General features: G+C 43.4%; 54 protein-coding genes (2 of these 54 only partly in view). 29 read left to right on the top strand and 25 right to left on the bottom strand.

Translation table 11 applies throughout. The annotated features are described in order from the left end of the window. Window positions 1-1,206, top strand: partial view of a dehydrogenase E1 component subunit alpha/beta gene (locus tag DXX92_RS02965; protein ID WP_115999072.1) — the 3' portion only. Its footprint begins 1,107 nt before the window's first position; only the last 1,206 of its 2,313 coding nucleotides appear in the window; its start codon lies beyond the left edge, outside the window; its stop codon occupies window positions 1,204-1,206. 134 nt (window positions 1,207-1,340) lie between these two features. On the opposite strand, the gene galK is transcribed toward DXX92_RS02965, so the two are convergent. The 4 genes from galK to glpK all read right to left on the bottom strand — a co-directional run bounded on the left by galK (window position 1,341) and on the right by glpK (window position 6,554). Further along, on the bottom strand, window positions 1,341-2,492 hold the full coding sequence (gene galK, locus DXX92_RS02970; protein WP_115999073.1) for a galactokinase: 1,152 nt from the start codon (window positions 2,490-2,492) through the stop codon (window positions 1,341-1,343). 97 nt (window positions 2,493-2,589) lie between these two features. Further along, window positions 2,590-3,645, bottom strand: coding sequence for a UDP-glucose--hexose-1-phosphate uridylyltransferase (locus DXX92_RS02975; RefSeq protein WP_115999074.1), 1,056 nt, complete (start codon window positions 3,643-3,645; stop codon window positions 2,590-2,592). Window positions 3,646-3,733: 88 nt separating this feature from the next. Beyond that, window positions 3,734-4,759, bottom strand: coding sequence for a UDP-glucose 4-epimerase GalE (galE, locus tag DXX92_RS02980; protein ID WP_115999075.1), 1,026 nt, complete (start codon window positions 4,757-4,759; stop codon window positions 3,734-3,736). A 319-nt stretch (window positions 4,760-5,078) separates the two neighbouring features. Beyond that, window positions 5,079-6,554, bottom strand: a complete 1,476-nt coding sequence (glpK, locus tag DXX92_RS02985) for a glycerol kinase GlpK (RefSeq protein ID WP_115999076.1) — start codon at window positions 6,552-6,554, stop codon at window positions 5,079-5,081. 271 nt (window positions 6,555-6,825) lie between these two features. Between glpK and DXX92_RS02990 the strand changes: the two genes are divergently transcribed. The 7 genes from DXX92_RS02990 to DXX92_RS03020 all read left to right on the top strand — a co-directional run bounded on the left by DXX92_RS02990 (window position 6,826) and on the right by DXX92_RS03020 (window position 19,091). Continuing rightward, window positions 6,826-8,244 carry an ABC transporter substrate-binding protein gene (locus DXX92_RS02990; protein ID WP_115999077.1) on the top strand — a complete coding sequence of 473 codons (1,419 nt, stop codon included), beginning with the start codon at window positions 6,826-6,828 and terminating at the stop codon, window positions 8,242-8,244. A gap of 235 nt (window positions 8,245-8,479) precedes the next feature. Further along, window positions 8,480-9,964, top strand: a complete 1,485-nt coding sequence (glpD, locus tag DXX92_RS02995; protein ID WP_115999078.1) for a glycerol-3-phosphate dehydrogenase — start codon at window positions 8,480-8,482, stop codon at window positions 9,962-9,964. A 235-nt stretch (window positions 9,965-10,199) separates the two neighbouring features. Beyond that, window positions 10,200-12,917, top strand: coding sequence for a TonB-dependent receptor (locus tag DXX92_RS03000; protein WP_115999079.1), 2,718 nt, complete (start codon window positions 10,200-10,202; stop codon window positions 12,915-12,917). A 287-nt stretch (window positions 12,918-13,204) separates the two neighbouring features. Then, window positions 13,205-14,722, top strand: coding sequence for a tryptophan halogenase family protein (locus tag DXX92_RS03005; RefSeq protein ID WP_115999080.1), 1,518 nt, complete (start codon window positions 13,205-13,207; stop codon window positions 14,720-14,722). Between the two features lie 116 nt (window positions 14,723-14,838). After that, window positions 14,839-15,603 (top strand): SapC family protein, encoded by a 765-nt coding sequence (locus DXX92_RS03010; RefSeq protein ID WP_115999081.1) that lies wholly within the window; start codon window positions 14,839-14,841, stop codon window positions 15,601-15,603. A gap of 398 nt (window positions 15,604-16,001) precedes the next feature. Continuing rightward, window positions 16,002-18,143: an alpha-galactosidase gene (locus DXX92_RS03015; protein ID WP_115999082.1), complete on the top strand. Its 2,142-nt coding sequence runs from the start codon at window positions 16,002-16,004 to the stop codon at window positions 18,141-18,143. 201 nt (window positions 18,144-18,344) lie between these two features. Further along, window positions 18,345-19,091: a SapC family protein gene (locus DXX92_RS03020; protein ID WP_115999083.1), complete on the top strand. Its 747-nt coding sequence runs from the start codon at window positions 18,345-18,347 to the stop codon at window positions 19,089-19,091. 136 nt (window positions 19,092-19,227) lie between these two features. On the opposite strand, the gene DXX92_RS03025 is transcribed toward DXX92_RS03020, so the two are convergent. From DXX92_RS03025 to DXX92_RS03050, 6 genes are all read right to left on the bottom strand, one after another. Then, the gene (locus DXX92_RS03025) at window positions 19,228-19,623 is read right to left on the bottom strand and encodes a VOC family protein (protein ID WP_115999084.1); all 396 of its coding nucleotides are present in this window, start codon (window positions 19,621-19,623) and stop codon (window positions 19,228-19,230) included. Window positions 19,624-19,654: 31 nt separating this feature from the next. After that, a complete protein-coding gene (locus DXX92_RS03030; protein ID WP_115999085.1) occupies window positions 19,655-21,082 on the bottom strand; it encodes an SLC5 family protein in 1,428 nt (475 codons plus the stop codon). A 444-nt stretch (window positions 21,083-21,526) separates the two neighbouring features. Next, window positions 21,527-22,459: an SMP-30/gluconolactonase/LRE family protein gene (locus DXX92_RS03035; protein ID WP_115999086.1), complete on the bottom strand. Its 933-nt coding sequence runs from the start codon at window positions 22,457-22,459 to the stop codon at window positions 21,527-21,529. Continuing rightward, window positions 22,459-23,061, bottom strand: a complete 603-nt coding sequence (locus DXX92_RS03040) for a 2-dehydro-3-deoxy-6-phosphogalactonate aldolase (protein WP_220347620.1) — start codon at window positions 23,059-23,061, stop codon at window positions 22,459-22,461. Before DXX92_RS03040 ends, DXX92_RS03035 begins: the two co-directional genes overlap by 1 nt. A 115-nt stretch (window positions 23,062-23,176) precedes the next feature. Further along, window positions 23,177-24,142 carry a 2-dehydro-3-deoxygalactonokinase gene (locus DXX92_RS03045; protein WP_115999087.1) on the bottom strand — a complete coding sequence of 322 codons (966 nt, stop codon included), beginning with the start codon at window positions 24,140-24,142 and terminating at the stop codon, window positions 23,177-23,179. Window positions 24,143-24,158: 16 nt separating this feature from the next. Continuing rightward, window positions 24,159-24,923, bottom strand: coding sequence for an SDR family NAD(P)-dependent oxidoreductase (locus tag DXX92_RS03050; RefSeq protein ID WP_115999088.1), 765 nt, complete (start codon window positions 24,921-24,923; stop codon window positions 24,159-24,161). Window positions 24,924-25,286: 363 nt separating this feature from the next. Here DXX92_RS03050 and DXX92_RS03055 point away from each other — a divergent pair, with 363 nt between their 5' ends. Both DXX92_RS03055 and DXX92_RS03060 read left to right on the top strand, forming a co-directional pair. Beyond that, window positions 25,287-25,997, top strand: a complete 711-nt coding sequence (locus tag DXX92_RS03055) for a FadR/GntR family transcriptional regulator (RefSeq protein WP_115999089.1) — start codon at window positions 25,287-25,289, stop codon at window positions 25,995-25,997. 217 nt (window positions 25,998-26,214) lie between these two features. Further along, window positions 26,215-26,772 (top strand): NAD/FAD-utilizing enzyme, encoded by a 558-nt coding sequence (locus DXX92_RS03060; protein WP_115999090.1) that lies wholly within the window; start codon window positions 26,215-26,217, stop codon window positions 26,770-26,772. A gap of 189 nt (window positions 26,773-26,961) precedes the next feature. Here DXX92_RS03060 and murA read toward each other — a convergent pair whose 3' ends face one another. The 7 genes from murA to mlaF all read right to left on the bottom strand — a co-directional run bounded on the left by murA (window position 26,962) and on the right by mlaF (window position 31,685). Beyond that, window positions 26,962-28,224 carry a UDP-N-acetylglucosamine 1-carboxyvinyltransferase gene (gene murA, locus DXX92_RS03065; protein ID WP_115999091.1) on the bottom strand — a complete coding sequence of 421 codons (1,263 nt, stop codon included), beginning with the start codon at window positions 28,222-28,224 and terminating at the stop codon, window positions 26,962-26,964. Window positions 28,225-28,292: 68 nt separating this feature from the next. Then, window positions 28,293-28,550 (bottom strand): BolA family protein, encoded by a 258-nt coding sequence (locus tag DXX92_RS03070; protein WP_115999092.1) that lies wholly within the window; start codon window positions 28,548-28,550, stop codon window positions 28,293-28,295. Window positions 28,551-28,567: 17 nt separating this feature from the next. Beyond that, window positions 28,568-28,864, bottom strand: a complete 297-nt coding sequence (locus DXX92_RS03075; RefSeq protein WP_115999093.1) for an STAS domain-containing protein — start codon at window positions 28,862-28,864, stop codon at window positions 28,568-28,570. Between the two features lie 5 nt (window positions 28,865-28,869). Continuing rightward, on the bottom strand, window positions 28,870-29,520 hold the full coding sequence (locus DXX92_RS03080; RefSeq protein ID WP_115999094.1) for an MlaC/ttg2D family ABC transporter substrate-binding protein: 651 nt from the start codon (window positions 29,518-29,520) through the stop codon (window positions 28,870-28,872). After that, window positions 29,521-29,991 (bottom strand): outer membrane lipid asymmetry maintenance protein MlaD, encoded by a 471-nt coding sequence (gene mlaD / locus DXX92_RS03085; protein ID WP_115999095.1) that lies wholly within the window; start codon window positions 29,989-29,991, stop codon window positions 29,521-29,523. A gap of 110 nt (window positions 29,992-30,101) precedes the next feature. Then, window positions 30,102-30,878 (bottom strand): lipid asymmetry maintenance ABC transporter permease subunit MlaE, encoded by a 777-nt coding sequence (gene mlaE, locus DXX92_RS03090; RefSeq protein WP_115999096.1) that lies wholly within the window; start codon window positions 30,876-30,878, stop codon window positions 30,102-30,104. A gap of 3 nt (window positions 30,879-30,881) precedes the next feature. Then, window positions 30,882-31,685 carry a phospholipid ABC transporter ATP-binding protein MlaF gene (gene mlaF, locus DXX92_RS03095; protein WP_115999097.1) on the bottom strand — a complete coding sequence of 268 codons (804 nt, stop codon included), beginning with the start codon at window positions 31,683-31,685 and terminating at the stop codon, window positions 30,882-30,884. A gap of 570 nt (window positions 31,686-32,255) precedes the next feature. On the opposite strand from mlaF, the gene DXX92_RS03100 reads away from it, so the two are divergent. The 12 genes from DXX92_RS03100 (at window position 32,256) to mgtE (ending at window position 41,732) form a co-directional block, all read left to right on the top strand. Next, entirely contained in the window at window positions 32,256-33,236 is a 981-nt protein-coding gene (locus tag DXX92_RS03100; protein ID WP_115999098.1) for a calcium/sodium antiporter, read from the top strand. A gap of 68 nt (window positions 33,237-33,304) precedes the next feature. Then, a complete protein-coding gene (locus DXX92_RS03105) occupies window positions 33,305-34,276 on the top strand; it encodes a KpsF/GutQ family sugar-phosphate isomerase (RefSeq protein ID WP_115999099.1) in 972 nt (323 codons plus the stop codon). Continuing rightward, entirely contained in the window at window positions 34,276-34,860 is a 585-nt protein-coding gene (gene kdsC / locus DXX92_RS03110; protein ID WP_245961387.1) for a 3-deoxy-manno-octulosonate-8-phosphatase KdsC, read from the top strand. The genes DXX92_RS03105 and kdsC overlap by 1 nt, the downstream gene beginning before the upstream one ends. After that, entirely contained in the window at window positions 34,857-35,423 is a 567-nt protein-coding gene (gene lptC / locus DXX92_RS03115; protein ID WP_115999100.1) for an LPS export ABC transporter periplasmic protein LptC, read from the top strand. The genes kdsC and lptC overlap by 4 nt, the downstream gene beginning before the upstream one ends. Further along, window positions 35,389-35,898 (top strand): lipopolysaccharide transport periplasmic protein LptA, encoded by a 510-nt coding sequence (gene lptA / locus DXX92_RS03120; protein ID WP_115999101.1) that lies wholly within the window; start codon window positions 35,389-35,391, stop codon window positions 35,896-35,898. The genes lptC and lptA overlap by 35 nt, the downstream gene beginning before the upstream one ends. Window positions 35,899-35,901: 3 nt before the next feature. Next, entirely contained in the window at window positions 35,902-36,636 is a 735-nt protein-coding gene (lptB, locus tag DXX92_RS03125; RefSeq protein WP_115999102.1) for an LPS export ABC transporter ATP-binding protein, read from the top strand. Between the two features lie 61 nt (window positions 36,637-36,697). Then, a complete protein-coding gene (locus DXX92_RS03130; RefSeq protein ID WP_115999103.1) occupies window positions 36,698-38,206 on the top strand; it encodes an RNA polymerase factor sigma-54 in 1,509 nt (502 codons plus the stop codon). Between the two features lie 27 nt (window positions 38,207-38,233). After that, entirely contained in the window at window positions 38,234-38,521 is a 288-nt protein-coding gene (hpf, locus tag DXX92_RS03135; protein ID WP_115999104.1) for a ribosome hibernation promoting factor, read from the top strand. A gap of 3 nt (window positions 38,522-38,524) precedes the next feature. Next, window positions 38,525-38,977: a PTS IIA-like nitrogen regulatory protein PtsN gene (gene ptsN, locus DXX92_RS03140; protein ID WP_115999105.1), complete on the top strand. Its 453-nt coding sequence runs from the start codon at window positions 38,525-38,527 to the stop codon at window positions 38,975-38,977. A 13-nt stretch (window positions 38,978-38,990) separates the two neighbouring features. Next, entirely contained in the window at window positions 38,991-39,845 is an 855-nt protein-coding gene (gene rapZ, locus DXX92_RS03145) for an RNase adapter RapZ (RefSeq protein ID WP_115999106.1), read from the top strand. Window positions 39,846-39,875: 30 nt separating this feature from the next. Beyond that, a complete protein-coding gene (locus DXX92_RS03150) occupies window positions 39,876-40,151 on the top strand; it encodes an HPr family phosphocarrier protein (protein WP_115999107.1) in 276 nt (91 codons plus the stop codon). Between the two features lie 222 nt (window positions 40,152-40,373). Beyond that, window positions 40,374-41,732, top strand: a complete 1,359-nt coding sequence (mgtE, locus tag DXX92_RS03155; RefSeq protein ID WP_115999108.1) for a magnesium transporter — start codon at window positions 40,374-40,376, stop codon at window positions 41,730-41,732. Window positions 41,733-41,895: 163 nt separating this feature from the next. Here mgtE and pmbA read toward each other — a convergent pair whose 3' ends face one another. Further along, window positions 41,896-43,239, bottom strand: coding sequence for a metalloprotease PmbA (pmbA, locus tag DXX92_RS03160; protein ID WP_115999109.1), 1,344 nt, complete (start codon window positions 43,237-43,239; stop codon window positions 41,896-41,898). A 118-nt stretch (window positions 43,240-43,357) separates the two neighbouring features. Here pmbA and yjgA point away from each other — a divergent pair, with 118 nt between their 5' ends. Beyond that, window positions 43,358-43,879 (top strand): ribosome biogenesis factor YjgA, encoded by a 522-nt coding sequence (gene yjgA / locus DXX92_RS03165; protein ID WP_115999110.1) that lies wholly within the window; start codon window positions 43,358-43,360, stop codon window positions 43,877-43,879. A 101-nt stretch (window positions 43,880-43,980) separates the two neighbouring features. Here the strand turns inward: yjgA and DXX92_RS03170 are convergent, their stop codons facing one another. Beyond that, window positions 43,981-45,336 (bottom strand): Do family serine endopeptidase, encoded by a 1,356-nt coding sequence (locus DXX92_RS03170; RefSeq protein WP_115999111.1) that lies wholly within the window; start codon window positions 45,334-45,336, stop codon window positions 43,981-43,983. Window positions 45,337-45,413: 77 nt separating this feature from the next. Continuing rightward, window positions 45,414-45,869, bottom strand: coding sequence for a YhcB family protein (locus DXX92_RS03175; protein ID WP_115999112.1), 456 nt, complete (start codon window positions 45,867-45,869; stop codon window positions 45,414-45,416). Window positions 45,870-46,343: 474 nt separating this feature from the next. Between DXX92_RS03175 and zapE the strand changes: the two genes are divergently transcribed. Then, window positions 46,344-47,459, top strand: a complete 1,116-nt coding sequence (gene zapE / locus DXX92_RS03180; RefSeq protein ID WP_115999113.1) for a cell division protein ZapE — start codon at window positions 46,344-46,346, stop codon at window positions 47,457-47,459. A 59-nt stretch (window positions 47,460-47,518) separates the two neighbouring features. Here zapE and DXX92_RS03185 read toward each other — a convergent pair whose 3' ends face one another. Further along, on the bottom strand, window positions 47,519-49,945 hold the full coding sequence (locus DXX92_RS03185; protein WP_115999114.1) for a bifunctional diguanylate cyclase/phosphodiesterase: 2,427 nt from the start codon (window positions 49,943-49,945) through the stop codon (window positions 47,519-47,521). A gap of 196 nt (window positions 49,946-50,141) precedes the next feature. On the opposite strand from DXX92_RS03185, the gene DXX92_RS03190 reads away from it, so the two are divergent. Further along, window positions 50,142-51,158 (top strand): extracellular solute-binding protein, encoded by a 1,017-nt coding sequence (locus DXX92_RS03190; RefSeq protein WP_115999115.1) that lies wholly within the window; start codon window positions 50,142-50,144, stop codon window positions 51,156-51,158. 227 nt (window positions 51,159-51,385) lie between these two features. Here the strand turns inward: DXX92_RS03190 and DXX92_RS19080 are convergent, their stop codons facing one another. Further along, window positions 51,386-51,535 (bottom strand): hypothetical protein, encoded by a 150-nt coding sequence (locus DXX92_RS19080; RefSeq protein ID WP_181901680.1) that lies wholly within the window; start codon window positions 51,533-51,535, stop codon window positions 51,386-51,388. Window positions 51,536-51,811: 276 nt separating this feature from the next. Further along, window positions 51,812-52,765: a hypothetical protein gene (locus DXX92_RS03195; RefSeq protein WP_115999116.1), complete on the bottom strand. Its 954-nt coding sequence runs from the start codon at window positions 52,763-52,765 to the stop codon at window positions 51,812-51,814. A 173-nt stretch (window positions 52,766-52,938) separates the two neighbouring features. On the opposite strand from DXX92_RS03195, the gene DXX92_RS03200 reads away from it, so the two are divergent. The 4 genes from DXX92_RS03200 to DXX92_RS03220 all read left to right on the top strand — a co-directional run bounded on the left by DXX92_RS03200 (window position 52,939) and on the right by DXX92_RS03220 (window position 55,925). Then, on the top strand, window positions 52,939-53,454 hold the full coding sequence (locus DXX92_RS03200; protein WP_115999117.1) for a GNAT family N-acetyltransferase: 516 nt from the start codon (window positions 52,939-52,941) through the stop codon (window positions 53,452-53,454). A 285-nt stretch (window positions 53,455-53,739) separates the two neighbouring features. Continuing rightward, a complete protein-coding gene (chrA, locus tag DXX92_RS03210; protein WP_115999119.1) occupies window positions 53,740-54,918 on the top strand; it encodes a chromate efflux transporter in 1,179 nt (392 codons plus the stop codon). A 50-nt stretch (window positions 54,919-54,968) separates the two neighbouring features. Next, window positions 54,969-55,391: a hypothetical protein gene (locus tag DXX92_RS03215; protein WP_147301924.1), complete on the top strand. Its 423-nt coding sequence runs from the start codon at window positions 54,969-54,971 to the stop codon at window positions 55,389-55,391. Between the two features lie 48 nt (window positions 55,392-55,439). Further along, window positions 55,440-55,925 (top strand): LURP-one-related/scramblase family protein, encoded by a 486-nt coding sequence (locus tag DXX92_RS03220; RefSeq protein WP_115999121.1) that lies wholly within the window; start codon window positions 55,440-55,442, stop codon window positions 55,923-55,925. Window positions 55,926-56,039: 114 nt separating this feature from the next. On the opposite strand, the gene DXX92_RS19085 is transcribed toward DXX92_RS03220, so the two are convergent. Further along, window positions 56,040-56,210, bottom strand: coding sequence for a hypothetical protein (locus tag DXX92_RS19085; RefSeq protein ID WP_181901508.1), 171 nt, complete (start codon window positions 56,208-56,210; stop codon window positions 56,040-56,042). A gap of 52 nt (window positions 56,211-56,262) precedes the next feature. Continuing rightward, window positions 56,263-57,671, bottom strand: the 3' portion of a protein-coding gene (locus tag DXX92_RS03225) for an AmpG family muropeptide MFS transporter (RefSeq protein ID WP_115999122.1). The gene runs 223 nt beyond the window's last position; 1,409 of the gene's 1,632 nt are visible here — the last part of the coding sequence; the start codon falls outside the window, past its right edge — the gene reads right to left on this strand; it ends in the stop codon at window positions 56,263-56,265.

A 57,671-nucleotide genomic window follows, 5' to 3' on the forward strand; every position in this document is an offset into this window, starting at 1 on the left:
ATACTTGGGAATGCTGAGGGCTATCAAGCTATTGGTCAGGGACAGCGGAAAGCCTTGTTTGCCCATGAGCAACATAATTTAGATAAACCACAACACTTAGCTAAATTGCTGAATTGGACGCTAATGGACGCACTGGCTGAGCTGCCCAATATCGTCATGCTAGGTGAAGATATCGCAAAAAAAGGTGGTGTTTACAATGTTAGCAGCAAGCTCAATGAGCGCTTTGGTAGCAATCGTGTGATGAACACCTTATTGGATGAGCAATCGATATTAGGCGGAGCAATTGGTTTAGCGCACAATGGCTTTTTACCTATCCCAGAAATTCAGTTTTTGGCCTACGTGCATAACGCAGAAGATCAAATTCGAGGTGAAGCAGCAACCTTGTCATTTTTCTCTAATCAGCAGTTTACTAACCCTATGGTGATTAGAATTGCTGGGCTTGCTTACCAAAAAGGCTTTGGCGGTCATTTTCACAACGACAATTCGTTTGCTGTGTTTCGTGATATTCCGAGCGTGATTTTAGCTTGCCCCTCTAACGGTGCTGATGGCGTTGAAATGCTGCGTACCTGCATAAAATTGGCTTATGAACAGCAACGCGTGGTAGTTTTTTTAGAGCCAATAGCGCTTTATATGACCAAAGACTTGTTTCCTAGTCGCAATGCTCAAATAGAAAAATGTGCTCAAAAAGCTCAAGCTGATGGCTTATGGACTTCAACTTATCATTATCAAACGCTTGCTGAACACGTTATTGATATGGGAGTTAAGGTCTATCCAAAAGCAGCTAAAACTAGGGATATTACTAGCGAAGGTGCGACTGACAGCACAAGCAGAGCACAAGCCTGTATTCTCACCTATGGCAATGGTTGTTATTTGTCACGCCAAGCGCAGGCATTACTGGCTGAGCAAGGTATCAGGGTTTGTGTTGTTGATTTGCGTTTTCTAGCGCCATTAGATGAAGTGGGTATTATTGAGCAAGTAAGAGATGTTAAAAAGGTGCTGATTGTCGATGAATGCCGTGAAACTGGCTCGATTAGTGAAGCCTTAGTGACCTTGCTCAATGAGCAGGCAAGCGATACTGAGCTCAAGCGCATTTGCGCACAAGATAGCTTTATTCCATTGGGGAGCGCCGCTTATCATGTATTGCCATCAACTCAGGAAATTGTTGATACCCTATTAAGTTGGATTGCACTTGATGGTGTTCACTAAACTAGCTAGCTTAAAGGCAACATGATTTGCATTCTTTATTAAGGTGCAGAAAGATAGAAATGTGAAAGGCGCGAAGTAAGCAAACAGGGGTGAAGCTTACTCCGCTTTAAACTGAAATTAACTTTATGTTACGCCTAAGCAATCTCAGTCACTTGTAAGCCAGTTCCTGCCTGACAGACAAAAATATCGGCAGTTAAGTCAAACTTAGCCTGATATTCACGTTCAACTGCGGATTTCACTGTGTTGATTTCCTCATCGCGACACAAGCATATAACGGCGCCGCCAAAGCCACCGCCAGTCATGCGCACAGCACCTTTGCCATCGAGTGCTCGACTAATCATATCGACAAGGCCATCAGTCGCAGGCACAGTCACTTCGAAGTTATCACGTAGCGATTGGTGAGAGGCCGCAAGTAAATCGCGCAATGCACTCATATCGTTATTTGCTAACGCATGAACGGTATCAATAACCCGCTGATTTTCACTGAGGACATGAAATGCACGTTTATATTCATTGTCGGTTAGTGCTGGCTTAGTGCTTTCAAGCAGTGTTAAATCTGCTTGGCGCAGCGAGCTTACCTGCATTTTTGCCGCTGCCCCTTCACAGTCTAAACGGCGTTGGTTGTATTCACTTTCTACCAACTTACGTGGATAGTTAGAATTCACTATCACTAAATTTAAATCGCTTGGAATACTGACTTTTTCTGTGCTGAGATCGTCACAGTCTATTTTCAATGCATGGCCAGGGGCCGCTTGCGCCGAAATTAGCTGGTCCATAATGCCACATTGACAGTGCATAAACTCGTTTTCTGCTTGCTGGCCAATTAGGGCAATGGTTTTGGTGTCGATACCTAAGCCGAATGCTTGGTTAAGTGCCCCAGCAATCGAGACTTCAAGCGCTGCTGACGAGGATAGACCGGCACCTTGTGGCACATCACTGCTAATTAACAGCTCGATACCGCCAAGTGGGTAGCCACGCTTTTTCAACACGTAGACAACAGCGCGAATATAGTTGCCCCATTGTGAGTTACCTTGGCTAATGGTGTCGTCTACCGCGAAGCTGTCTTGCTCACTTGGGTAGTTGTTCGAGTAAACAATGACTTGGTTGTCATCGCGTTTTTTGAACAGTACTTGGGTGCTAAAATTCAGTGCACAAGGCAACACATAGCCCAAGTTGTAGTCGGTAAATTCACCAATCAAATTAACACGGCCGGGCGCAATAGCTAGGCCTTGCGCAGGGTGACCAAAAAGTTGCTGAAAATCGGCTGTAAATTGATTGTTATTCATCGTTTTTACCTAAAATAAAGCTCTTGAAATTAAGACCTTGAATAAATACCTTGCGTGTTCTTTGTGTATGCTTTTGAGCAGGCTTTTTACTTGGCACTTAGTCGTTACCTTGTTGAGCTTGCTTATAGTGAGTTGTGCTGGCTTTTTGCAAAATAGCGGCAGCGGTTTCAGCACTTAAATCTCGTTGGCTTTCTGCCATCATCTCATAGCCAACCATATGCTTTTTCACCGTTGCTGAGCGCAACAGTGGCGGATAAAAGTGGGCGTGTAATCGCCAATGGCTGTCGTCAGCTAAATTGGTTGGCGCACTATGCCAGCCCATTGAATATGGGAAACTGCAATTAAAAACGTTGTCGTAACGTGTGGTTAGCTCTTTAAGCAGGCTGGCAAGGGTTTGAGCCTGTTGATCATTAATTTGACCAAACTGGCGAATATCTTCTCTTGCAACGACAAGTGTTTCAAATGGCCATGCCGCCCAAAAAGGCACCACCGCTATCCAATGTTCGTTGCTACAAATAACACGACTGCCATCGGCAATTTCTTTGTCGATATAATTGGCTAATAAGGGGGTTTGATGGCGAGCGTAATAATCTGCTTGTTGACTATTTTCTTTGGCGATTTCACTAGACGCATGTTGGTGAGCCCAAATTTGTCCGTGCGGGTGTGGCTGAGAGCAGCCCATGATCTCACCTTTATTTTCGAAAATATGAATAGTGGCAAACTTGCTCGCCAGTTCTCGGTAATTTTCGCGCCAAGTGGTGACGACCTTAGTGAGTTCATCAACGGATAACTCTGGCATGGTTTTACTGTGATCTGGTGAGAAGCAAACCACGCGACATTCGCCATTTGCCGCTTCAAAAGTAAAGAGCTCATCATCGCTAGCGACATTAGTATCAGACGTTCGTTGTTGCTGGTTAAGCGCGCCAAAGTCATTTACAAACACGAAAGTGTCTTGATAGTCGGGGTTTTTCGTATCGTTGGCTCTGTTATTGCCCGGACACAGTGGGCAGTCATCCACATAGCTAGGCAAACTCTCGGTACTGGCTTGTTCGGTTGCCCCTAACCAAGGGCGATTATTTCGATGTGGCGACACCAGCACCCAATCGCCTGTTAATGGGTTTTTTCTGCGGTGTGTGTATTCAAATTCACTCATGTCTACTCTAGTCCAGCGCTATTTCAGCGTGGCACTAGCCTTGCTGTTAATGTGTTCAGATAACGGTGTGTTAATACTGGCCAAGGACTTAATCTTCCAAACCATTCGGGTAGCTTGTTTGCCAGCGCCAAGTATCTGCGGTCATAGCATTAATGTCGCGTTTTGCTTGCCAGCCAAATGTTTCTTTAGCAAGGTTAGCATCAGCATAATTACAGGCAATATCACCACTGCGGCGCGGTGCGACTTGGTAAGGGATCTCAACGCCCGAAGCAGTTGAAAATGCCTTGATCATATCCAGTACTGAATAGCCTTCACCTGTCCCCAAATTGTATGCGTGACAACCCGTCATAGCTTGCTGATGATTAAGATGATAAGTAAATGCATCAACATGGCCATCAGCCAAGTCACTAATATGAATATAATCACGCACGCCTGTGCCATCAGGTGTGTCGTAGTCATTACCAAAAACACTAATATATTCACGACGCCCAACCGCAGTTTGGGCAATAAATGGCATTAAATTATTGGGAATACCTTTGGGGGATTCGCCAATTAAGCCGCTTTGATCGGCACCTACTGGATTAAAATAGCGCAGCGCAATGGTGAGCCATTCATCATCACTTTGTGCTAAATCGGCCAGCACTTGTTCAACCATGACCTTGCTCCAGCCATAGGGGTTGGTGGATGAAATCGGATGTTGCTCATCAATCGGTAAATATTTCGGATCACCGTAAACGGTGGCGGATGAACTAAAGATCAACTTTTTGAGATTAAGCGCCGTCATCACTTCAATCATGGATAACGTATTGGCGACATTGTTTTGGTAGTAACGAACGGGTTGCTCAGTCGACTCACCAACGGCTTTCAATGCGGCAAAATGGAAAACCGCTTGAATATCGTGTTCTTTAATCGCGCTAGCAAAGGCCACTTTATCGCCGATGTCGGCAACAATATAGTCAAAGTGATGGCCAGTAATTTTTGCTAACTGGTCGATAACCTTAACACTGGCATTCGATAAATTATCGTATATGACAGGAATATAGCCTGCATTGTGCAGCGCAATACAGGTATGGCTGCCAATATAGCCCATACCTCCGGTAACAAGAACCTTCACAATATCTTCCTGATGCTAATAGATTGAGTTCATGAGGCAGCAAGTGTCGCAACATCATGACTAAAAAAGTATTTATAGTATAAATACTACTATTGCGAAAGTTCGCTAGCAAGCCATTTTTTAGTCAGAAAAATAGGGGGTAGATGGGAAGGCCAAAGCCAATGAGTCTCCAGTGAAGTCTGCATCGGTATTAACTTGTTGAAATTGAATAAGAAGACATTGAGAAACAGTAGTCACAGTGGTTAATTTACTCTGACTACTGTAGATAACAAAAATTAAAGAGATGTTGAAATTACCGCTCTCAACAACTCCTAAAAGACTATTTCTTTAATACTCGAGCAACGGCGTCTTGCCAGCCATGAAGCAGTTTTTCTCGCTGCGTTTGCGACATTTGCGGTGTTAACTGCGTATCTGACTGCCACAGTGATTGAATATGTTCGAGTGAGTCGTAAACGCCTGCTTGCAAGCCGGCTAAATAAGCCGCCCCTAGCGCTGAGGTTTCTACAGTTTTCGGTCTATCGATTTGTACATTTAAAATGTCGGCAAGGAATTGAATGAACCAATTATTTGCTGCCATACCGCCATCAACCCGCATTTGCTGAATTTGAATGCCGTCTTTGGCAATAGCTTGGGTTAAATCGTCAGTTTGATAGCACACCGATTGCAGGCCAGCTGAAACTATTTCGTTAATACCAGTAGCGCGGGTTAAACCAAATATGGCGCCGCGTGCTTCTGGATCCCAGTAGGGTGCACCAAGGCCGGTAAAGGCTGGAACAAAATAGATACCGCTATCAACTGAGGTGCTGGTGGCAATGGCTTCGGTTTCTTTGGCTGAACTAACCATGTTCACACCATCACGTAACCACTGAATCGCCGCCCCTGCGACAAAAATACTGCCTTCGAGCGCGTAATGAACTTGCCCGTTAATTTGATAGCCAATGGTGGTGAGTAGGCGATTGTTTGATTTAAGTGCTTCTTCGCCAGTATTCACCATTAAAAAGCAGCCTGTGCCATAAGTGCTTTTGGCGGTGCCTGGGCTAAAACAAGTTTGACCAAAGAGTGCTGCTTGCTGATCACCAGCAATGCCTTGAATAGCAATAGAGCCACCAAACACACTGGTTTCGCCAAAATCAAAAGCGCTATCGCATACTTCAGGTAATAATGAGGCTGGAATATCCATCAAAGCTAGTAGCGCTTCATCCCAACAGCCTTGGTGGATATTGTAAAGCATAGTGCGTGACGCATTGGTGGCATCGGTAAGGTGTGACCTCCCTTGTGTCAAATGCCAAAGGATATAGGTATCAACCGTACCAAATGCTAGTTGTCCTTGCTCCGCTAGGTCACGAGCACCCTCGACGTTGTCCAAAATCCATTTAATTTTTGTCGCAGAAAAATAAGGATCGATTAATAATCCGGTTTTTTCAGTGATTATCTCACTATGGCCGGCGTTGACTAGCTCAGTGCAATAGTCTGCGGTGCGTCTATCTTGCCAAACAATGGCATTGTATATCGGCTCACCGGTTTCTCGGTGCCAAACTAGTGTGGTTTCTCTTTGGTTACAAATGCCAATACTAGCAACTTGCTCTGGCGAAACTTTTGTTTGGGCGAGCAGGGTTTTTGCCGTGCTAGTAACCGTTGATAAAATATCGTCAGGATTATGCTCGACCCAACCATTTTCAGGATAGTGTTGAGTAAACTCCTGTTGAACACTGTCGACTAATTCACCTTGTAAGTTGAATAAAATCGCTCGTGAGCTGGTGGTACCTTGGTCGATAGAGAGTAGGTACTTTTCCATAGCCGCCTCTTGTATAAGATGATAAATATGATTAATTATCTTAAGCCTAGTCCTTGTTAAGTCAACTATACATTGTTTGCTTCAGGTTTAGTTCAGTGGTTTGACTATGTGGTTTGGTTAAGCGTGATAAACAACGCCAATTTGCTTGTTATTTGTTTGAAAGTGATAAGGTTTTTCCATTTTATTGATTATGGATAGACTTGAAATTTATCGCTATATTCTGTTAAAAATTTGCTAATATATAATAATAATCAAATAGTTAAGCTCGACTTTGAAAACGCATCACGAAGAAAATGTCCAAACTGCTGTGAAGTTTGTAGCAGAAACCAGTAACCAAGATCCTATTGCCAATACGAGTTGGCTTGTCGCTTGGCTATTTATCATTACCTTAACTGCTTGGCTATCGCCGATAACGGCAGATGCTTCAGTTGTTTCTGATAACGCTAGTCGTGATTTGATAAGCGAGCCTAAAGAAGCTCTACCCAAGGAAAAAGCATCTGCCACGCTTAATGTAGCAGTGTTATACAGCACTCCTGGTCATCGCAGTTTGTTTGAAGGAGTGCGGGAAGAATTTGAGCAGCATCACCCTGATATTACGTTGAATTTTACTGGCTTGGTGGACGCTAGTTACAAGCAAGCACTTGTGCCATGGCTTGAAAGCGGTGAAATGGATGTTCTGTATTGGCAGGCGGGTGAACGCTTGAAAAACCTAGTGCGACAAGACTTGTTGTTACCACTTACCGAGCTTTGGCAAAGCCAACAATTCGACCAAGCCTTCCCTGAGACTGTTAAAAATTTGGTGAGCGTTAACCAAGAGGTTTATGCCATACCATACTCGTTTTACACCTGGGGACTTTTTTATAACAAACCCCTGTTGGAGAAATTAGCAATTTCCCCACCTAAGAATTGGGCGGAATTGCTAAGGATGTGTGAAAAAATTAGTAAGGCTGGCAAAGTGCCTATTATGATCGGTAGTGGTGACCCTTGGTTACCGGCCGCTTGGTTTGATTATATAGATTTGCGACTTAATGGCTTAGCGTTTCATCAAGCGCTTTTAGCGGGTGAAATCGCTTACACAGACCAACGAGTAAGATCGGTTTTTACACACTGGCAACAGCTAATAGAAGCAAATTGCTTTAACAGCGATCATCAATTGGTGACATGGCGAGATATGCTGCCACCGCTTTATCGGCAGATGACCGCAATGACACTGCTAGGAAATTTTTTTGATAACCACGTTCCTACGCACCTAGCAGAGGACCTCGGCTTTATGCCGTTCCCGACAATAAACTCAAAAATCGCACAGTTTGAGAATGTGCCAACGGATGTTGTAGTCGTTGCGCGAAAAACTAAACACGCTGCCCTTGCAATGAAATTTTTACGCTTTATTGCCCAGCCTGAAATTCAGTCCAAAATTGCCAGTGCAATTGGTCAAAGCTCTCCACACCTTAAAGCAAGCAAAGAAAAAGGACATTTTGCTCGCTTGAATAAGCCCGTGTTAGCAAGTGCTGTTGGCTTAGATCAATATTTTGATCGTGGCGTAAGTCAAAGCATGGTGGGGGCGAGTTTAGCAATATTCGCTGAATTTATTGAAGTGCCAAATGTAGAACGTGCAACTGCTCAGCTAGAGCAGTTAAGACTTAAAAACCTGAAATCATCAAACAAGGATAGTGTGCTAAGCACCCAGTAATGAAGTGCCAGTAATTAAGGGCTAGTAATTAAGGGGCTGTAATCAAGGAATTGTACCAAGTTGAACGGTTACAAGTGGAAAACTAAAAGGTATTAGAGCTACCTCAATCAGCTGGCTTTATAAAAACACAAATTAGCGCAAACTAGCTGCTTTGTCATATTGATTATATTTATCATATAAATTATATTTATTGCACAGTTCTGAAACTATTTTGAACAATTGAGTGGCAAGTTAGATGGATGTAACAGAAACAATTTACGATGTATTGGTTGTTGGCGGCGGCATTAACGGTGTTGGTATTGCCAATGACGCTGCGGGTCGTGGATTGAATGTCCTGCTTTGTGAAATGAATGATCTTGCATCTGCGACCTCTAGTGCCAGCAGTAAGCTTATTCATGGCGGCTTGCGCTATCTCGAATACTACGAATTTGGGCTAGTCAAAAAAGCATTAGCAGAGCGAGAAGTCCTGCTAAAAAATGCGCCTCATATCATTTCCCCCTTAGTGTTCAGATTACCTCATCAACCTCATTTGCGACCTGCTTGGATGATCCGAGCGGGTTTGTTTCTTTATGACAACCTAAGTAAGCGCATTACACTGCCAAAATCTCGCTCGTTTAAATTTGATCAGCAATCACCGCTAAAGTCAGACATCAAGAAAGGCTTCGAATACGCAGACGCTTGGGTTGATGACTCGCGCCTAACTGTACTCAATGCACTATCCGCCAAAGCGCAAGGGGCGACAATATTAACTCGTACGCAATTAGTCGCGGCAGAAACGATTGATGGCATTTGGCATTTATCGCTATTAGATAAAGCCAGCGGTGAAACCCTAATTGTGCGTAGTAAAAGCCTAGTGAATGCGGCTGGACCTTGGGTTGAAAACATTACAGGCAAAGTGGTGAAAGAGCGCACTCACGGTTTGCGCTTGGTGAAAGGTAGCCACATTGTCGTACCGCGTATTCATGACGACGAACATGCGTATATTTTACAGAATGAAGATCAGCGTATTGTCTTCGTTTTACCATTTGAGCAAGACTACTCGCTAGTGGGCACCACAGATGTTGATTACCAAGGTGATCCACAAGATGTCGCCATTGAAACAGCTGAAATTGATTACATCATTAGCATCACCAACAACTATTTTAAACGTCAAATCACCCGTGACAGCATCGTTCACACCTTCTCAGGCATTCGCCCATTACTGCACGATGAAGCGGAAGACGCCAAAGCAGTAACACGTGATTACACCATCGAATTAGTCACAGAAGGTCATGCACCGCTAGTGAATATCTACGGCGGCAAGATCACTACATATCGAACTTTAGCCGAAGCAGCCGTTGATAAGCTCACCCAAGTGTTCGCCACCATGAAACCAGCATGGACTAAACAAGCTGCGCTGCCAGGTGGCGATTTTACTGATCGCGAAACATTGATGGCGCAGTACGCTGAGGACTTTGCTTGGCTACCAGCAGCGTTAACGACTCGTTACGTTAGAACTTACGGCACTATTGCCGAGCAACTGCTCACTGGCTGTGAGAGTTTGGCCGATATGGGAGAAGATTTTGGTGCTGGTTTGTATCAAAGAGAACTCGATTATTTGGTGGCCAATGAATGGGCAACAACATTAGACGATGTGATTTGGCGACGCACTAAGTTAGGCCTATTACTTGATGAACAACAAAAACAAAGAATACATCAGTATATGTCGCAAATAGCTTAGCGATAAAAAGTTTAGGAAGGCCAAGCTCTGCTTAGATTGAGTGATGGCAAGCTAATAACCTGGCTATTAGGCAAAAACTACCTAGTAGCTCGTGTTTGTTTTCAATTGAAGCTTCGAGGTAAGCGTTAAGTGAAAACAAACCCAGTAAAAATTTTACATATAAGCTTTATAAAAAGTGTAAAAAATCTACTTAAAAAGTAGAGAAAACAACAAGTAAGTACAAAAGGGGAGATATATGTTTACTCTAGGTAAACGCACTGCGTTAGCAGTTGCAATTTCAGGTGCTTTGGGGGGCTACTCGCAAGTAGCTGTCGCTCAAGATAGCGCCGAAAGTGACGTTGAGGTGATTACAGTTACCGGCATGCTCAGTAGCTTAAAATCGTCAATGTTAGACAAAAAAGAATCTGATGTTGTTTCAGACGGTATTGCCGCGGAAGATTTGGGTAAATTCCCAGATTTAAACGTTGCCGAGTCTTTGCAACGTATTACAGGTGTATCGATTGACCGCAGTGGTGGTGAAGGCCAGCAAGTGACTGTTCGTGGTTTTGGCCCTCAGTTCAATACCGTGCTTGTTAATGGTCGTCAAATCGCGACCGATAGTGCTGGTCGTGAATTCAACTTTGACATTATCGCGGCGGATCAGATCACCGGTGCTGATATTTTCAAAACCTCGACATCGACACTGCAAGAAGGTGGTATTGGTGGCACGATCAATGTTTCTACTGCACGTCCATTTGACTACGACGGCTTACAAGTGGTTGGCTCACTAAAAGGCATGTACGAGAGCTTGTCGGAAGAGACTTCGCCAAGTGCTTCGTTCTTGGTTAGCAATACCTTTAACGACGACACCATGGGTGTCTTGCTTGCGGTAACTCACTCAGAACGTGACGTCCAAATTAACCGTATTGAAACCGCTGGTTGGCGTGGTGGTCAAACGATTTCTAACAGCCGTGACGGTGTACTTTTCACTAACGCATATATTCCACGTAACTGGGATCAAATTGTTGATCAACAAGAGCGTACCCGTACTAATGCCAGCTTAGTCTTCCAATATGCGCCAAGCGATGAAGTTACCATTACGCTTGATGGTTTTGTGTCTAAGTTTGAAGTTGAATCACAAGTAACTGACTTGGCGTCATGGTTTGAGCCTGATCGCGTTGGCTCAGCAACAATTGATCCGGAAACTGGTACGCTAACTCAGTTTACTCAAGATGTTGGCTTATTCGTAAGTAGTGGTAACCCAGCAACTGACTTCGTATCGCATACGCGTAATTCACGTGATGTTTCTAACGACGGTTTTGGTTTAAATGTTGAGTGGGCGATTAATGACCAGCTAGAAGCAACATTTGACCTGTCGACTTCATCGGCAGAAAACGATCGTGCCGGACGCGACCGTTTCAACGTGGTTGGTATTATCAACAGCTACCAGTTCGATGGCACAGGTGGTATTCCAACGGTAACTCACGACGGTTTTGTCAATGGTTCGCTATTGCCAGCAGAGCTTGCTCGCTTGCATTACAACGAAAAAGGTAACCAATTTAGCGACGAAGACGAAATCACTGAATTGAAAGCTGACTTTGTTTATGAAGCGGATGGTGATGTATTTGAGAAGGCGCGTTTTGGTATTTACCGTCAAGAGCGTGAGAAGAAGAGCTTCCAAATTTTTGGTAACCAATGTCAGTTCTGTGGTTACGGCACACCAGCACCACTTGATGTCATCGACTTTAGACCATTCACCGCAGAGAACTATTTCTCTGGCTTAATCGACACTTTCTACACTTATGATGGTGATGCCTATGTTGATTACTTAGCCGATCAAGGCTTCCCAATCGAGCCAACGTTGCAAAACAACCGTTACACAGTAAACGAAGATATTACGTCACTATACGCTGATTTCACCTTTGGCTTTGACTTAGATGATATGCCAGTGACAATTAATGTCGGCGCGCGTTACTCGACAACTGACGTTGAAGCAGAAGCGGTACAAAGTGATATTGTTAACGTGGTACCAACCTCTGACCAAACCTTATTTGCTAACGTATTTGGCCCAGCACGTGACATTTCAGAAAGTGGTTCATATTCAAACTTACTCCCTAGCTTAAACATCAAGTTAGAATTGCAAGATGATATGGTATTGCGTTTTGCTGCATACGATTCATTAACGCGTCCAACGCTATCGCAACTTTCGCCAGCGACAACGTTTAACGAACCACGTCGTCAAAACTTAACGGCGCAAGGTGGTAACGAGTCGTTGAAACCATTCACTTCTGAGAACTGGGATATTTCTTACGAGTGGTATTACGGCGATGCAAGCTTGTTTAGCTTCGCTTTCTTCCACAAAGAAGTAGATGACTTCATCATTACCCGTACAGGTACTGAAACCTTCGATATGACGGGCCGTACAGCACCTGATTTTGCCTGTGAAGGTGAATTCTGTTCTGACGCTGAAGAGCTATTTGGTGCGCAAGAGGTTTACTCGGTAACGCGTCCACAAAACTCGGAAGAAATCACAGTAACCGGTTACGAAGTGGCATTAACCCACATCTTTGAAAACGGTTTTGGTTTCACTGCTAACGCGACAATTGTTGATAGCGACACTGAATTAGGTGAAGACCAATCAACGGCCTTTGCGCTAGAAGGTTTAGGTGATTCACAAAACTTGATCGTATTCTACGAAGCGGACAATTGGCAAGCGCGTGTAGCGTTTAACAACCGTGAAGGCTTCTTACGCTTAGTGGATAACGGCTTCAATGGTGAGCCAGTCAATACTGATACCTTTGGTCAGTGGGACATCAGTGCTAGCTACGATATTAATGAAAATGTTTCGGTATTCTTTGAAGGCATTAACATTACAGAAGAAGAGCTAGTACAAACAGGTCGTTTTGCAAACCAAGTATACAATATTGAAGATAATGGCTCTCGTTACGCAGTTGGCGTGCGTGCTAAGTTCTAGTCGAACTTAGTTTGCCGAGTTAATCTCAACGCAAATGGCCTGCTTGTATGCAAACAGGCCATTTTTTATTGTTTGTTTTGCTTAGCTAAATACTTATAGCAATTGAAATAAATAAGTATTGCCTTTTAGCAATTTCGACATCCGTTGATCTGATTTAGTGTTAATGTTTAGCTAAGCAAAGCAGTTAAGCAAAGTAGCTTAGTAAAGCAAATAAACAAAGAAGTAAGCGATAACCCCTGCTTAACTTATTTGATAAGTTAAAATAGGTTGTTAGCAAAGGAAATTTTATGTCGCATCCGGTGAAAAATATTGTCATTGTCGGTGGTGGTATCGCTGGCTGGTTATCTGCTGCGGTAATCGCTTCTTATCACCAAGGGGCAAGTGACGAGCAGTTTCGAATTACCTTGGTTGAATCCTCTGACGTTCCAACGATTGGCGTGGGTGAAGGCACTTGGCCAACCATGAAAAATACCTTGCGACAAATTGGCTTAAATGAGCGAGAAGTGTTTGCTCGTTGTCATGCAGCTTTTAAGCAAGGTGGCAAGTTTGTTAACTGGGTACACGGCAATGGTGACTTTTATTATCATCCGTTTACTGTGCCTTTGGGCTACGGCAAGCTCGATCTCGCCCCTTATGTAGAAAGCGTTGAGAATTTTGCCGTTGAATCAAACTTTCAACACCATATTTGTGAAGCGGGCTTAGCCCCGAGAGGACACGCTGATCTTGACTATCAAGGGCCTTGTAATTACGCCTATCATTTAGATGCCGGTGAACTGGCTAATATGCTCAAAGAGCATTGCACCCAAAAGTTGGGTGTAAAACACCTAGTTGATACCTTGTGTGACACGCTAATCGCCGATGATGGCAGCATTGAAGCCATCGTGTTGGAAAAAACAGGACAACTAGCAGCCGACTTATTCGTTGATTGCACAGGCGCACGCTCATTATTGCTAGGACAAGCGCTGGGGATTGGTTATAAGTCACTTAGTGATGTGTTGTTTAACGATAGCGCCCTAGCTATGCAAGTACCATACGAGAGTGCCGATACCCCCGTTGCTTCGCACACAATTGCCACGGCACAGGACGCTGGTTGGATATGGGATATTGGCCTAACGCATCGCCGAGGTGTCGGCCATGTCTATTCGAGCCGATTTACCAGCGATGAGAAGGCCGAAGCGAATTTAAGACGCTATTTAGGAAAAGCAGCAGATGGTTTAGCTGCTCGAAAAATTTCCTATAAACCGGGGCACAGAGAAAAGTTCTGGCATAAAAACTGTGTCGCGGTTGGGATGGCGGCCGGCTTTGTTGAACCACTGGAAGCGACGGCGATTATGCTGATTGAACTATCATCACGCTTTATTGGCGAGAATTTGCCCGCCGATAAAGCGTTAATGCCAGTGGTTGCGAAACGATTCAATCAACAGATGGACTATCGCTGGCAACGCATTGCAGACTTTTTAAAGCTACATTACATGCTTACTCAGCGCCCTGAACCTTATTGGCAAGCTCATTGTGACGAAGCGACTTTTCCACAATCGCTGAAAGATGACTTAGCAATTTGGCGATATCGTGGTCCAGCCACCAGTGATTTTGACAGTGCCATTGAGCTGTTTCCAGCCGCGAGCTATCAATACGTGCTTTATGGTATGGAGTTTAAACCTGATTTTTCGAGCCAAGCTTATTTATATAATCAACGCCAACAAGCTGAGCAATTAATCAAACGTAACCAGCAATTGACCCAACAAATGCTGCAGAATTTGCCTGCTCATCGAGACTATATTGAGCAGTGGTTAGCAACGGGCTAGCAACGGGTTAGCAACGAGCGAGCAAGTGAGATTGCTAAACACATGCTAGTGAAAATTCAATTAAAAGTAGTTAACTGCAAATACTTAAAAATAATAGATACAACAAAGAGAAGTTTATGGCCGCATTAGTCGCACTTAAGCGCGAACAACATCAGTCACTTTACATTCAAGAAGGCGCTGAAAATAATTTTGCCTCAAGCCAGCATTTACTTAACTTAAAAATTCATGAAGTTGGTCATGCAGGCACCAGTCTTCCTGTGTTTTTGATGAAAGATCCTAAGTCAGGTGTATGGCGTGTTTCTGCTGTAACTAGCTTTGCAATGGGCACAAACCTTTTCGTGGAAGATAATCAATGGCAGCCAACGTTTAAACCCTTGGCGATGCAAACATTTCCGTTTTTCTTAATGAAGGCTGAAGGCGAGGGGAAGGGCTATACCGTCGGTATTGACCCTGAAAGTAACGCCTTTTCTGAGCAGTCGGGCGATACGATTTTTACTGACGAGGGTAAAGCCAGCCAGCGACTCATGAAAGCAACTCAATTGCTTGAAGCGAGTATCGAGCAAGATATTCAAACTTATCAATTTGGTCAGGCAATTAATGATTTGGGGCTGGTTAAAGCAATCAATTTAGTGATTCATCGCCCAGACGGTAGCCAAGAAACCTTGCAAGGCTTGTGTACCATTGACGAAGATAAGCTAAATGCTTTGTCTGGTGAGCAATTAAAATCACTTAGCGACAAAGGCTATTTAGCACCAATGTACGCAATTTTAATGTCGATTTATCAACTGAACTCGTTAATTCGCCGAAATAACTTAGATCAGCGATTTAACACAATTAGCGAAGTTAAAATCGCAGTTAATTCAGGTAACAGCTTTAGCTAGCGCACTATAATTTTGCCTTAGCACCTATAAGAAGTAGCTGTACACAGTCTACTTAGCTACTTCTTAACTCCATTTCAGAACAACCAAAATCACAAGTATTGAGTAGTACCCCGAAGCAACTAATTCCTTCGTAAATAGTGTTCAAATGTTATTCTCAAAAACACCAAATTAATTTATATTACAAATACTACAATAAGTTGGTTTTTTCAATAAAATAAACCATCCTTAAGCCACCCAAATGATGAAGTAAAATCGCTACTATTATTTGAGTTAGTGGTTATTTGTTTGCAGTTATTTAGTTTTAGGTATCGATTAAATAGTCTCATTATCAAATAGCCAAAGAGATCATCAGCAGCCAGACGAGTAGTTTAGCTACATGGCAGTGAAAGAGCATAAATATGAACAACACACCTACTCACATTCATTTAGCAGGGCAACGTAGCAGCATTATTATTAATGTTAGCGAGCGCACTCCGCGTATTAGTTACTATGGTAAAAAGCTATCAACTCAGTCTTCTGGACAGATGATCGAGATGCTAGCAACACGTCAAGAAGCCAAATGTGCTGTGGTTGAAGAGCCGCCTATTGCATTAACGCCAACCTACGGCAGCGGTTTTACCGGACATGTTGGGCTTGAAGTCAGCAATAATGACGACGCTTGGTCTTTTTGCGGTGACATTAGCGCTGTTGAGCAAATTAATGAACATCAAGTGGCCATTGCAACCACTGACAATGATCGCGGTTTGTCGTTACTTCATGAGTTAAGACTATGCCCTAAAACCGATGTAATTGAGTGCTCGACGTCACTTTTTAACAATAGTGACAGCCCGCTTGATGTTACATGGTGTGCTGCGCCAACTTTCCAAGTACCTGCAAATTATACAGAAATCATGGCGTTTGAAGGTCGTTGGTCAAATGAATTTCGCCGCCAGCACATTTCTCGTTTCCTTGGCAACTTTGTACGTGAAAACCGCAAAGGTAAAACCTCGCACGACAGCTTTCCAGGGTTGATTATGCACAAAGCGACAACAGCTGAACACCAAGGTGACTGTATTGGTTTTCACTTAGGTTGGAGTGGTAATCACAAAGTGATGAGCGAATTGTTGGCAGATGGCCGTGGCTTTGTCCAAATGGGCGAGTTGCTGTTACCAAGCGAGCTAACACTGGCACCTGGTGAGTCTTATCAGTCACCTAAGTTATATGCCTGTTACTCAGATGCCGGCTTTAATGCGATGTCGGCTAGCTTTCATACCTTTGTGCGCGAGCAATTGTTGAGTGACAAGGTGATCAATAAACCACGCCCAGTTCACTACAACACATGGGAAGGTATTTATTTTGATCATGACACCGACACGCTAGCAGAGCTGGCAAAACAAGCAGCAGAAATAGGTGCTGAGCGTTTTGTGCTTGATGACGGCTGGTTTAACGGCCGCCGCGGCGACTATGCAGGACTAGGGGATTGGTTTGTTGATAAAGAAATTTATCCTGAGGGTTTGCAGCCTTTGATTGATCAAGTACTGGCAACCGGCATGGAATTTGGTATTTGGTTTGAGCCAGAAATGATTAACCCTGATAGTGATTTGTATCGCAACCATCCTGATTGGGTACTCCAAACACGCGGTAACCCACAAATTGGCTTTAGAAATCAATACGTGTTGGATCTTAACAACTCTGCGGTGTGTGATTACTTGTTTAAGTGTATCGATGATATTTTGGTGGAATATCCAGATATTAGTTACATCAAATGGGATATGAACCGCGATGTGAACCAACCGGGTAATGGTCAAGGTAAACCTGCTATTCACCAGCAGATGCACGCTTTATATGCGCTAATTGATCAGCTTCGCGCTAAACACCCTAAGGTTGAATTTGAAAGCTGCTGTTCAGGTGGTGGTCGTGTTGACTATGGTATTTTGGCGCATACGGATCGAGTTTGGACATCAGACTCCAACGATGCGTTAGATCGTTTAGAAATTCAAAAGGGCTGCTCATATTTCTTCCCATCCAATGTGATGGGAGCGCATGTTGGCCCACGAGATTGTCACATTACTGGCCGTCGCGTTAATATCGAAATGCGTGCTGCTGTGGCTATGTTTGGTCATATGGGCATTGAAATGAACCCGCGCGAGCTAACTGAGCAAGAGCGCACGAGCTTAAAAGCGGCGATTGCACTGCATAAGGCACATCGTGAGTTAATCCATCAGGGACAGTTAATTCGCCTTGATACCGACGGAAATTCTATCGAATTTGGTATTGTTAACGCTGATAAGTCTGAAGCGTTATTTGCGTACAATAGCGTTGTTGAGCCACTGCGTTATATGCCTAATCAGTTTATGTTTAAAGGGTTAGATGCGCACAGCCAATACAAGCTTGACCTTGTTTGGCCAGCTAAACGCGAAGACTTCAAAGAGTACTCTGAGTCAATTTTAGATAAAGCGCTAGGACAAACCTTTAGTGGAGAACTGTTAATGGAACACGGTATGCAAATGCCGGTATTGTTCCCGCAAAACTCTTTGGTCTTCAAGTTAACAAAAGTTTAAGTTAGCGAGAGTCTAAGTTAACGAGCGCCTGATTAGATAAACTAAATTGGATTAAAAATAGCCTGATTGTTCAGGCTATTTTTATTTGAACCTGCTCATTTTTTAGCTTTACACTTGCGGCTAACTCGTTAAGCTAAAAATAACTAGCTAACAGTAACCAGCCAACAATGATACCAATCATAACAACAAGAAGGTAAGCCAATGTCCGATTTCCAACCAGTCAAACCCGAGCAGCATCAGCAGTTAAAACTCGACCCTAGCCTAGATTGGGAATTTATTGCTAGGCAACACCAGCTTGAAGTTACGGTCACAGAAGCGCAACAAGCAGCGTCGAGCTTTCCACTATTCTTTATCAAAAATAGTGAAACTGGCACCACCTCAATTGCGGCAATCACGTCCTTTGTGATGGACTCAAATGTATTGACCGATGACAAGGGCGAGCATCAGCTGGCATATGTTCCGCTTGCTGCTAGCTTGCGTCCTTTTGCTCTAGGTATTGACCCAGATAACGATAAGAACATTATTCCCTACCTAGATCTCGCATCTAGTTTAGTCAGTGAATCGCAAGGTGAAGCGCTATTTAATGATGGTAAAGCTACGCCATTTTTTCAGCGTTATAACCAACAGCTAGAGCAGTTTTATCTTGGCCAGTTAGAAACAGGCAAGTTTATTAAAGCGCTTGAAGCGCTAGATCTTATCCAACCAATAGAGCTTGAAATTACGATTCCCAGTGGCAAGAAGAGCACCTTGAAAGGGCTTTGTCACTTAAATGAAAAAGCCCTTAATGCACTCGCTGAACAAGATCAGCAAAACTTATTAAACCAAGGGTATTTTGCTGCCATTTTTGCGATGTTATCGTCAATGACACAGCTTAATCGTTTGATTCAAGGTCATACTAAATTGGGTGAACCAATTTCGGGTATCAATATCGTGCCTGTAACGGCTTAAACGAAGAAAATAATGCTACAAAATAGTGGCAGGGAAAAAGTGAAGAACAACGAGTAAGAAAAACGAGTAAGTTGCCTTACTCGTTTTTTATAAAGTGTTTAGTTTTATGTATAAAGTCAGGGTAACTTGAAGCTAGCTATGCGCTCAGCTCGATTAAATCCCACCGATTACCATACAAATCTTTAAAGATAACCACAGTACCATAGGTCTCGTGGCGAGGCTGCTCACAAAATTCAACACCTGCTTGCTGCATTTCAGCATACTTCTGCTCAAAGTTATCTGTTTGCAATATCGCAAGTACGGCGTCACCTGCTTGCTTGCCGATAGCGCTTTGCTGAGCGTAAGTTTGTGCTTTATGCAATATCAGCTTTAACCTACTGTGCTCGCTTGGGCTAACGGTTAGCCAGCGGTGATCTTCCATTTGCACATCACCGCTAACTACAAAACCTAACTTTTCGATATAGAAATCAAGGGCCGTTTGGTAGTCACCAACGAGTAAATTAATCGCTGAAACTTGTTGTTTACTTGTCATTGTTGCTTACCTGTTATCACTACCACAGCAATTAGGCTGTTTGCTGGCGAGCGAAAGAAACTTTATTGCCAAATACCAAGCGGTTGGTGGCTAGTGCCACACCAACGCAAGCAAATAAGGTAATACACATCATATGAATGTAGTGGAACGGTGCCCAAACAAACACAAAGAAAGCATATAACAAGGTGCCAAAGACAACTGCGATAATCGCGGCGCGAGCATCAACATCTTTAAAAAGCAGGCCAACAATAAAGGTCGAAAGAATAGGCATACTGAGTAGGCCATAAAGTTCTTGAACCGTATTGATAATACTTTCTTGGGCGGCGTAAACCGGTACTAGCGCTAATGCAATGCCAACAAATACAATGGTAATAATTGCATTGAGCTTACCGACATTAGCATCTTTGTTGACGTAAGCCTCGTGAATATCACAGCAGTAAAGCGCAGCAGAAGAGTTCAAAATACTGTTGAATGTTGTTAACACGGCGGCGGCAATAGCTGCAGCAAAAACACCAGATAACCATACAGGTAAAACATCCGCCGCTATGGTGCCATAAGCGGCATCGCCAATATCGCCGTAGAGTTTATATGAAACGATACCTGGCACCACAATCATTGGTGGCACAATTAATAAACGTATAGCCGCAGCTGAAAATACGCCCTTTTGCGCTTCTTTCAGATTTGGTGCTGCCATTGCCCGTTGGGTAATCGTCTGGTTTGTACCCCAATAAAAGGCTTGAATAAATATCATCCCCGTTAGCAGTACATGCCAAGGGAGTGGAGAGTCATCACCACCTATCATGGTCAGGCGCTCGGTAGGAATTCCAGAAAAATCAAAGTCTATGGCAGCAACTGCAAGGTAAACAATTAACATACCCATGCCAAGCAATAAAATACCGCTGTAGGTATCTGAAACTGCAACGGCGCGCAAACCACCAAATACTGCGTAACAGGCGCCCACCAACGCAAAGCACACAGCCAAGAACATGATACTTAGCTCAGTGCCAAATAGTGACTTCATAAATAATGAACCACTGTATAGCACTGCGGGTAAGAAAATGAATACATTACCTAATAGGAATAGGGCGGCAATTACTGCGCGAATATTCTTATCACCATAGCGTTTTTCGAGTAACTCTGTGGTCGTTGTGCAGTTATTTTTGTAATAAACAGGTAAAAAGACTTTAGCAAGTATGATCAACCCGATAACTGCAGCAAACTCCCACCATGCGAGCAACGCCATTTGGTTACCATTCATGCCAATCAACTGATCAGTACTTAAGTTGGTTAGCGTGATAGAGCCAGCAACAAACATCCAAGATAAACCGCCACTGGCAAGAAAGTATTCTTTGTTAGAATCGCTTGAGCGGGCGTGACCAGCACATTTTAGATAGGTAGCGAAAGCAATTAGTGCAGTAATTCCGAAAAACACTATGACCTGTATGGCTTGTGCTGACATTCTTGATTCCTCTTAGACACTGGGCTAGCGCTAACCAAGAGATTGCTCTGGATAATCAGGGCAGGCTTAGGGCTATACACGCTTGGCATTTCACCTTATTTCGATATCAAGAAAGACTCTAGCTTCAATATGGTTTAGCGTTTAAGTCTTTAATTTATCAATGAGTTATTGCTATTTTTAGTGGTGAAAAAAGCTATGTATCAGCTAGCTTTAGTAGATAGTTGCTTTATTTGTATTATATATACTATCTTTATTTTTGCGCGTTTAAAACCGCTTCTTGGATAATTATCTTCTGCCTTACCTTGTAATAAATGGCAATAAAGTTATCGGCTCTGATCTAAACAGCACTGGCATAAAAACTCTGGTATAAACTGTTTACTTGCTTTGATTCGCCTTGAATGGCTTTAAAGCTTTTTAATATTCAGGAAACAGAGCCAATTCTTATCATTGAACGGGCACTGCAACATCGTCAACATTTGCATAAACCTCGTCAATGCCAATACTTTCATCTAACTGGTAGATAAAAATATTGCCTGCCTCTGGCTCTCTGTCGAGTTGTTGTTTAGTTAGTTCATCGCGAGCACTAGTGACAGCGAGCAAGTTGCGATTTGGGCCGCCTATGGCAACACAAGTCGGCTGAGACACTGGTAAATCCAGTTGTTGTATTACTTGGCCTTGTGGTGAGTATTGAACCACACGGCTACCACCCCATTGGGCAGACCACAGGTTACCATTTTTATCAATACAGGCACCGTCTGGGTAGGCGCCAGCTTCGGTTTTTGCAAAAATTTGTTCGTTGGTTAATTGCTGGTCTGCTGATAACTGATATTGGTAAATAATGCCTGTTGGTGAATCGCCATGATACATAGTTTTACCATCAGGGCTAAAACACAGTGAATTGGATATCTTGATACCTGTTTTTTTGGGGCTGAGTTGAAATGACGACGACTTTTGCTCAAGCTGAAAAAGGCTAGCGTTTTTATCACTCTGATGAGCGCTTTGGTGCTCTTTTTCGACATTTTTTTCGACCATGCCTCCAACCCAAAATCTACCGCTGCGATCCAATCGACCGTCATTGAGGCGATGGCCTTGGTTGGCGGTGTCTAAATGGGCAAGCCAGTTGATTGTTCGGCTAGCTAAATCATACAGGGCGATACCCGATGCAAACGCGACTAATAGTTGCTGAGGTTGTTTGGTAAATGCGAAGCAGCCGACTCGCTCCGGCATGCAGTAGCATTTGAGATGGCCATTTCGGAGCTGATATTCATACACCTTGCTGGTTTGAATATCAGTCCACCACAACGACACCTGCTCTGGGTGCCATAACACGCCTTCTGCTAATTGATTTTCTACAGCTAAAGTTTTGATTAATTTCATTAAAGCAAGGTTAGCTTATGTTCGATTTGCGACAGGCTATCACCTTGGGTGTAGAGTTGGCTACCAATGCCGACTGCTTTAGCGCCTGCATCAAGCCATTGCTGACGATTTGCTAACGACACGCCACCGACTGCAATAAGTGCACATTCTTGGGGTAATACCGTTAGTAATGCTTTGATATGTTCAACGCCATAAGTTGCGGCAGGAAATACTTTAAGTGCAGTAGCCCCTGCGTTGTAGGCTTGGAATGCTTCGCTGACCGTGGCAATTCCCGGAATGCTGATCATGTCTAATTCAAGTGTGTAATCAATAACCCCAGTATCACCATTGGGTGAAATAATAACTTGGCCACCAGCGTTCTTTACTTGCTCAACTTGATTGATATTAATCACAGTTCCAGCGCCAATTAAGCAATCTGAAGGCAGGTGCTCGCGCAGTAAAGTAATACATTCGAGCGCCTCTGGTCGGTTTAATGGCACTTCCATCACTCTGATGCCGTGTCGATATAACAACTGGCCAACCGCGATCGCACTTGCTTTATTCAAGCCACGTAAAATGGCTATTATCGGGTTGCTTGGTATCCACCCATTGATTGTATTCACCTGACACCTATTTTGTTCATTGTTGCGCTCTTCGCTTAGCTACTTTACTTGGCTATCTCACTTGGCTGCTTCGTTTGGCTAGTTGGTTTAGCTATTTGATCTTGTAAGAAAGCAATTAAACACTGGACGGCGAGCCGACTAATAGCTGTTGATACACTGATGCGAACCCTGCCAGTGTAATTGCTTCAACGTCGTATCGTGTTGTTGCTATCTGTTGCATGATTAATACTTCGCTAAACCGTTGACTGAGCGTGTTACTACCAATAATGCTTACGGAGTTAAGTTGTTCAAACGACCATTCGGTTGCATTGATTGCCGCTCTGACGTCACTGCCAATAAGCATGCCGGATAAATATGAGGTCGCATGCTCAGGCGCAAGTTCTTTGAATAGCTGTTTACTACGAGCACTAAATAAGCCATGGATAAAGCTACCTAGTGCACTTGCTAGCGTATATTGGGCACCAGAGGCAAAGGCGTGGGGGCAAAACTCCCCATGTGCATCTTGAATTAATACACTGTGGTGACACAAAAGATCATATAGCTCGCCTGTCATGGCGGTTTTAAACAGCTTTACTTGTCCATCATCAACTAACACCCACTTGGTGTGTGTGCCTGGTAAGCAGATTAAGTGCTGCCCTTGTTGATGCGCTTGGTCTTGCGCCAACCAGCCAAGCACTTGTAATTCTTCACCACGCATAACGTCGCGATGGTTATTTTCATGGCTGCAGTGTAGCCCTGGCACTATGGATAGTTGCTGATCGCGGCAGGTAAAGTGTAAACACGATTGTGCAACCATATTAGGTGAAATAGGGCAGGGTAAATAAGTGGTTTCTTGCCAGCCTATGCTTGAGCCAATTTGCCCAGCCATAATAATCGGCAAATGTTGATAGTGTGCCTGCCATGGCGCAATGCAATTAAACAGCTCTTGTTCGAAGCCATGGGTGACTTTAGTGACGCCACGCGCATAACTTGTGGCTAGCAGTCTGAGCGAATTATCCTGTCTGTATTGACATAGATAAGCTCGCAAATGACTAGTTCCCCAATCAATGGCAATGAGATCTGCATGTTCAATGCTGTCCATATGTGTTGCACCCACCCTAAGTACGTCCACCATCAATCGTGATTGATTGACCAGTGATCATTGCACTATCGTCAGACGATAAGAACATCGCTAACTTCGCCACTTCAGAGGGCGCTATTCTTTTCTTGATTGCCATTGCTGCCATCCATTGCTTTTCTTGGCGCTCGCTAAGGTAAGAGGCCAGTTGTTTATCGGTTGCTATCCAGCCGGGTAAAATCGCATTAACGCGAATGTTGTAGCGACCGTAGTCTTTGGCTAACGATTTTGTCATGCCAATAAGGCCGGCTTTTGCTGTGGTGTAGCCAACCATATTTTTCGGGCCAATCAGTGCGTTGATTGAACTAAAATTAAGAATTACGCCACTTTTTTGTTTACGCATTTGTTCGAAAACAGCTTGTGCAGCATAAAATGCCGCATCTAAGTTTATTTGCATGCATGATTGCCAATCTTGTGGACTGACATCTTGTGGCCTATGGCGCATATCATTGGCAACATTGTTTATCAGTACATCCATGCCACCCAATGCTTCAGTTGCACTGGCAATTGCATGGGTAAGCTCAGGTTGTACAGTCACATCAACTACCTGAAACCAAAGCTGTTGGTGAAAGCTTGATAATTTTTCAAGCAACAATTGGCCAGCTTCTTCATTGATATCAATAAATGCAACGTAAGCGCCTTGTTCGACAAAAGCTCGAACCATCGCTGCACCAATGCCAGAGGCACCGCCAGTGATAAAAATACGCTTGTTGCGCAAACTCAAGTACTGGGTTGAAGTAGACAATATAACTTCCTAATAAGTAAGCACTAATAACACTTTAGCGAATTTTATATCAGGTGCAAACCGCACCGCAAAAACAGGTGGCCCAATGACAAACGCAAATTTCACGTGTTCGTTATTTAATCAATAATATGTTATATACTATTATATTAATAATAATAAAAAGCAAAACGCTGCGAAACAACTCACAATTGTTTATGTTAAAAAAGAGTAACTAACTGGCTATCGCGTGCTAAGGAAAAGCAGTAGTATATATTTATCAGGCATAAGAACGCAGACTATAAAACCTTTTAGTTGCAACAATAAAAAGTGGTGAATATGGCAATTGCACTACCGCCATTAAAACCTTAGAAGCAAGAGAATGTGATGAGAAGTAGCCCTAAACACAATTTAACCCATCAATTAACACATAACCTTGGCATGGCAATCGTTAAAGGTGACTACCCTGTGGGATCAGGGTTGCCTTCTGAAGCTGACCTTTGCTTGCAATATGATGTTAGCCGCAGTGCGACGCGTGAAGCGGTTAAAATGCTGTCAGCAAAAGGACTGATATCTTCTCGTCCTAAACAAGGTATTCTAGTATTGCCAGAAAGCAGCTGGAATATGTTTGATACAGATGTACTGAGTTGGATTTTAAACAGTAAGCCTTCATTGACTTTACTTAAAGAATTTACGCAAGTTAGGGCTGCAATCGAGCCCGAAGCCGCTGCTCTTGCCGCTTTAAATGCCAGTGACGAGCAAATAGCAGAGATTGAAAAAGCGCTATCTCGTATGGCAGATGCGGATAAAGGCTTAGATGACCCGCTTGATGCAGATATCGCCTTCCATACGGCCATTCTACTGGCCAGTGGTAACCGCTTTATCGCTCAGCTTACTGATTTTATTGGGACTGCACTTCGAGTGAGTATTCGCTATACCAATCGCATTAAAGGAGTTCCCGGGGCAGATGTACAAAAGCACGCTGACATTTTTAATACCATACAAACGCGAAACCCTGAACAAGCAAGAGAATGTGTGAGCACTATTTTAGATGAAGCGCTCTCCTTGATTGATTCTCAGCTTGATCCTCAACCTTAACTGTCCCCTTCCCAAAGTTACTAATAATGTAGCAGCACAATCATGCTGCTATAATTTTATTACTGCATTGGCATCAGTAATGATCTGCCACGCAAACAAGAAACGTAGTTAACCTGTGTCCTAGATGTACTTCGCGTATGTAAGTAATTGCCAACAATAACGTGCGGTAGTCTGAGTTAGGCTAATACTTGGCAACACATAAGCTGAGGAATTGATAATGCTTAGACACTACTTTATTAGTGAAAACCTATCTGAGTTAAAAAATCTGCAAAGCGAGTTGACTGAGCAAGGCGTTACCGAGCCGCAAATTCATGTCTTAAGCCATGATGATGCTGCTATTGACGAGCACAACTTGCCTGAAGTTGAATCTGTACTGAAAAAAGACGTTGTTCACTCAACTGAAATTGGTGCGGTTATTGGTGTGATTGCGGCAGCAATTACATTATTCGTTGCTTATTATATGGGCTGGACCGAATCGGCGGCGGGTTGGTTACCTTTCGTCTTATTGGCGATTGTTGTATTAGGCTTTTGTACTTGGGAAGGCGGTTTCATCGGTATTCAGCGCAATAACGTGCATTTTGAGCGCTTTCAAGAAGTGCTAAGAAAGGGCAAACATGTGTTGTTTGTTGATATCGAGCAAAATCAAGAGCAAATGTTAGCCAAGGTGATTAGTCATCACCCTAAGTTACAGCTTGCTGGCACTGGGGAGTCGGTACCGGGGTGGCTGGTAAAAGGGCAAAACGCCTACCAGAGCTTTATGAAGACGATGCCATAGTAATGCATTAAGGCAATTAGTTTCTGGTAATGCGTAATGGAGTAACTAAAGGCATAACTTTTTAGTACTTGGTCAACACATCGCCTTATCGGCGTTGGGTAAGCGTTATACGCTCACTGCTAGTAGGGCACGTGAAAAAAGGCCAGCAATTAGCTGGCCTCAATATAAGCTAGTTAGGTAGCACTTATGTTACAAAGTCTTCACTCGCGTAATGTCTGCCCCAAGAGCTTGTAATTTGTCTTCAATATGTTGATAACCACGGTCGATGTGATAAATGCGGTCAACTTGCGTTTCACTACTGGCCACTAAGCCGGCAATCACTAAGCTCGCTGAGGCACGTAAGTCAGTGGCCATCACTTGTGCACCGTTAAGCTCTGTAACGCCGGTAGTGATTGCCGTGTTGCCTTCTAAAGCGATATTAGCGCCCATACGCTGAAGTTCTGGTACGTGCATAAAGCGATTTTCGAAAATTGTCTCGGTAACGTGAGCCGAACCTTCGGCAAGTACGTTAAGGGTGACAAATTGCGCTTGCATATCGGTAGGAAAAGCTGGGTGTGGTGCGGTTTTAACATTAACGGCTTTTGGGCGCGTCGTCATGTTCAACTCGATCCAGTCATCACCTGTGGTTATATTTGCGCCAGCTTCTTGCAACTTACTTAAAACGGCATCTAACGCTTTTGGATCGGCGTTAAGGCATTTTACATGACCTTGGGTGACTGCTGCTGCGACCAAAAATGTGCCGGTTTCAATGCGATCTGCCATGACTCTATGCTGAGTGCCGTTCAGGCTTGGCACCCCTTCAATGGTCAGTGTGTCGCTGCCAGCGCCGCTTACTTTAGCACCCATGGCATTTAAAAAGTCAGCTAAGTCAACAATTTCAGGTTCACGCGCTGCGTTTTCAATAACAGTTGTACCTTCAGCTAAGGCCGCAGCCATCATTAAATTTTCTGTCCCCGTGACGCTGACGGTGTCCATAAAAATAGTTGCGCCTTGCAATCGGCCATCAATTTTAGCCTTGATATAGCCTTGCTCCACGTCAATGGTAGCGCCCATCTGCTTCAAGCCTTGAATATGCAAATCAACTGGGCGAGCACCAATAGCACAGCCGCCTGGCAATGAAACTTCTGCATGGCCAAATTTAGCTAATAAAGGGCCAAGCACCAAAATTGATGCACGCATGGTTTTAACAAGTTCGTATGAAGCTATGTGCTGATCGATTGAGCCGGCAGTGATAGATAGCGTGTTTTCCGCATCCCAACTTACTTGTGCACCAAGCTGTTCAAGCAATTTAATGGTGGTATTAATGTCGTTTAGGCGTGGAACATTTGTGATCTGTACTTTTTGGTCGGTCAAAATACCAGCCATTAAGATCGGCAAGGCAGCGTTCTTTGCGCCAGAGATGGTAACTTCGCCGTGTAATCGGTTACCGCCGTTTATTTTAAAAGAATCCAAGGTGCTATTTCTGTATGTTTCTGTTGAGTCAGTTTCGTTTGTGTCTGATGGCGTTTAAATTGCAAGGACTAAAGCGGAAGGTTAAACATTTTATCTTTCTTCCACTGCTCAGGCGTGAAAGTTTTAACGGTTAAAGCATGAATGCGACCGTCGTTAATGGCCACCGCTAATGGCTTAGAGATTGCTTGCTGTTTTTTGACACGGCTTAGTTCAGCGAAAACTTCTGCGACTGCAATAACCTTACACTGTGAGCCATCAAAGGCCACATGCAATTCATCTAGTTTGATAGCGTCATTAATAAGTTGTTCGATTTCTGAAATTTCCAAAGGTGTCTCCTAGTGGGTTACGCGCTGGGTGATAATAGTAACTGATCTACATCACTAAGTTGTGCCAATTTTAATAAATCTTCTGACAGCTCTGCAAACGATAACTGGGATTTATGGCGTTTTGCTTGCTCAACCAAAAAAAGCAGCCAAGCAAGCCCTGCGGTGTCAACGTCCGTAACCTGCGCGAGATTCACCACCATTTTATCTGTTTTGACAATGTTGCGGTGCGCTTTATTTTTTATCGTCGCGACCGTGTTGCTGGTTAGCTTGCCTTTTAGTTGAGTAACTTGGTTATTGATATCTATAGCTAACATCTGCACTATTGCTCATCTTGCTTAAAAACCACGTCACGTTCTGCTTTTTCTTTCAGCATATCGGTCACATGAGTTAAGCCTTTCTGGCGAATAATACTACTTAATTCCGCTTGTTTACTGTCCAGCAAGCTTATCCCTTCAGCAACCATATCAAATGCTTTCCACTCATTCTTTTTACGGTTTTTGCGCACCTTAAAGGAAATATCAATTGGCTCGCCGCCTGGCTGTAAAACACGCGTATTCACAGCGACAATTTTTTGTTTGTCTAATTTTCGGCCGGGATCGAATTCCACTGTTTGGTCATTGTACAAGGTAAACACTTGTGCATATGAGGTGACTAGGTAGTCTCGAAACACTGGCACAAACGCCTTTCGCTCTTGTTCTGTTGTTTTCTTAATGTTTTTACCAATCACCTTGTATGCCGCATAGCGGTAATCAACGTATGGCAATAGCTCTTCACGAACAACAGCTTTTAGCAAGTTTGGGTTTTCGCGAATCGCTTGTTGCTCGTCTTTGACGCGTTTAAATGTAATTTCAGCTACTTGCTGAATCATTGCATAAGGGTCTTGCTTACTGATTTGTGCATGAACACAGGTCGTAAGCAATAGTGCTGAACACAGCACTGCATTGCTTATTAATTGGATAAATTTTCTCATCTAATCGTCGCTCCCCTGACTAAATAAAAATTGACCGATCAACTCTTCTAATACTAGGGCTGGCTTGGTATCTTCGATAAAGTCACCGGGTACTAAAGTATCTACTGACTCATCAACAAAACCTGGATCTAACCCTAAGTACTGTTCGCCAAGCAATCCCGCAGTTAAAATAGATACGGAGGTTGCTTCTGAAAAGCCTTGGTATTCTGCGAAAATTTCTAAGGTAACAATTGGCGTAAAGTCTTCGCTATCTAACGCAATATTGCTTACTCGACCAATAACTACGCCACCAATTTTGATTGGCGAGCGCACTTTCAAGCCACCTATATTATCAAACTTTGCATATAGCTCGTATGTTTGCCCATTGCCTGAAATACCAGAGTCGGCAACTTTTAGTGCAAGCGCTAATATCGCGGCTAAGCCGAGCGCAACAAATAAGCCAACCAATAATTCTAATTTTTTAGACGTCATGTCTTTCACCTAACCTATCAATAATTCTTTGCAATAATTCTTTGCAACAGTTCTTTTCTTTGCAAAGAATAAATCGAATGCATTTACACCCGAACATTAGCACCCGAACATTAACGCGCGAACATTAGCGCCGTTAATATAAAATCTAAACCTAACACTAGCAGTGATGATTGCACTACGGTAGCAGTAGTCGCGCGGCTGATGCCCTCAGATGTCGGCTCACAATCATAGCCTTTGTAAACGGCAATCCAAGTGACGACAAAAGCAAACACTAAGCTTTTGATAATGCCGTTGAGCACATCTTTTTCAAAATCAACCTGTGCCTGCATAACTGACCAGAAAGTGCCGCCATCAACGCCAAGCCAATCAACACCGACCAAGTGCGCACCCAAAATACCGACCATCGAAAATATGCCGGCAAGCAGTGGTAGGCTGATAAAGCCAGCCCAAAAGCGCGGTGCAATAACGCGGCGTAGTGGGTCTACCGCCATCATTTCCATGCTAGATAACTGCTCGGTCGCTTTCATTAAACCAATTTCAGCGGTTAACGCCGAGCCCGCGCGACCAGCAAACAACAAGGCCGCAACAACAGGGCCTAATTCACGTAATAGTGATAGTGCAACCATGGGCCCCAAGCTTGCTTCGGCGCCGTAGCCGACTAAGATGGTATAGCCTTGTAACGCCAGTACCATGCCGATAAAGGTGCCAGAGACCACAATAATGATCAGTGACAACACGCCCACTGCATACAGTTGATTAACCAGCAATGGAAAACCTTTGCGTGGGTTAGGCACTTGTACAATCGCAGAAAACAGCATCATCACGGCTTTACCTAAGCCCGCAATTATCGCTAGGGTCTTGCGTCCTAATTGGGAAATCGCCTGCATAACTTAACTTTGGCCTCGCAAAATGTCAGAAGAGATAGGTGGCGCATTAAAGTGGAATGGCACCGGACCATCGGCCTCACCTTGCACAAACTGTTTCACTAAAGGTGAAGATTGCTGATGAATTTGCTCAGGTGTGCCATGACCAATAATTTTTTGTTCAGCAATAATATAAATGTAATCAGCTATGCTCATCACCTCTGGCACATCGTGTGAAACCACGATCGAGGTTAACCCTAGTGCGTCATTTAGTGCTTTGATTAACCGAACAATAACGCCCATTGAAATAGGGTCTTGGCCCGCAAATGGCTCGTCATACATAATAAGTTCAGGATCAAGTGCAATTGCGCGTGCTAGCGCAGCGCGTCTTGCCATTCCACCAGACAATTCACTCGGTTTCAATTGGCGCGCACCACGCAAACCAACGGCTTGCAACTTCATCAAGACCATTTTCTCGATGATATGTTCTGGCAATTTAGTGTGTTCGCGAATTGGAAATGCGATGTTATCAAACACTGACATCTCACTAAATAAAGCGCCACTTTGAAACAGCATGCTCATGCGCTTGCGCACATCATACAATGCGTTACGACCGAGCGCCGGAATATTGTGATTGTCGAACAGAATTTGCCCACTTTCTGGCTTGAGTTGGCCCCCAATCAAGCGCAATAGGGTGGTTTTACCGATACCACTTGGTCCCATTATTGCGGTTACTTTTCCTTTTGGGATAGACAAACTGATGTTGTCGTAAATCGTCCTTTCTTCACGTTTAAAGGTAACGTTTTTAATTTCAACCAAAGTCTCTGGCATTAACGCTTTTTACACCAATTTAACAGGAATATAAGTGGCGAATGTTACCTTAGCAGCTAACATTGTTCATCTGAATTTGACAAATTTTTACAGAATAAATGTGTATAAGTGTTTCTATTTAGAACTTTGTAAAGTTTGCGTTCTCAAAGCATGTTAGCTACCCAATGCTGTGGCCTGTTCATAAAAAAGTGATAACTGAACAAAAAAGCAGCAGGTTGTGCGTGAATTTGGCGGTAAATTCATTTTCTTCTTTTTTTTTATCTGCTTAACAGCGACAATTTACTTAGGGGCTGTTGACCTTTGTTTGGATTTTCAGCAATAGGGTATTTTTCGTGGTAACAAAGCAGAATGAACGTTGTTTGGTTGTTCCAAATAAGAGAATTCTAATGAGGTTAGCGCGAAAAAGAGCCATTGCCCTTCGGGCTGAGGCTAAAATCGTTTTACTCTGCGTTGAAAATAATGGATTTAGATGACTAAACCACATGATTTTCGTCTTGATTAAAGCGAATTTATCAACTCAGCTGAACGACAAAACAAAGATCAACAGCCCCTTAAGATCAGGAGTAGTAAATGTTATTGCAAGTATTGATATTAGTTGTCGCGCTCGTTGTCCTTGTATGGAGTGCTGATAAATTTGTATATGGTGCCTCGTCGGTTGCCCGAAATTTTGGTGTTTCACCTATGATTATCGGTTTGACGATTGTTGCCATGGGTTCGTCTGCGCCTGAAATGATGGTGGCAGCAACAGCATCGCTGGATGACAAAGCAAATACAGCAATCGGTAATGCAATTGGCTCCAATATCACTAATATCGCTCTGGTATTAGGCTTAACAGCGCTACTTAAACCACTGCAAGTCTCCTCTTCAACAGTTAAACGCGAGTTGCCGATTGCCTTGGGCATTACATTTATTGCGTTTCTAATGCTGATCAACCTTGAGTTAAGCTTAGTTGAGGGCAGCATTCTGATGGTCGGCTTTTTTGTCTACATCGCAACGTTATTAGTGATCACTTTACGCCGCGCTAAAAGTAATCCTGTTGACGACCCTATGATTGTCGAGGCCGAAGCAGAGGTGCCAGAGGCAACGAGTAATAGCAAAGCATTTCTGTGGTTAGCTGTTGGCATGGTGTTGCTGCCGTTAAGTGCAAGTTACTTGGTTGACTCAGCCGCCTTTATTGCCAAATCCTTTGGGGTTAGTGACCTCGTTATCGGTTTAACCATTATTGCTATTGGTACCAGCTTGCCAGAATTGGCAGCGAGTATGATGAGTCTGATAAAGAAAGAAGATGACTTAGCACTCGGTAACATCATTGGCTCCAATATTTTTAATATTCTTGCAGTGTTATCATTGCCAGGAATAATTGCGCCTGGCGCTATAGATGCCGAAGTTGCAAGCCGTGATGCGCCATATATGCTGGCGATTACCTTATTGCTGTTTGCGCTGTGTTTTAGCCGCGAAAAAGGCGCGTTCCGTATCACGCGACTGAAAGGCGCAACCTTGTTTTTAGCGTTTATTCTCTACCAAGTTATTTTGTTTAGCCAAGTGGCATAAGCGGCTTAATCAGCAACATTGTCGATAAATATTTAAATGCTTACATCAATTAAGAGTTTGCTTTACTAATGAATTCTGAAAATTTTATAACCTTGGGTAATAAGGTACTTGAGACTGAATTAGCTGCAGTTGAAGGTTTGAAGCAGTACTTAGACACAGGTTTTGCGAGTGCATGCCAAACCATGTTTGATTGCCAAGGTAAAGTGGTAGTGGTTGGCATGGGCAAGTCGGGTCATATCGGTGGTAAAATTGCGGCAACACTAGCGAGTACTGGTACGCCAGCGTTTTTTGTGCACCCAGGTGAGGCTAGCCATGGCGATTTAGGAATGATTACCGAAAATGATGTGGTGCTCGCTATTTCAAATTCTGGTGAAACCGGTGAATTACTGGCAATTATCCCTGTAATTAAGCGAATCGGCACGCCACTTATTGCGATGACAGGCAACCCTGAGTCAACGTTAGCTCAATTGGCTGAACATCACGTTTGTGTGAAGGTTGAACAAGAAGCCTGCCCGCTTGGCTTGGCACCAACCTCTAGTACTACCGCCACACTTGTGATGGGCGATGCCATTGCCGTGGCCTTACTCAATGCGCGTGGTTTTACAGCGGATGATTTTGCCTTGTCACACCCAGGCGGCAGCTTAGGAAAAAGGTTACTACTGCGCCTGAGTGATATTATGCACACCGGTGAGCGCTTGCCTGTTGTACCAAACAGCGCCTTAATCAAAGAAGCTTTAGTCGAAATGAGCGAAAAAGGCTTAGGTATGACTGCTGTCTGTGATGAACAAGGAAAGCTCGCTGGTATTTTTACCGATGGTGACTTACGCCGCATTTTAGATGGTAAAATTGATATTCATCACGACGGAATTGTGTCAGTGATGACGAAAACGCCAACCACAGCACAGGCTGACTTATTAGCGGCTGAAGCGTTGAATGTGATGGAAGAGAAAAAAATAAACGGATTGATTGTGGTTGATGAGCAAAACCAACCTGTAGGTGCCCTAAATTTACAAGACTTGTTAAAATCAGGCGTACTCTAATGACATTAGAAAACACTATGAAAGCAGCACAAGAACCCGTATCGACACTATACGGCCCCGTCGCCAAGCAAGTTATTGCCAGTGCCAGCAACATTCAGCTATTGGTATGTGACGTTGATGGCGTATTTTCTGATGGGCGTATTTACCTAGGTAACCAAGGTGAAGAGCTCAAAGCGTTTCATACCAAAGATGGTTATGGTATCAAGGCGTTGATTGCCTCGGGCGTAACGGTCGCCATTATTACTGGCCGAAATTCGCGAATAGTTAACGATCGCATGAAAGCGCTAAACGTTGAACATATCATTCAGGGCAAAGAAGACAAGTTACCCGAAATGAAAGCGCTAATGAGCGAACTGTCGATTACGGCTGAGCAAGTGGCGTATATCGGTGATGACATGGCCGACTTACCTTGCATTGAGTATGCGGCCTTAGGGGTTGCGGTTAATGATGCACACCCAGCTGTCATTAACAAAGCAGATTATCGCACTTTTACGCTAGGTGGCTTTGGCGCTGTGCGCGAACTTTGTGATCTTATTATGCATAGCCAAGACACATTGATAGACGCTAAAGGCGCGAGTGTATGAATCGACTTTATGGCCTAGCGCTAATCGCTTTCTTGTTTAGCCTTATGGCCTATGGCGTTGTGCAATGGCGTCAAGCACAGCAGCAAGACGCTGACATTGTTGAAGCAGAGCTTGTCCCTGACTTTATTGCTGAAGCGCTTAATAGTGATATCTACAGTGAGAGCGGCCAATTATCGCATCATGTTAATGCCGAGCGCATGGAACACTACGCTGAGTTGGCATTTACTCACTTTGAACAGCCTAAATATACTGTATATCCGAAAAATGATTCGGCACCATGGCAACTCGAAGCACTTGAAGGCACGCTTTATAACAATAATCGCGTGGTATTAAAAAACCGTGTGACATTAATGGCGACAGAGCCAGACAGTTTGATTAAGGAAATTCACTGTAAATACTTAGAACTGGATTTGAATACCAATATTATTAGCTCTGATCAAACCATATTGATTCAGGGAAAAGACTTTACTATGTATGGTTCTGGGCTAATTATAGACTTAAACACTAAACAAATGACATTGACCGAGCATGTACAAACTATTTATAAAAAAGCTGCTAGCTAGCCTAGCGCTCGCGAGTGTGATCAGCACTCCGGCACTTGCTGCAAAAATTGACCTTGAGCAAGAAATTCATATCTCGGCAGGGCGTCAAGCAGGTGACTTAAAAAATAAAATTGCTAGCTACTTAGATGATGTAGTGATTTCACAAGGTTCATTGAAAATTAAAGCTGACCTTGTGCAAGTTTTTAGTCAAAAAGATCAAGACGTGCAAACCTATGTTGCTAAAGGGCAACCAGCAACATTTGAACAACTGCTTGAAGATGGCAGTAAGATTCGTTTGCAAGCCAATGAAATTAAATATGAACCATTAACTTTCACTATCACCATCTCGGGCAATGCATTGCTGACGCAAGCTGGTAGTGAAGTTAGCGGTGAGAAAATCGTGTACAACACGCTAACCGAGCAATTGGAAGCAGAAGGTGGCAGTAACCAGTCGGTAACCACCATTTTAAAACCTAAAGCAAAAAGTGATAAATAGCCAATGACACAAGAAGTAACACTTACCGCGTCTGGCTTAGCAAAAGCTTATAAAGGTCGACAGGTTGTTAAAAATGTCAGCTTGTCGGTCAGTACTGGACAAATTGTCGGTTTACTTGGCCCTAATGGTGCGGGTAAAACCACGTCGTTTTATATGATTGTTGGCTTAGTGCCGAACGATAGCGGTGAAATCACTTTAGGGACAGATGATTTAACTTTGTTGCCTATGCATGAGCGCGCGCGTCGCGGTATTGGCTATTTGCCGCAAGAAGCGTCTATTTTTCGCAAACTGACGGTTTATCAAAACATCATGGCGATCTTGCAAACACGCAAAGACTTAACGGAAGTTGAGCGTGAAGAAAAACTCGAATTGCTTATTGAAGAATTCAATATCGGCCATATAAGAGATAATACGGGCATGAGTTTATCGGGTGGTGAACGTCGTCGTGTTGAGATTGCCAGAGCGCTAGCGGCCGACCCATTGTTTATTTTGCTGGATGAACCTTTTGCTGGTGTAGACCCAATTTCAGTTGGTGATATTAAAAAGATTATTTTGCATTTAAAGCAGCGTGGCATTGGCGTTTTGATCACTGACCACAATGTCCGCGAAACACTTGATGTGTGTGAGCATGCATATATCGTTAGTCACGGAGAATTAATCGCTGAAGGTGATTCAGAACAAATTTTGGCGAATCAGCAAGTAAGAGATGTATACCTAGGTGAGCAATTCACGCTATAGTTAAATCATTAGCGTTTTACTTGAATAAAAGAATACAACAAAAGGAAACCGTTAGACTTAAATGCGTCCATCATTGCAGTTAAAAATTGGTCAGCAACTTACGATGACGCCGCAACTTCAGCAGGCTATCAAGTTACTACAATTATCAACATTAGACCTTCAACAAGAGATTCAAGAAGCGCTGGAAAGCAATCCACTGCTTGAAGTGGATGAGTCGGCGAGTGCCTCATCGGAAAGTAATGACAGCGAGTCTATAGACGATGCTTATTCTGCTACGGCAACGACCGAGCAGGTGACAACAGATGGTTCTGAAGATGCTATGCCTACCGCTGATGAAGTCAGCACTACTGAGGCGATGGAAAAAAATGACATTCCAGAAGAGTTGAGTATTGATACCACTTGGGATGAGTCATTTAGTGCAGGTGTAAGTAGCTCTGGCATTGGCACTGCAGGCAGTGATGACTACGTTTATCAAGGTGAAACCACCGATTCTATTCAAGACCACTTGCGCTGGCAAATGGAGCTAACCCCCTTTAGTGAAACCGATGAAGCCATTGCCATGGCAATTATCGATGCCGTTGACAATGCTGGTTACCTAACCGTTTCTGCCGAAGATATATTGGAAAGTCTAGGTCTTGAGGAAGTTGAACTTGACGAAGTTGAAGCGGTATTAAAGCGTATTAATATGTTCGATCCTATTGGGGTCGCAGCGCGTTCTATTCCTGAATGTTTACTTATTCAATTGAACCAGTTTGATAACGACACACCGCATTTAGCAGAAAGTAAGCTGATCATTAGCGAGCACATTGATTTATTGGGTAATCGTGACTATCGTCAAATAATGCGAAAAACCAAGCTCAAGGAAGACCAGCTGCGCGAGGCACTGCGCCTGATCCAGTCGTTAAACCCAAGACCGGGTGATGCTGTAGTGCAAGGTGATGATCAGTACGTTATCCCAGATGTTTCTGTGGAAAAGAAAAATGGTCGCTGGGTGGTTGAGCTTAATCCAAGTACAGCACCAAGATTATCAATTAACCAGCAATACGCAGCGATGACCAAAAGTATGAAGTCATCGGACGATAATCAGTTTATCCGTTCAAACCTGCAAGAAGCCAAATGGTTTATTAAAAGTTTAGAAAGCCGCAACGAAACGCTGCTGAAAGTGTCAAACTGTATTGTTCAGCGTCAGCAAGGCTTTTTCGAATACGGGCCAGAAGCGATGCGCCCGATGGTGTTAAACGACATCGCAGAAGCGGTTGATATGCATGAGTCAACCATATCGCGTGTAACCACGCAAAAATTCATGCACACGCCTAGAGGTATTTTCGAATTAAAGTACTTCTTTTCTAGTCATGTTAGTACGGAAAATGGGGGGGAATGTTCATCTACTGCTATCAGAGCATTAATTAAAAAGCTTGTCTCAGCAGAAACTCCATCGAAACCATTAAGTGATAGCAAAATGGCGGAACTATTAGCAGAGCAAGGGATTAATGTTGCGCGACGGACAATAGCTAAGTACCGAGAGTCCTTATCTATTCCACCGTCAAATCAAAGAAAAAGTCTACTTTAAGTATTCAAGCAATGAGGAATAAAGCTTATGCAAATTAATTTATCAGGCCACCACGTAGAAGTGACAGATTCATTACGCGATTTCGTTAACACTAAGTTTGCAAAGCTGGAGCGACATTTCGATCACATTAACAATGTTTACGTCGTTCTTACCGTAGAAAAATTAAACCAAAAAGCCGAGGCGACAGTTCACCTCAACGGCACAGAGGTTCACGCCTCAGCACAAAATCAAGACATGTACGCATCAATTGACTCGCTCATTGATAAACTTGACCGCCAAATCCTTAAATACAAAGGAAAAATTACTCAGCATTAAACTATGAAGCTGCAAGATATACTAACCGAGGACTGCACATCCTGTGCAGTCCCACTGTCAAGCAAAAAGAAAATCCTCGAGCAAATTTGCAGTATTGCAACTAGTCACATTCCTGAACACTCAACATTTGAATTGCTGCAAAGTTTGCTGGCTCGTGAAAAAATGGGCAGCACGGGCATTGGCAATGGCATTGCAATACCACACGGTCGCCTCACTGGCACGAATCAAGTTGTGGCAGTACTGATGACCACTGAACAGCCAGTGGCGTTTGATGCGATTGATAACCGCGCTGTTGATATCTTCGTGGCGTTATTTGTGCCTGAAGACTGTTGTAAAGATCACTTATCCACGCTGCAAAGTATTGCTAAGCTGCTGAGCAACAAACAAATCAATAAAAAAATTCGTAAATGTACTAGTAATCATGAGCTTTACGAGTTGATTAACCAAGCGGAATAACGGTAAGCAAACTATGAAACTTATTATCGTCAGTGGTCGTTCAGGCTCTGGCAAATCAGTTGCGCTCAGAGTTTTGGAAGATTTAGGATACTACTGCGTTGATAATATTCCAGTAAACTTACTACCTGCGCTTACCCACACGGTAATTAACGAATATGAAAACGTTGGTGTATCGCTCGATGTTCGTAATTTGCCGGCTGAGCCCAAAGACGTTCATGAGATTCTTGATTATCTGCCTGCTGCCGTAGAGCTGACCATTCTGTATCTTGATGCTAACGACAACGACTTGATCCGTCGTTTTAGCGAAACACGCCGTTTGCATCCGTTGATCAGACAAAATATCGCACTTGATCAAGCGCTAGAATTAGAGAAAAAACTGCTTGAGCCTGTTTCAACACGTGCTGACTTATATATGAATACTAGCCAGCTCTCGCCGCACCAGTTAGCCGATCTCGTACGTGAACGCATACTTGGTAAGAAAACAGGGGCTATGGTGCTAGTGTTTGAATCCTTTGGCTTTAAACATGGTATTCCTGCTGATGCTGATTACGTGTTTGATGCACGATTTCTCCCTAATCCGTTCTGGGACAAAGAGTTAAAATCGCAAACTGGCTTAGACCAACCCGTCCGTGACTTTCTCGCTAGCCAGCCGATTGTCACTAAGTTTGTTTGGCAAATTAATAGTTTTTTAATGACTTGGTTGCCGCACCTTGAGCGAAATAACCGTAGTTATGTGACAATAGCGATTGGTTGTACTGGTGGTAAACATCGTTCAGTCTATATTGCTGAATTACTTGCTGGAAACTTCCGCAAAGAGCGTGAAGATGTGCAGTCGCGTCATCGAGATATCGACATCAAGAGCACCTAAATTTAGCCTAGTTTTACATTGGGAAGTCACATGGCAATCGTATCCAAAGATATTGAAATCATTAATAAACTGGGATTACACGCCCGCGCAGCGACTAAGCTTGCGCAATTAAGCCAACAATTTAGTGCACAAATTACCTTAGCTTTAGATGGTAATAGCGCTGATGCGAGTAGCATCATGGCAATCATGTTGCTCGCTGGTGGCCAAGGTAAAGTTGTTAAGGTAACTGCCGATGGTGATGATGCTGAACAAGCCCTAGCAAGTGTTTGCCAACTCATCAACCAGCGCTTCGATGAAGCAGAATAAAGTCGAAAAATCTTAGGCTTAGCCAAATTAAAAGCTGAAAAACACAAGCAACTCATATACACTTGCTGGCAGTGCAGTAACTAATGCTACATGGTTTAAACTGTTGCCAAGTTGTCATCAAGCGTTAAGCTAATAATCGCATACTTATCGTTACTCGCGACATCGATATCGTCAATGTCTCTCAGTTAGTTAGCCAGTAAATCAGTCGGCGCAGGGTGAGTTATGCCGGAAATATCAGAACAAGAATTTAATCAACAACGACTACAAGAGGTAAACGAAGCGCTTGGCAGTGGTATGTTTGTTTATGTTCGCAAACTACTGCAAAAATTACCTGCCTATGATCTCGCGCTGATACTAGAGTCCTCCACCGTTAAAAGCCGTCCTGTGTTGTGGCAACTTATCGATCCAGATCACCAAGGTGAAGTACTTGAAGAGCTCAATGAAGAGGTGCGCAAGGGCATCTTGAAGAGCATGCGACCAGAAAAGGTTGCAGAAGTCGCTGAAGGGATGGATGTTGACGACTTAGCCGAAGTACTGCGTACCCTGCCTGATAGTGTCTACAAGGAAGTCATACAAAGTATGGACACACAAGACAGGGCTAGGGTCGAGGCGGCGTTATCGTTCGAAGAAGATACCGCTGGTGGTATCATGAATACCGATACCATCACTATTCGCCCAGATGTATCGGTTGATGTGGTGTTGCGCTATTTACGCCTAAAAGGTGAATTGCCAGAAGCCACTGATAGTTTTTATGTGGTTGATCGTCACGATCGCTTTATTGGCGCGGTGTCGTTATCAGCCATTGTTACTTCAAAGCCTGAAACTGTCGTTTCTAACCTTATTGACGCAGATATTGAAGCGGTAGCCCCTGATATGCCTGAAAATGATGTTGCGGCATTATTTGAACGTTACGACTGGATTTCAGCGCCTGTTGTTGACGAAGAAGGGCGTTTGCTCGGTCGTATTACGATTGATGATGTGATTGATATTATTCGTGAAGAAGCAGAGCATTCGATGATGAGTATGGCGGGTCTTGATGACGAAGCCGATACTTTCGCCCCTGTCATCAAAAGTACGCGTCAGCGTTCCGTATGGCTTGGTGTGAACTTGATCACCGCATTACTCGCCGTTGCAGTAACTAGCATGTTTGAAGGCATATTTAGCCAGCTAGCGATTCTTGCGGTATTGAACTCGCTGGTACCCAGTATGGGCGGCGTTGCGGGTAACCAAACATTAACCTTGGTTATTCGTGGTCTTGCGCTGGGTCATGTCGGTGATAGTAATGCCCGTTCCTTATTGTACAAAGAGCTAGCCGTTGGCTTTTTAAACGGCCTAATTTGGGCGTTTTTAATTGCGACTGTGGTGGCGGTGTGGAAGCAAGATTTAACGCTTGGCGGCATTATTGCTTTTGCCATGCTCATGAACTTGACCGCAGCGGGGATCGCTGGGGTGATGATTCCGCTGATGTTAAAACGAATGAATATTGACCCAGCATTAGCGGGTAGTGTCATTTTGACGACAATTACCGATGTTGTGGGGATATTTGCTTTCCTAGGTACAGCGACACTATTACTGACTTAAGCTGCTTAAGGTCGCCTGCCTAGCCCGGGTAGAAGTAGAAAAGGGCGAATAGAAATCTAACAGACAATAAAAAGTGCGCTAGTTTTTACTTAGAGACATAAACTAGCGCGCTTTTTGTTTTAATGGTAAATTTTTTTGGCTGACTAGCCTTTACTGAATAGTCTTAGTTACCGGCGATTTGCATCTCTTCAATTAATAACGAACCAGTGCGAATGCTACCGCGCATATCAGTATCTGTACCAATCGAAACAATGCCTTTAAACATATCTTGTAGTTTACCTGCGATAGTGATTTCTGACACAGGGTAAGCAATTTTGCCATTCTCAACCCAAAAGCCTGCCGCACCGCGCGAGTAGTCGCCAGTGACCACATTCACCCCTTGCCCCATTAATTCAGTGACTAACAGGCCAGTGCCAAGCTGTTTCAGCATAGCGTCAAAGTCACCACCGTTAGCGGTAACGAGCCAGTTGTGAATGCCACCAGCGTGACCCGTCGTTTGTAAGCCAAGCTTGCGCGCTGAATAGCTCGTTAGAAGATACGTTTCTAATTGACCTTGGCTAATGATTTCGCGATCAATAGTTTCAACGCCTTCTGCATCAAAACTGCTACTCGCTAATGCTTTGGTTAGATGAGGGCGTTCACTGATCGTTAGGTGCTCTGGGAAAATTGGTTGGCCTAACGCATCTAACAAGAAAGATGATTTACGATACAAATTACCACCGCTGATGGCAGCAATAAAATGACCAAAAATGGTATTGGCAATATCAGCACGAAACATGACGGGCACTTTTTGAGTGCTAATTTTCTCTGCATGTAGCCTTGAAATAACTTCACTTGCGGCTTGTTGGCCAACAAGCTCTGGTGCATCTAATTGCGCAAAGTCGCGGTTAACCGTATAAGCGTAATCGCGCTGCATATCGTCGCCATCTGACGCGATACTGACACAACTTAGGCTATGACGTGTACTTGGATAACCAACTAATTGTCCATGGCTATTACCGTATACTTTAAAGCCTTCAAAGCTAGCCAGTGTTGCACCATCAGAGTTAGTAATACGTGCATCACTTGCTAGTGCTGCATCTTCACATTGCTTGGCAATGTCGATGGCTTCTTCGGTGGTGAGCGCTTTTGGGTGGTAAAGATCTAACTCAACGGGCGTCATTGCCAGGCGATCTTTATCTGCTAGACCTGAACAGTCATCCACTGAAGTGTACTTGGCTATATCGACAGCCGCCTTAACGGCATTATTTAACGCTTCTTCTGATAAATCAGCTGTTGAAGCACTGCCTTTGCGTCCATCTTTGTATACTGTAATACCAAGGGCACCGTCATTGGTAAATTCGACATTTTCGACTTCGCCCATGCGGGTGTTAACACTTAACCCCTGTTGACGGCTCAAGGCAACTTCTGCGTTGTCAGCACCCAGTTGTTTGGCGAGTGCTAACGCGTTCTCTACGCGACCTTTAACATGATCAATTTGGGTGTTAATGCTATCGACTTCTTTCATTACTTGCTTCCGATGAGATACTGGCGAGTTGTTGCGCCTAAGTTAAGCGTTGCCCGAAGAGTGTTTGTTGTACATTTGCTGTATAATAGCGGGAAACTGACTTTGATTTGTGATCATTATGCACCACTTAGACCACGATATCGACGAATTCGATGAAGATTATGTAAGTAAAACCGATGTCAAACGCTACATGCATGAATTGCAGGATTTAGCCTTGACCATTATTCGTCTGCCTAAAGCGAAGCGCAATAAATTGCCACTAAACGAAGAGTTGCAAGATGCGATGATTTTGGCTGATAAAATCCTTAATAAACCGGATGCGTTAAAACGTCATAGCCGCTTTGTTGCGAAATTGCTGACAGAGGTGGATGTTGATGTGCTTAAAGCGGAAATGGACGCATTAGCGAATAAGCATCAACAGCAAAGCAAGCAACACGAGAAATTTGAACTACTGCGCGACCAATTGCTGGCTGGCGGTAATCAAGAGATTGAAGACTTATTAGCGCAGTGCGCGGGTATGGAACGTCAAAAGTTGAGGCAATTAGTTCGCCAAGCGTCTAAAGAGCAGGCCAACAATAAGCCTGGTAAAAGCCATCGCGACTTATTGGCTTATATCAAAGCTCATTATCAAGGCCAGTAGTCTTTAGGCGAGCTGATAGCAGATACAAAAAAGCGCTGCCTTTTTACAAGAGCAGCGCTTTTTTAATATCAGTAAAAGCTAGATGCTACTGATTTACAGGGTTAGCGAATCATTAAGTACATAGCACGGTTACCACGTTCAACTTTCAGTGCTAATACACCCGTGTTGTCTTTCAGATAGTTTCTGAGTTCAGCAATAGTGGCAATATCTTTGCGGTTAACCCCAGTAATGACATCACCAGCTTGCAGGCCGACAGCCTCAGCTGCACTGCCATCTTCAACGTCAGTGATTTCAATACCTTTACCATCTGCGGCATTGTCTAACTCGGCGCCATCAAGCATACGGTGAATACTGGCTGCTTCTACATTGGCTGATTCAGCTTGTTTTAACTTCACAGTAAAGCGCTTTTCTTTGCCGTCACGAATGACAGTTAACTTCACTTTTTTGCCTGCGCCAATTGAGCCAATTTTACCGCGTAGCTCAGCAAAGGTTTTCACCATTTTGCCATTAACTTTGGTAATAACATCGCCCGCTTTAATACCCGCTTCTGCGGCGGCAGAGTCTGCAACCACTTGTTCAATAAAGCCACCTTGGGTAGTTTCTAAGGCCATTGCCTTAGCAATTTCGCCGTTAACACTGCGACCAGCAACACCAAGCACACCGCGGCGAACTTCACCAAACTCAATAATTTGTTTGACCAAGTTGTTCATCATGTTGCTGGGAATGGCAAAACCAATACCGACGTTACCGCCGTTAGGACCAAGAATTGCGGTGTTAATACCAATTAATTCACCGCGTAAATTGACCAATGCGCCACCTGAGTTACCACTGTTAATTGCGGCATCAGTTTGGATAAAGTCTTCGAAGTTTTCGATATTTAGCCCGCTACGACCTAATGCACTGACAATACCTGAGGTGACGGTTTGGCCTAAACCAAATGGGCTACCAATAGCGACAGCAAAGTCGCCAACGCGCAATTGATCTGAGTCGGATACTTTAATCTCCGTTAAATCATCGTCTTTGACTTGTAGCAGTGCGATATCGCTTTCGGCATCAGAGCCGATTTTTTTCGCTTCTAGCTGACGACCATCTTTTAACGTTACTAAGATTTCATCTGCTTCATCAACCACATGGTTATTGGTAACGATATAACCTTCATCTGCATCAATAATGACGCCGGAGCCCAACCCTTGGAATGGGCGCTCTTGCGGCTGTTGGTTACGTCTTGGATTACCAAAAAAGAATCGGAAAGCATCTGGTACTCGCTGGTTTACTTCATGCGTATCTTTAACCGAAATACTAACCACCGCTGGTGTCGTGCGCTCAAGCATAGGCGCTAAACTTGGCAATGTTTGTCCTTCAACAGCAAGAGGTAGGTTGGCAAATGCTGGGCTTGACGATAACGCAATTGAACTGGAAATTAATGCGGCGCTGATCACTAACGACAATTTTTTCATACTTAAAAAAACTCCTTAACAAGAATTAAGTAGACCCATTAACAGACTAGTCGTAATTAACTTAGTTCAAAATAACCTTATTCGGCATTTGTAACACTTTGTTTCTTATCATCAAATAAACCACTTGGGTTACTTGAGTAGTCACGAGGTGCTTCATCTGTCGTTTCTTCTTTAAAGTCAGGCTTTTTCTCATGACGCAGCTTAACGGTTTGTGCGAGCTGTTCTTGAGTTTCCTGTGAGAAAAATGGCATGGCTTCGCTCTCTGTTGGCGTAGCGCGTTGTAATAAAGCAGTACTTTGCTCCATTTGTTTCATCGCTTTCTGGCATGTAGCGTTCATTTGCTCTAGTAACTTAGCAGAATCATCTAAATGTTCAGCAACATCGTTTTGGTATTGGGTTAAAGCTGCTTCGCCTTTAGTTACCTTTTCCGCTAGTGCTTTGTTTTCTTTAGCAGATGCCGATAAAAAGCGACCGCCAATAAAGCCAACTACGATGCCAACTAACAAAAGCGCGATACTTGTTACAACTGTCATATCTAGGTTCCTCGTTGTATTCGTTCAGAAAATTAGTGAGAATATTCAACCATTAGCATAAATACCAATTGAATTAATTAATTGATCAATTCAGATCGTTGTCAGCGCTGGGAGAATTAGCCAAATTTGTGCAGATATAGTTATTCTACATCCAATAAACTTGGCGCAATTATCGCGATGCTGACACGCTCCCAAAGGGCGAGTTTAAAAGGCTCATATACTGCGTTATTGATTTTGATAAGGAGAGGGCCATTCTCTGCAATCAATGCCTTGCCTATGAGCCTTTTAATTCTCGCTGAATGATTAAGTATTTATTTCAATTGGTATAACGTAAATATAGCGTTTAATGCAGGCCTAATATAGCGAATATGCTAGCTAAATTAAGTTTTTCAAGCACGAAGCTTGATTAACATTAGAATAAGCCTCCAATAAACTTATACAGATGATAACAGTAATAGCTGGAATATACGCTTCATGATCAATTTGACGCCGCTGCAAAAATATCAACAAGACTTAACACGTGACGATTTTCAATACGATGCGGCGCAGGAGAATGCTGTTAAACATTTACAGCGTGTGTTTGATGACCTAGAAAACAAACCCTTACCTGTGACAGGCTTCAAAAAAGTGCTTAATCGTTGGAAGCGCGTAGTTGGCAAGCAAGCACCAAGCAATGTCAAAGGCCTGTACTTTTGGGGCGGTGTTGGGCGTGGTAAAACCTACTTAGTTGACACTTTCTTTGATTGCCTGCCGTTTGAAAATAAAATGCGCGTGCATTTTCATCGCTTTATGCATCGCGTGCACGATGAAATGAAAACCTTAGCTGGGCAATCTGATCCATTAAAAATCATTGCTAAACGTTTCGCTGATGAAGCCTGCATTATTTGTTTTGATGAGTTTTTTGTCTCTGACATTACTGATGCGATGATTTTAGGAACTTTATTCGAAGAGCTTTTTGCTCATAACGTCACCTTAGTGGCAACGTCGAATATTATCCCCGATGAGCTATATCGAAATGGTTTGCAGCGCGCGCGATTTTTACCGGCAATTAAGCTGATTAATGAAAACTGCGAAGTCGTTAATGTGGATAGCGGTGTTGATTATCGATTGCGGACACTTGAACAAGCCGAAATTTATCATCACCCATTAGACGAACAAGCCAGTCGCAACCTTGCGCAATACTTTACGCAGTTGTCGGTTGAACCGGGTGAAAAAGGTAGAGTCATTGAAATTAACCATCGCGAGCTAACCACCATTGAAGAGTCTGATGGGGTTGTGCATTTTGAATTTAGTGAGCTGTGTGAAAGTGCTCGCAGTCAAAGCGATTACATGGAGTTGAGTCGACTATACCATACGGTGTTATTAGCCAATGTAACGCAAATGAGTGTTGATTGTGATGACGCAGCACGCCGCTTTATTGCCTTGGTTGACGAATTTTACGAGCGCAAAGTAAAGCTGATTATTTCGGCTGAGGTCGCTATGGATAACTTATACAGCCATGGTGGTTTAGAGTTTGAATTTAAACGTTGCTTAAGCCGTTTACAGGAAATGCAATCACATGATTATCTGGCAAGTGAACACTTGCCTTAATGGCTTAACAGCCTGACACCTTGCTCGCTTTCATATAAGCGTTAGTAGAGTAACCTAAGTTAGGCGATATGCTTGATTGCGGTATTTATACCTTTTGCGTTAGCTATCGCCGCTGAATTCGTGATTACACGGTTGCTATGGCGCTTATGGTTAAGCAGCGGAGCCATAAAGCTGGCTAACTGCGCTACAGGGAGTGGCTTAGCATAATAGTAGCCTTGAAAGGCATGGCAGCCAATTGCCGTCAATTGAGCAATCATTTGCTTATCCTCAATTCCCTCTGCGATCACTTTCAAATGAAGTGCTTGTGCCATATGAATGATGGCTTTCACTAAGTTTTTGGCTTCTGGCGTTTGCTCCGCTAATGCTGAGATGAAAGCGCGATCTATTTTTAACACATCAATATTCAGGTGTTGCAGTAGCGACAGTGATGAATAGCCAGTGCCAAAATCATCAAGGTATATTTTAATGCCAAGATCGCTCAGTTGCTTGAGACGAGCTTTCACTAGCGTGTGATTTTCTATTAATGCCGATTCGGTCAGCTCTATTGCTAACAAATGAGCTGGCAATGCGTAATGGGCCAGTTGTGACTCAATGAGTTGTACAATTTCATCGTCAACAATTTGTAAGGCTGAGACATTAATACTAATCGATGGGCATTGTTCCACCCCATAAAGGTGACGGAATTTATCAAGCTGGGCGATTGCCTTGCGCGCAACGAGTAAGCCAAATGCCTTAATCTTATTGGTTTTCTCTATAATCGGTACAAAGTCGAGCGGCATAATAAGCCCTCTACTTGGATGTTCCCAACGAGCCAATGCTTCAAAACCGATAAGCTGTTGTTCATTGCTAAATATCGGTTGGTAATACAGTTCAAATTGATCTTGTGAAATCGCTTTGTCTAAATCTGACTCTAAGCGATGCAAGTGAACGATGTCATCGAACATTTTATGTTGGAAAAACATCGCTTGGCCGCGGCCTGACTCTTTGGCCTGATACATAGCAATATCAGCGTTTCTAAGGATATCTTCTGGGTAAAAGTCGTCGGAATCGATTACTGTTACGCCGATACTTGCGCCAATAGTGTAGGTATTCCCGTCAATATTGTATGGTTGTTGCAGCTCACTTAGGTAGCGTTGCGCGATGTTTGTTGCGCGTCGCTCTGAGGACATATTTTGCAGTACGATAACAAACTCATCGCCACCAAAACGAAACAGTAAATCGTTACTGCGGCTGTTGTGCTTTAGTCTGTTGGCAACTTGTTCCAGCAGTAAATCACCGACCATATGACCTTGGGTATCATTGATCTTTTTGAAGTAGTCCAAGTCAATAAATAAAACGCTAAACGGCATAAACTTAGACGTAAGATGAGTCTTGTTCAATTGCTGCAAGTATTCATACAAGGCGTTCTTATTAAGTAACCCCGTTAGTAAATCGTGGCTTGCTTGAAATTTTAATGATGCCGTTTTTTCTTCGACTAACGAATTGGCCCATTGAATACGGGTAATATTCGTGTACAGGTAATAACTTAAACTCGCTGTTGCTACCAGTACCAGTGCCGCAGCAAGATAAGGAAAGTAATCTTCACCACTAGTTAACTTAATTTGGCTAAACTCAATGACCCATTGCTGATTGGCAAAAGGGATACTCGCGCTTTCGACTAAAGCTGGCTGTGTAAAGCAGGCGATGTTATTTTCGCAATTTAGCTGCCAACGAGAATCGTAGAGTTTTTGTTTTTGATTGTGCGCGCCGTTGAGCTGGGTATTTTCGTATATCGTTAAGACGAAGTTTTCAGATTGCGTTAAACCACCCCATAGGCTGTCTACCAATTGGTTTACCATTACCATGCCAACAATAATGCCCACATTAGTACTGTTGTTGGATACCTGTAGCAACATTCTCACACCAATTTCATCCTGATCACTCGTGAATGTTTTTGAACTGATAATTTGCTTGTCTATGGCTTCTTCGATTTGCGTGCGCAATTGGCAATCTGAATTGAGGTCTAAACCTAGCTCTTGTCCTAAATGAGTGCTTGGCTCGGTAAACGCGACAGGAAGTATGGTCTGGTCGGCTGCGGGTTCACAGCTTTGTGCTTGCGCCACATTGTGAATACGGTAATCAAATATGCCTGATTCACGCATTTTTGATTCAAAACCAGAGCGCGCTGATTGATGTATTCTCGGCGCCCACTCGATACCTGTTATGACCGTGCCGGAGAGTAACTCGTCATTAACCAGTTGAGAAAATTGTTGCCGATTTAAGTCTGGGTAAACCTTAAGCATCTGTTGGGTCGCAATCAGCACTTTTTCAATCGCGATAATGGCTTGTGATAAGCCCGTGACCTTGTCAACAAAGGTTGCGTGAAATTGGTTTTTAATTTGCTGTTGCTCATAGTGTTGAATAACACCAAACGCGCCGATTGCCATGGCCAAGCCAATCAACGCAGTTAGAACAACAGTTTTATAACGAATCAACTTTTCGAACATGAAAATGAGCAATCTACAACTAATAAAACAGGCGAGGCACCAAAAATGGCAACCTGTGTATCATATGTCAGTTAATACCTCTTGTAAATGATAATTATTATCATTAATATGGCTGGCGATTTTAACGCGTAAGATAGCTGCCTTCTCGGTTTCGCTTAGCTTGCGTTTAGCTCCGTTAGAGATTAGGGCGTGTTGTATGAAATTTATAGCAAAAATAGCACTTGGTTTTATGTTACCTATTGCGGCTGCAAATAGTGCCGAGTCGTCTGTGGTTAACGTGTATTCGTTTCGTGAAGCAAAGCTAATTAACCCCATCATAGAGCGTTTCTCAGCATCGACAGGAATTAAAGTAAATGTTGTTAGTGGTAAAGCAGACAAGCTACTAAAACGCTTAATACAAGACGGTGACAATAGTTTTGCAGATGTACTGTTAACCTCTAATGTTGTTCGTTTGGAAAAGGCTAAGCAACTTGGCTTGCTGCAAGCGATTGAATCTGACTATCTGAAACAACATATTTCACCTGAACTTAGAGATCCTGAGGGTTTTTGGTATGGCTTGTCGATAAGAGCGCGCGCTATTTTTTATGCCAAAGACAAAGTTAATGCTAGTGACATTCATCGCTATGAAGATTTAACCAGCGAAGCTTGGCACAATAAAATTTGTACTCGTAAGGGAAGCCATACATACAATCGCTCCATGTTGGCCAGTTTTATTGCCTTGCATGGCGAGAAATGGGCAGCGCAGTGGGCTAGGGGCTTAGTGAATAATTTAGCAATGCGACCAACGGGTGGCGATCGTGACCAACTGCGTAATGTTAATCGAGGTAAGTGTGATTTGGCGATCGCAAACAGCTACTATTTTGGCACAATGTCGCAAAGTGCTTCACTGCAGGACCGTCAAGTCTATGCAAATCTTGGTGTGATTTGGCCAGAGCAATTAGGCAGTGGTACTCACGTTAATATCAGTGGCGCAGCCATTACCAACGCGGCAAAAAATAAAGAAAACGCACAGTTGTTTATCGAGTTCTTATTAACAGAGCAAGCACAAACGATGTACTCAAATATCAATCATGAATTACCGATCAGGCAAGATATTCAAGCGAGCGACTTGGTGAGGTCGTGGGGAGAGTTTAAAGCTGATATCGGCTCAGTTGCTAAGCTATATCAGCATTTAGACGCAGCAGATAGAATTATCGACAGTACAGGCTGGTAAAAAGTGACAAAAGCTAACTCAGCAGACTGTTTATGACAGAAACCATAAGGCTTATTTGAAGCTTTATGGTTTCTCGCTGGAATTATTAGCTTTCGTAAAACGTTAATATGAATTAGCACACTTAATGTGAATCCATACAATTAACGTGAAGCCCTGTCTGAAAGCTGCCTTGTAAGTTTACAGGTGGTGCTAATGCCGCCTAACGCAGTTGAACAACCGTTAGCCTGTTATTCGTAGCTGCGTTCCATCCACATTAGCTTTAATTTGAGCTCTTCAATCTCTTGCTGCGCGTCGGCTAACTGCTGTGCTAGCGACTTTTGTGCTTGTGCAGTTTCTTCTTTAATGCTTGCTAATACTGTATCGTCATTGTGTGCCATGAGAATATCGCCTATCTAAAATATGAAACTTGTCATGTAATGTTACATTTTTACTTACAGTTTGTCATGGCGAGATTGCACCAATCTATAGGCTAGAATTGGGCGGGACCTGCGCACAAGTTAAAGATTTTTAATTTATTTCTTTAATACTAATCACTTAGCAATAGTAAATTCGATATCAAAATGAGTCGTTTGCTTTAACTTATTGCGATGACTTTATTGGGTATAAATGAGAGTTAGTAGCTGTTACTGGCTTTTGCAGGTATTTACTGATATTCACTCAACTTGATAGCTGGTAAGTAATTCACTTAGTGCTTGACGCTCAATAACAGGGAAATCGCGGCGATATCGGTAAACTGAATATAGCTCTGAAAATATCGACGTATTGCTGAGCTTATCGAGATCTTTGACCAACTGTTTTCCCGTGCCATCCATGGTTAAGCAGCAGCTCGCATAGTCTGCAATAATGGTCGTTAGCTTTTTGCCCTGCTGATGAAGTGCAAGATCCGCTTCAACGAAATACGCAGCACCACTCCAATAAACGCGCATATAGGCGCGGTTGTAATGCATATTATCGCTGATTCGATACAACGAGCCACGAGCTCGGCGCATATTTGCCTGACCACGACCAAATCCTGCTTCTATACGTGAAATAGCCTGCGTTTGCGTCAATACATTGGCCTGCATCATGGTGATGTGTTGTATATAGGTGGCGAAACCTTCACTTAGCCAAGTGTCGTGGTCATCTAAAAATGGTAAGTAAAGGTGGGCGACTTCGTGATAAATCGTCCAATCATCCTTTAAGGCTGTTAAACCGTAGTAGGGGGAGATATGCAGTAAAATAGAGTTGTCGACTCTATTCACTTGACCCCATGGCACGGGCTCTGAGTGGCGGCGACTGTGCTTAACGCGAAAGTCGATAGTGTCAAACGGCAGTACACCGAAACTTTTTTGAGTAGCCTCTACCGCAAAATTCAGCCACTTGTTTACTGTTTTTTGTTGGCTGGACGAGAAGCTGTGATCATTTAGCCAGCGCACAGGCTCGGCTTTCAAAGAAGCTGGCGCATAAATAAAACTCGCTATCACAATAATAGTGATCAGTAAGCGGTTAATACGATAGCTTACGTACCTAGCTACTGGGCAATCACTTTGCTGCTTGCTGCTGCTCTTTGCATAGTTAGTGTGTCGCTTACCTTGCGACAAGCGCTTTGCTTTTATTAAATTCTTCATATGCTTATACTATTTCTGCGTTTGCTGCTTATACATTGGTTTTCTCTGTACGTGGCTCTGTCTTGTACTCGGATTGCTTTACCTTCATGTTAAGCAGCATAGAAGGCGTAACTTACTGTTGATCTTATTGTGATATTTCGACTTTCCAAAAACTCAGGTTAAGGAGGCGCTTAGTGCCAACGCCAATCATTCGCGGTGCAACCATTGCAGACTATGACGCAGTTCTTTCTTTAAATTTAGCATCGGTTTCGGTGTTAAGCCCGATGGATAGAGCACGACTTGAATTACTCACTACGATGACCGAACTCTTTTGGATTGTTGAGGTAGAAGGGCAAGTGGCGGCTTTCTTACTTGCCTTTACAGATAATAAAACATACGACAGTGTTAATTATCAGTGGTTTAGCAAGCGATTAAAGCAGTTCTTGTATATTGACCGCATTGTTATTGGCGAGAAATTTCGCCGCCGTGGTATTGCCAGTCAAATTTACCAAGCGTTAAAAAACTATGCGCAAAGTCAGCAGCTTCATTGGCTGTGTGCAGAAATTGATTTGAAACCCGCAAATCCGCCCTCAATCGCATTTCACCAGCAACAAGGCTTTATCGAAATTGGCCAGCAACAACTAGTTGGCAAAGAAAAATCAGTGTCGCTGATGGCTTGCCAAGTCATACCAATCCGCATAATAGTATGATTAACTCAGAGCTATTTCAGCGGTTCAAGTACAAGAAAAATTTTTGCTGATATAGTCGCTCTACATCTAGAAAATTTGCCGCCGTGATTGGGCTGCTGAAAAGCTCCCGAAGGGCTTGGCTAAAACACTTTACTGCTGTGTTGCATGTTCTTGAAATAGAGTAACTATGACGAGCAAACATGCGCCTTGCATTAAAGCGCTTTATCTCAAGCTGAGTGAACATATATTTATGCGGATTGGTATAACTAGTTAAATGATTAATAACCACAATGAGCACAAAATTTAATGACATCATTAGTTGAGATCTTTATCCGATTTTTTACCTTAGGCTGCACTAGCTTTGGTGGTCCTGCCGCCCATATTGGTTATTTTCAACAAGCCTTTGTTCAACAGCACAAATGGTTAAGCCAGCAAGAGTTTGGCAATATCGTGGCGTTAAGTCAGTTTTTACCGGGTCCTGGTTCTAGCCAAGTTGGTTTTGCGATTGGCTGTCATCGGGCTGGCATTATGGGGGGCATCACTGCCTTTGTTGCCTTTACGTTGCCGTCGGTTGTATTAATGCTATTGCTGTATTTTGTTGGTTTAGAGTTTGCCAGCAGCCAAACATTTATCGGCGTCGTCACCGGATTAAAATTACTTGCCGTGGTAGTGGTTGCCGATGCGATTGCCACGATGGCAAAGAGTTTTTGTCAAAAGTTTTGGCAACAAGTGTTAGCGGTCATAACGGCTTGTGTCTTGATTTTCACTCCTTTTCCGGCGATGCAAATAGTGCTGTTAGCGTGTGCGGCGGTGATAGGCCGGGTGTGTTTTAGCGCCAGCGGCACTAACGGTTTGACACCTGCGCTAGATGAGGGCGGAAAGTCTCGCGCATTGAATTGGCCGATGTTTGTGCTTTTTGCTTTGCTGCTCATGGCGGGTGTGCTGATAACTGGTGGTAATGCAATCGTTCAGTTAATCAAAGATTTTTATGTCGCTGGCAGCTTGGTTTTTGGTGGTGGTCATGTCGTGTTGCCTTTGCTTCAGCAAGCCGTGGCCGACACGCTCTCGCAAAGCGAGTTTCTAATTGGTTATGCGGCAGCGCAGGCGGTACCTGGGCCTATGTTTACGTTAGCAACTTATTTGGGGGCGAGTATCTTACACAACGCCCCTGTGCTTGGCGCTATTGCCGCAACTTTAGCTATTTTTCTACCAGGCTTCTTATTGGTATTAGCATTTCAGCCTGTTTGGCAATCTTATGCCAGCAACCCCAAAATTGCCGGTGCATTGGCGGGCGTTAATGCGGCGGTTGTTGGCTTGTTGCTCGCGGCGCTTTATCAACCTGTGCTAGTTTCTGCCATCTCAGGTTGGTTGGATGGTGTAATCGCCTTGATTGGCATATGGTTACTAAGAGGGCTTAAGGTTCCAGTACTTGTGTTAGTGGCATGTTTTGCTGGGCTTGGCGTTTTGCTAGCGCAGCTTTCTTAAGCTGCGCTAGTTGAGTTGTAGTGTGCTGAGGATAATTGGTGGGCGCTTTTATGTCGAAAAATCGTTTAAAAATTTATTACACCATTTCAATTGTGAGCTTGTGTTTTGCTGTGCTCGGTTTTGGCTACAACACTTGGCGATTAGAGCAAAGTGAACACAATACTACGGTTCGAACGGCATCATTTGAGGTGATCATTGCCATTGCTGAACTCGAGCAAAATATTTTTGCTGCGGTTTATGATCAAGACGATGTCGCAGGATCACCACGCATAGGTTGGGTCAAGGTTGGTTTAATTGAGCAACTAAGCGTGCTTATCGACCCCAAGGTGGCAGTGGCGGCAGATCGGTTAAAACAAGCGTGGGCGAATCATTGGGATGAAATTACAAACGATGAACAAGCACTGGCGATAATCAATGAACGCATATCTCATTTGCAGAGCGAACTTAAGTTAGTGCTTAAATCTTTAAATTAGTTAACGAATTTAAAATAACATGGAGGTTTGTCGCACGTGCGCTATACCATGAAACAAAAGCTATTTTCACTGCGCGATAGCTTTAAAATATATGACCAAAATGATGAGCTAGCATTTATTGCGAAAGGTGGCTTTTTTAGCATCCGCAAGGGACTTAGGTTGATGTTGCCCAATGAAACGGAAGTAGCGCGAATCAAGCAAAAGCTCATCGCGTGGAGGCCAACGTTTTATATTACCTTGGCAACAGGCGAGCGTTGTAAAATTAAAAAGTCTTTTTGGCCATTATTTACCAGTCGCTTTGTACTGACGACCCCTAAAGCAGAAGTGGTGGTTGATGGTGATTTGTTGTCGCATGAATATCAGTTTGTTGCCGCTGGAGAGCAGATAGCATATGTGTCAAAACGCTGGTTTAGTTTAGGTGATAGCTACGGCATTGATATTAAATATGAGGAAGACATTCCATTGATGCTGGCTGCCGTGGCAACCATTGATTTAGTCAATCACAATGATAATGGTGCCTTTGATAGCGACTAAAATTACAGGCATGGCTAATATCGAGGCGACAGGCTAGCGCTAATTTATCAGCCCAGCCTAACGCTTAAAATCGACCATTAAATTGGGATAAATTAGTGATAAGTTAGGCTTAATTTAGTTAGTGATATACATCATCACCAATAAAAAACCGAGTAGTAGGCCATTTAGCCCAAGAATATAGGCGAAGCCTTTTAACCCGTCTTTCGCGCTGTAGCCTTTTTGATTTAAGTACAACCACCAAATGCTACACATTAAAATAGGCAGCAAAAAAAATAATTTAATCATGTAGTTAATGCTTTTGTTTTTTTCTAATCATAGAGCAAATACCAGTGTTTGCCTACTTTGCTTTAGGCTTGTCTTGCGACGATTCATTTTGTTCAATTAACGCAGTTAGTGGCTTACGAATACTGTACAAGAACAGCAAACTCGGGATCACCATCATCGAAGTTAAGACAAAAAACAGCGCCCAGTTACCATCTAGCCAGTCGACAAATATGCCCGAGTATGAGCCTAGCATTACACGGCCAAAGGTACCCAGTGACGCCATCAAGGCATACTGACTGGCGGTAAAGCTTTTATTACACAATACCGATAAGAGGGCAACAAAGGCGACTGAGCCCCATGCTGAGGTAAAGCCATCAACAAAAACGGTCATGGCAAATAGCCACTTTACAGGCCCCATTACCGCCATCACAGAAAACAACAAGTTACTGGCTGACATGGCGATACCACCAATAAATAACCCTTTTAAAATCCCGTATCTAATCGTAAAAACACTGCCAATCAATGAAAAAACGATAGTTGTTCCCCAATTGATCAGTTTTGAGTAATAAGCAATATCTTCATTGGAAAAGCCGACTTCTCGATAAAACACGATCGACATTCTGCCAAGGTAGGCTTCTCCTAACTTAAATAGGAAAATAAACATCAAAATTGAAAAGGCTAAGCGCACACCGTTACGTTGGAAAAACTCTTGTATTGGCGCCACGAGTGTTGCCAGTAGCCATGCCGTTAGCGTTGAAATGCTATCGTTTGAGCGCGCAAGCCCAGTCGCTAGTACTGCATCTGTACGTGAATTTAACGCACGATTAAGTTTTGTCAGCTGACGGGCAAATAGGGCAATCATGGCAATAACACTAAAGGTGGCGATACCAAACTGGTATTGCTCTTTGATGAACTCAGGCCAGAGAGGGTAGCCAATATTGGCGTAAAGTATGGTCAGCATAATCAGGGGGAGCAGCAGTAAAATACCAACACTTTGGCTTTTGTAGCTGGGCAGTACCGTAAGGTAGGCTTGCTGAATTTGATTGAGCGTTTGCTCACGTTGACTCGTTGGCTCTTGCACCACAAGCGCTGTAATGGATAAAGCCGCCATCATTAGCGCTAACACCATAAATACTTCTGACCACTGCCAGTCAGGTGAGCTTGCCAAAATAAAAGGAATACTGCCAAGACCGGCGTAACCTGTCCACCAACCTGCTGTCGCCATGGCAGAGCCTGCAGCCATCAACTCGTTACTGTTATCGCTTGCTTGATTGAGAATATCGATTCGATAGGCGTCGATGGCAATATCTTGAGTCGCCCCGCTAATCGCCAAACACAAACCAAACAATGCCATCATAGAGAGTTGGCTAGCGGCATCAAGCGAGCTGAGCTGTAAGGTAAATAAACAAATCAGTAATTGTGTGGTGAATATCCAGCTTCGCCTCAAACCAAGCTTAGCTGTAAGCAATGGGATTTTGATAC

Origin of the sequence: Thalassotalea euphylliae, from assembly GCF_003390395.1 — a bacterium.
In the GTDB taxonomy this organism is placed as follows: domain Bacteria; phylum Pseudomonadota; class Gammaproteobacteria; order Enterobacterales; family Alteromonadaceae; genus Thalassotalea_F; species Thalassotalea_F euphylliae_C.

Bases quoted from the DNA above. Each gene is read 5' to 3' on its own strand.
- galK (WP_115999073.1), bottom strand. From the start codon at position 2,492: ATGAATAACAATCAATTTACAGCCGATTTTCAGCAACTTTTTGGTCAC.
- DXX92_RS02975 (WP_115999074.1), bottom strand. From the start codon at position 3,645: ATGAGTGAATTTGAATACACACACCGCAGAAAAAACCCATTAACAGGC.
- glpK (WP_115999076.1), bottom strand. From the start codon at position 6,554: ATGGAAAAGTACCTACTCTCTATCGACCAAGGTACCACCAGCTCACGA.
- glpD (WP_115999078.1), top strand. From the start codon at position 8,480: ATGGATGTAACAGAAACAATTTACGATGTATTGGTTGTTGGCGGCGGC.
- DXX92_RS03000 (WP_115999079.1), top strand. From the start codon at position 10,200: ATGTTTACTCTAGGTAAACGCACTGCGTTAGCAGTTGCAATTTCAGGT.
- DXX92_RS03005 (WP_115999080.1), top strand. From the start codon at position 13,205: ATGTCGCATCCGGTGAAAAATATTGTCATTGTCGGTGGTGGTATCGCT.
- DXX92_RS03010 (WP_115999081.1), top strand. From the start codon at position 14,839: ATGGCCGCATTAGTCGCACTTAAGCGCGAACAACATCAGTCACTTTAC.
- DXX92_RS03015 (WP_115999082.1), top strand. From the start codon at position 16,002: ATGAACAACACACCTACTCACATTCATTTAGCAGGGCAACGTAGCAGC.
- DXX92_RS03020 (WP_115999083.1), top strand. From the start codon at position 18,345: ATGTCCGATTTCCAACCAGTCAAACCCGAGCAGCATCAGCAGTTAAAA.
- DXX92_RS03025 (WP_115999084.1), bottom strand. From the start codon at position 19,623: ATGACAAGTAAACAACAAGTTTCAGCGATTAATTTACTCGTTGGTGAC.
- DXX92_RS03030 (WP_115999085.1), bottom strand. From the start codon at position 21,082: ATGTCAGCACAAGCCATACAGGTCATAGTGTTTTTCGGAATTACTGCA.
- DXX92_RS03035 (WP_115999086.1), bottom strand. From the start codon at position 22,459: ATGAAATTAATCAAAACTTTAGCTGTAGAAAATCAATTAGCAGAAGGC.
- DXX92_RS03045 (WP_115999087.1), bottom strand. From the start codon at position 24,142: ATGGACAGCATTGAACATGCAGATCTCATTGCCATTGATTGGGGAACT.
- DXX92_RS03055 (WP_115999089.1), top strand. From the start codon at position 25,287: ATGAGAAGTAGCCCTAAACACAATTTAACCCATCAATTAACACATAAC.
- DXX92_RS03060 (WP_115999090.1), top strand. From the start codon at position 26,215: ATGCTTAGACACTACTTTATTAGTGAAAACCTATCTGAGTTAAAAAAT.
- DXX92_RS03075 (WP_115999093.1), bottom strand. From the start codon at position 28,864: ATGTTAGCTATAGATATCAATAACCAAGTTACTCAACTAAAAGGCAAG.
- DXX92_RS03080 (WP_115999094.1), bottom strand. From the start codon at position 29,520: ATGAGAAAATTTATCCAATTAATAAGCAATGCAGTGCTGTGTTCAGCA.
- mlaD (WP_115999095.1), bottom strand. From the start codon at position 29,991: ATGACGTCTAAAAAATTAGAATTATTGGTTGGCTTATTTGTTGCGCTC.
- mlaE (WP_115999096.1), bottom strand. From the start codon at position 30,878: ATGCAGGCGATTTCCCAATTAGGACGCAAGACCCTAGCGATAATTGCG.
- mlaF (WP_115999097.1), bottom strand. From the start codon at position 31,685: ATGCCAGAGACTTTGGTTGAAATTAAAAACGTTACCTTTAAACGTGAA.
- DXX92_RS03100 (WP_115999098.1), top strand. From the start codon at position 32,256: ATGTTATTGCAAGTATTGATATTAGTTGTCGCGCTCGTTGTCCTTGTA.
- DXX92_RS03105 (WP_115999099.1), top strand. From the start codon at position 33,305: ATGAATTCTGAAAATTTTATAACCTTGGGTAATAAGGTACTTGAGACT.
- kdsC (WP_245961387.1), top strand. From the start codon at position 34,276: ATGACATTAGAAAACACTATGAAAGCAGCACAAGAACCCGTATCGACA.
- lptC (WP_115999100.1), top strand. From the start codon at position 34,857: ATGAATCGACTTTATGGCCTAGCGCTAATCGCTTTCTTGTTTAGCCTT.
- lptA (WP_115999101.1), top strand. From the start codon at position 35,389: ATGTACAAACTATTTATAAAAAAGCTGCTAGCTAGCCTAGCGCTCGCG.
- lptB (WP_115999102.1), top strand. From the start codon at position 35,902: ATGACACAAGAAGTAACACTTACCGCGTCTGGCTTAGCAAAAGCTTAT.
- DXX92_RS03130 (WP_115999103.1), top strand. From the start codon at position 36,698: ATGCGTCCATCATTGCAGTTAAAAATTGGTCAGCAACTTACGATGACG.
- hpf (WP_115999104.1), top strand. From the start codon at position 38,234: ATGCAAATTAATTTATCAGGCCACCACGTAGAAGTGACAGATTCATTA.
- ptsN (WP_115999105.1), top strand. From the start codon at position 38,525: ATGAAGCTGCAAGATATACTAACCGAGGACTGCACATCCTGTGCAGTC.
- rapZ (WP_115999106.1), top strand. From the start codon at position 38,991: ATGAAACTTATTATCGTCAGTGGTCGTTCAGGCTCTGGCAAATCAGTT.
- DXX92_RS03150 (WP_115999107.1), top strand. From the start codon at position 39,876: ATGGCAATCGTATCCAAAGATATTGAAATCATTAATAAACTGGGATTA.
- mgtE (WP_115999108.1), top strand. From the start codon at position 40,374: ATGCCGGAAATATCAGAACAAGAATTTAATCAACAACGACTACAAGAG.
- pmbA (WP_115999109.1), bottom strand. From the start codon at position 43,239: ATGAAAGAAGTCGATAGCATTAACACCCAAATTGATCATGTTAAAGGT.
- yjgA (WP_115999110.1), top strand. From the start codon at position 43,358: ATGCACCACTTAGACCACGATATCGACGAATTCGATGAAGATTATGTA.
- DXX92_RS03170 (WP_115999111.1), bottom strand. From the start codon at position 45,336: ATGAAAAAATTGTCGTTAGTGATCAGCGCCGCATTAATTTCCAGTTCA.
- DXX92_RS03175 (WP_115999112.1), bottom strand. From the start codon at position 45,869: ATGACAGTTGTAACAAGTATCGCGCTTTTGTTAGTTGGCATCGTAGTT.
- zapE (WP_115999113.1), top strand. From the start codon at position 46,344: ATGATCAATTTGACGCCGCTGCAAAAATATCAACAAGACTTAACACGT.
- DXX92_RS03185 (WP_115999114.1), bottom strand. From the start codon at position 49,945: ATGTTCGAAAAGTTGATTCGTTATAAAACTGTTGTTCTAACTGCGTTG.
- DXX92_RS03190 (WP_115999115.1), top strand. From the start codon at position 50,142: ATGAAATTTATAGCAAAAATAGCACTTGGTTTTATGTTACCTATTGCG.
- DXX92_RS19080 (WP_181901680.1), bottom strand. From the start codon at position 51,535: ATGGCACACAATGACGATACAGTATTAGCAAGCATTAAAGAAGAAACT.
- DXX92_RS03195 (WP_115999116.1), bottom strand. From the start codon at position 52,765: ATGAAGAATTTAATAAAAGCAAAGCGCTTGTCGCAAGGTAAGCGACAC.
- chrA (WP_115999119.1), top strand. From the start codon at position 53,740: ATGACATCATTAGTTGAGATCTTTATCCGATTTTTTACCTTAGGCTGC.
- DXX92_RS03215 (WP_147301924.1), top strand. From the start codon at position 54,969: ATGTCGAAAAATCGTTTAAAAATTTATTACACCATTTCAATTGTGAGC.
- DXX92_RS03220 (WP_115999121.1), top strand. From the start codon at position 55,440: ATGAAACAAAAGCTATTTTCACTGCGCGATAGCTTTAAAATATATGAC.
- DXX92_RS19085 (WP_181901508.1), bottom strand. From the start codon at position 56,210: ATGATTAAATTATTTTTTTTGCTGCCTATTTTAATGTGTAGCATTTGG.